The following is a 40,523-nucleotide window of genomic DNA, read 5'->3' as shown; positions in this document are numbered from 1 at the left end:
TCTCGGCGAACCGCTTGGCGACCAGCCGCAGCGTCTCACCCGAGACACCCAGCCGTGCCGCGATCACCTCGACAGGATCAACCTCGCCGGTCGAGGTGTCCAACGCGAGCAGCACCTGCGCCCGCCTGATCATCGAGGCCGGATGCACACCCGTGGTGGTGACCCGAACCAACGCTTCACGATCGGCCGCGGTCAAGGTGACCGGCCGCTTCTTCTGTGACGGCATGACTTGTCCTGACCGGCAGAGGGGACGAGGAAGATCTGCCAACACCAGCCTGCCACACCCCAGAACTAAACAGCGACGGTCTACTAGTCGTCGTCGTCTCGGTCGCCAACCGGTGCGCCCTGGTGGTGGTCTGCCGGCCGTCGACGTCGCGGCGGCGGCCGATCAGCCCGTCGAGTGCCCGTTGCGCGACGCCGGCCACCTGGTCGCCGACACCACCAGCGGTGGCGTTGCAGGCAGGGCACGGCCCGCGGCCGCGGCCATGTCCGACCATCCGGGGTCCGCGGCACCGCGGGCAGACGGCGGTCATCGCCGGCCCCGCCGTCCGCGGTACTCGTAGCCGCGGGCCTTCATGTCCTGCCGGCCGCGGGCTTCGGCGGCGAGGACGGCGGGCAGCTTGGCCGGGTCGACGTCGGCGAGTACGGCTTCCCGGTAGCCGTTGCGGTCGAGGCCCTCCAGGATTGAGGTGATGACCGCGTCGACCTGGTCCCGGGTGAGGTCGCCGGCCATCAGCGGCCACCGCTAGCGGTGTCGGTCCGGCCGTGAACCCGGTCGAGGCGGGCGAAGTACTCGTCGGAGCCGAACTCGACCTCGGCGCAGCGGCACGACGGCCCGCAGATGACGCAGGTGGCCATGTCCGGAGAGATCAGGCCGCCCAACGCCTGCACCGCCTCGACGGCGTCCGTCGGACTGCCGCTGATCTTCTTCTTGCCCATCGGGTGTCTCCTCTCGGGATGCCGCCAGGACGGCCCTGGCGGGGGTGGTGCGCTGTGGGGTCTGGACCCCTCTACCGGCTCTACTTCGCAGGTCAGAGGGCTCTACCGGGCCCGCTACCGGGGTAGTGGGGGCCCTCTACGTCTGGGCCTGCGGGTCGGTGTGGGTAGCGGGGGGTCAGCCGGCCGGCGGGGTAGATGGGGCCCCCTCTACCGGGCGGGCGGCGAGGACTTCGGGGGGGATGGCGCCTTCGATGTCGCGGAGTAGCCAGCCGGCCCGGTTCTCACCGTTGATCTTCACTTGCTTCATCGTGCGGACGACGCCGGCGTCGTCGAGTTCCGCGGCGAGCTTGGTGCTGTCCCACTCGCCGTAGGTGTCCTCGTCGATGTTCACCAGCGCGGGCAGGAGGTCTTCGGTCCACATCCGGGACCGTTGTCCGAACGCCTCCATGACGTCGCCGATGATCTGCGGGATGGTGTAGCCGGTCTGGGTGGCGGCGGCGCCGATGTCCCCGCATGCCTGCCCGGTCAGGGTGCCTTCGGCCAGGCGCAGGGCACGGCCACGCTGGCAGATCACTTCGAACTCAGGGTTGTCCAACAGGTCGGCTTTGACGGTGACGAACGACGCCGGCCCGGTGACCAGCACCCCGACGCCCTTGTGTTCCTCGGACAGGATCGAGGCGTCCGCGCCGGCTTTCGCTTTCCCGTCGCCGAGGACCATGTCCGAGCTGGTTTTGTCTGTGACCTGTGTGGAGTACCGGTAGGTGACGATCTCGCGGAGCTTCGTCGGCACCGACTTGGCGTCGGGCCGCTGGCTCGCGTAGACGGGCATGATCCCGGCGGCCGGGCCGCGGCGGGCGACCCGCGCGAGCTTCCCGATGATCCGCTGCCGGTCCTTCTCTTCCTCGACGGCCTCGAAGTACTCCTGAAGTTCGTCGATCACGAACGGGATCAGTGGCAGGTTGTATCGACGCATGATCTGCGGGGTGAGTTTCCCTTCCGGGCACACCGATGACGGCAGGCTCGCGAGCAGCGCGAACCGGCGGGACATCTCGCTGATCAGCGCGTCGAGCATCGCCTCGAACGCTTCGAGATCATCCGGGTCGGCGCCGGAGACGTACCGGTGGGCGACCTGGGCGACGGCGCGGAAGTCGGCGCCGCCCTTCCCGTCAGCCAGCCAAAGCTGAGTCCACGGGTCGAGGACGGCGGCGGCGACGAGCAGCCGCATGGAGAACGTCTTCCCCCGCCGGGGCAGACCGCCGAAGAACGCCGACTGCCAGAGCAGCAGGATGTCGATGCGGTTGCCGCGGGCGTCCTGCCCGAACGGCACGGCCTTCCAGAAGTCGAACCGTTCGACGTCGATCAGCAGCGACGGGGTGGGCTTGCCGATGTACGGGTCGTCGTCGGCGATCCACAGCGACAGCCGCCGGCCGTGGCCTCCCTCGTGGGCGCGGACCCTGCGCATCACCAGTTGGATTTCGTCGACGCTGAGTTCCGCGGCGATCGTCGGCAACTTCCCGATCGCGTCGGCGGCGGTCTTCCCGCCGCCACGGGGCAGGTCGATGAGGGTTTCCCATCCGCGGTCCAGCCGGTCGCGGACGATCGGCGCGCGGAGCACGAGGCTGCTGTCCGCGCCACGGAGCAGACCGGCGGCGCGGAACGCATCGTTCAGATGGGCGGGTGCCAGGTCGGCTTTGGTCTCCCGTTCGATGCCGGCCACCAGCGGCGCGCCGGCTGCCCGGCGGCGGCGGCCGGCGATCCCGGCGGCGCTGATCGCCACCACCCCGGACAGTGCCGGCACCCACTCGCCGGCCATGACCGCGCCGATGGCTTCGGCGATGCCGGTGCCACCGAGGGCGCTGCCGGTGATGTACCAGCGGACCTTCCGATGGTCACGGACGACGAACACGTCCTTGCCGAGCTTGCCGCTGTCGGCGTCGCGGAGTTCGACGGCGAGGTCTTCGGCGTTGACCCAGGACCACCAGAACCGGCCGGCGCGCCAGCTTCCGCGGGCGACTGCTTCGGGGGCCCGCCACGTCGAGCGGACCGCGACCCGTCCGGCGACCCGGGCGCTGTGCCGGGCGGTGGNCCGTGCGACGGTGCGGCTGGTTACCCAGGCGGGCAGGCGGATCGGGTCGGCGATGCGGGTGCGGGCGGGCAGCGGCGCCGGCCGGGCGGCGGGGAGGACTTCGCCTGCCGCCACCGGGGCCGGTTCCGCAACCTCGACGGTGTCGGCGGGTTCGACGGTCGGTGTCCACGGGCCGGCCACGACCGTGCCCCCGCGTCCCGGCTCGGCGTACTCGGTGCTCATCGGTCGTCGTCTCCTCTCGGGGTCCAGCCGGGGACCGGCATGTCAGCGGGAAGAAGCCAGGTGGAGGCGCCGAGGGGGCGGATACCGGCCGCGGTAGCGGCGGCGACATCAACCCGTTCGGCGGTGGTGACGACGACCGCGACGACCAGGCCCACCACGCGCAGGGCCAGGACGACGGCGGCGAGCAGACCCAGGCCGATCGCGACATACCAGCGGAGCCGTCGAAGGTCGCCGCGGACGTCGCCGCTCATCCCGCCGCCTCGTCCTTCACCAGTGACAGCGGCTGGCGGCGTGCGGCGTGCTCGGACAGCAACCTTTTGGCGCGGACCTGACCGACACCCAGATGGGTTGCGGCGCCGCGAATCGACAGGCCGGCGGCCGCCTCACCGAGCGCGTCGAGGGCGTCGAGCAGTTCGCTGTCCGACCGTGCCGGGGCGGCCGTGCCCCGGGCGGCGGGGGGGATCGCAACACCCCGGTTGGGGCGCGCCCCGGGGTGCCCCGGGGATAGCCGTTTCGCCTGGTCCGGTGCTGTTCTCCCGGGTGCCTGGTCGGGTGCTTCCAGGGCGGCCACAGGGGTCTTCTCGGCGATGCTGGGCGTCGTGTCCGGGGCGACGGCCACCGCCGGGGCGGGCAGCACCTCGGGGGCGGGGATGGCAGCCGGGGCGGCGGGGATGTTCGGGGTGGCGTGCACGTCGACGGTGCCGTGCGGCGGCCGCCGTGACGCTTCCATCGCCAGCAGCTCGGCGGCCGCCCGGTCCTGGGCGCGGGCGACCTGGCGGCGGACCGAGGCGACGGCGAGTTGCGCGCTGGCCGTGGAGATCTGCGCGGCGACCCACTGCGCATCGTCCGGGGACAGTTCCGGCCGGGTCACCCTGCCCAACGTCCACCACAGGGCCTTGGCGGCGACGCTGACCGACGCGCCGATCGCGGCGACAGCCAGCCCACCGGACCGGTAGCCCTCCATACCGATCGCGGTCACGGTCACCGCGAGCAGCGCCCAGCCGACCCGGTCGACGATCGCCCGGCGGTCCGGGCGGAACCGGACCATGAACGCCATCCCCAACGCCGCGCACCACGCCAGGTCGAACACCCCACCGGCGAGATACGCGGTCCACGTCCCCCGGAGCAGATGGGCGATGGACACCGTCGACCAGGTGATCGAGACCGTGGTGAGCACGAGGACCAGGGCGACGACGGCGCGGGCGGCCAGCACGTCAAGGTCCCGCGGGAGAACGGGCACGGNGACCTGGCGGCTGCGGGTGACCGGTGCGCTCACCCCATCGACGGTGTGGCTGTCGGTGTACTCCTCCGTTTCGATCTTGTATTTCATGCCGCCACCACCTGACCGGTGATCCCGGCCGCCGCGAACGCGACCAGGGCCACGCCGAGCAGACGCAGACCGGTGCGGTTACGGGCCCACTTGATGGCGACGACCGCGGCCAGGCCCTCGGTCTGCCGGTCGGCGGCGTCGATGTCGACCGGCGTGCGGTCCAGCACCGCGGTCAGCACCCCGGCGCGGGCGGCGCGGACGGCATGCCAGCAGTGGAACGCCGCCGCCGGCACGCCGGTCTCCCGCGGAATCGACGGGCACAAGCTGCCGCCCAGCGCGGCGATGCCGGCGCCGGTGGCGGCCATCCCGATCCACCACAGCACCGCGACCGTGACCGGCAGGCTGCCCGGCGACCAGGACGTCACCAGGAACCCGGCGGCGGCGGTCGCACCGGCCATGACGATCCCGACCTGCCCATCCGAGCGGGCGGCTTCGGCCNGCATCGAGGTGATCAGGTCGGTGCGGGTCCGCATCCGGGTTTCCACCGTCGTGCGGGTCACGCGGCTCATCGGGTTCCTTCCTTTCGGATGGTGCGGCGAACGACGAACCGGATGGGCCGCGGGCAGTTGGGGTGGCCCCGTTCGGACGTGTAGGAGGCGCCGCAGCGGTCGCAGCGCAGCCAGCGGACCCGGGCGAAACGGGACATCAGCGGCCCCCGCTCTTCCGACCGTCGACGATCACAATCCAGCGGCGGGGGTCACCGTCCGGGTCGGGGAGGGTCGGCCACGGCCGGCCCTGGTCCGCGCTCATCGGACGTCACTCGGCCGGCCGGTAGCGGTGCTGTTCTGGGCGTCCAACTCGGCGAGCCGGGCATCCAACTCGGCGTCCAACTCGTCGAGGCGTTCCTCGACGGCGCGGGCGGCAGCGATCAGGGCTCGGATGCTGCGGGCGGCGAACTCGACGCTGTACGGCATGGTCAGGGCGCCGATCAGGGCGGGCATGTGGACGCACAGAGCCGACGAGGCGATCAGATGGGTGCCCGCCCTGTCCCTGCCGGCGACCCGGGCGCGTGCCTTGGCCAGTTCCTCGGCGGTCGGCTCGAGCTGGGCGGCGGTGAACAGCGGCTCTTCGGTGCTCATCGGGTCACCTGCTCGGCGGCGGCGGTGACATGGGCGGCGAGGATCGACAGGGACAGTGCGATGGACGCGAGAGCGGCGCTCTGCACCTCCCCGGCACCTTTCGGGTTCCAGGCGAAGGGAACGCCGTCGAGGGCCTGGCGGGCGAGCCGGGCCGCTTCGGTGATGCTGTCGACCTGGTCGGCGCTCATCGGCTGATCTCCTTCGCGGCTGTCTGCTCGGCGGCGGGTAGGGCAAGGGCGGCGGGCCGCTCGACAGGCTTCGGCCGGGACCGGCTGTCGCCGTCGGCGGCGTCGAGGATGTTGAGGCGTTCCTGGGCGGCCAGGTCCAGCGCCCGCAGGAACCGCAGCTCATCGGCAACGAAATGGGCATTACCACTGCGGACCGCGGCGATGATCAGCCCGACATGGCCGGCGGATCGGGCGCCGACCGTCGCAAGCACACCCATGGCGCTGGTGCCGGCGACGTGGAGGCGGGCGGCGGCCATGTCCTCGGCGGTGGGGTCCAACTGGCAGGTGGGGAGCAGCGGCCTACGGATCGGCCTGCGGACCCGGGGTGCACGCGGGCCGGCCATGCCGAAGCTGACCCGGCCGGCGGCGGGGTCAACCTGCGCGCTGCCGATGATCGTGCCGGCGGGGATGGCGGCGATGGCGGCGCGGAGGTCGTCGACGTCGGCGCCCTGCTCGACGGTGATCGCCCACTCGTCGCGGTCGCCCCGGCTGTGGGCTTGGGTGAGGTGAACGGCGGCGGCGCTCATCGGACGCCTCGGGAGGNGAGTTCCGCGTCGAGCATGTCGACGATGAGAACGGCGGCCAGGTCGAAACCGCCGGCCATGCCGGGGCTGATCTGGCGGCGGTGCCGGTCCAGGGTCGAGCGGGTGTTGCCGCTGCTGCGGAGTGCGGCGGTGAAGGCGTCGATCGCCGCGGTGGCTCCGGCGTAGGCGAGTTCGGCGTCGAGTCGCGTCGAGAACGGCAGGGTTTCGTCCTGGGCGGTGGCGGTCATCGCGGCCATTTCGGCCATGAGGAGGTCCATCGGCGCGAGCTTCGCGGCCGGCTGCTGCCGGTCGAGTTCGACGAGGTCGGGGTGCTGGGTGAAAATGTTGGGCACGGCTGGTCTCTCCTGTGTGTGCAGGTGATGTCTGGTCGAGGCCCTCGTCTGGTGGTTGCACACCGGCGGGGGCCGTTTTCGTGCTGGGGCTGGTTACGCGGCGTCGGGGGTCGTGCTGCGGCCGGCGAGGATCGCGGCGAGCGTCGACCGCCGGTAGCGGCGGCTGCCGCCGGGCAGCTCGATCGAGTCGACGTCCCCGTTCCGGGCCCAGCGGGCGACGGTGGCGACGTCGACGCGCAGCGCGTCGGCGAACTCGCCGGGCGTCAGCAGCGAGTCGGCCTCGGTGCTCTGCGCCTGTTCGGTGTTCACGGTTTGTCGGCTCCTGTCGTGTGCGTTCGGTTCGACAGGCAGGACAGTAGTTGACCCGTCTAGACAGGTCAACGTGTGGGATCAGGAATGCTCACCTGTGTAACCGGCTAGACCTGTCAAGACAGGTTGAGTGATCACCGGGTAGCTTCGTGTCATGAGCGAGGAGTTCGGGCGGCCGCTGTACCTGCGCATCGCCGACGATCTACGACAGAAGATCGTCGGCGGCGAGCTTGNGGACGGCGCCCGCATCGACTCGGAAAGCCGACTGGTCACGCAGTGGTCGACAACCAGGTCAACCGTCCGCCAGGCGCTCGAAGTGGTGCGCAGCGAAGGGCTGATCGAGAAGCAAATGGGCCGCGGGGCCTTCGTCCGCCGCCGCCCNACCGCGGACTCGNGGCGCATCCTCCGCAACCGCGGCGTCCACCGCGACGAACGCGGGTACTACTTCGACCCGGCCGCCGCCGACTGGGTCGCGCTCGCCCCGCCCGTGCTCTCACGCGGAACCGCGCCGCGGGACATCGCCGACATGCTCGGAGTGCCCGCAGACACCCAAGTGGTGATCCGGGACCGGCGCATGGGCCCGGCCGGCGGCCAGATCTTGCACATCTCCACGTCGTACCTACCGGCCGACCTGGCAGCCGGAACCCCGCTGGAAGCCATCAACACCGGCCCCGGCGGCATCTACGACCGTATGGAACAGGACATGGGCCTACGGCTGTCCTGGGTGGACTACTACGCGGCACGGATGCCGACTGCCGACGAGGCGTCGATCCTCGGCGTGCCGATCAGCGTGCCACTGCTGCGGATCATCCGGGTGACGGATGACGAGTCCGGCCGTGTCGTCGAGGTCAACGACACCCGCATGTCCTCGGAAAAGTTCATGGTCGCCCGGCCGCTGGTCCGGGCCGCGGAGGCGTAGCCGAACCCGTAGGGGTCCGCTCCGACTGCGCGGCGGCCCGCCCTCGACGCGAGGGGCGGGCCGCTGCTCGTGCCAGGGAGTTCAGATCCCGCCGCCGGGCGGATCCGGTTCACCCTGAAACACGATCAGCGTCGCGCCCACATGCGAGAGGGTTTCGACCAGCCGGACATCCGCCGGAAGGTACCGGGCCAGCGCGGTGGTCATCTGCGCCGCGGTGGTGTCCAAGTCGACGATCGCCGTATAGCGGCCGGTGAGCCGCGAGAAATGGACGCTGACGCCCGGCATCGCCGGCACCCGCCCCCGCTGCGGTGACGGCTCGAAAAGCTCACCCTCGGCTGGCGTGGCCTGGCCCTGCTCGTCGCTCGTCGCGGACTGCTCAGACAACGGGGATACTTCGGACATCGGTCGGCTCCCATCCGGCCAGGCCCCGTTCCGGTTGGCAGACCGGGCGGGGCCGTTCCATGTCACGCATCCGGGACGGCACGCGACGGTCCGGACACGCTAGCGCGTCACCGGATCCGGAGGAAGAGCGCGGACCACGGATCCGGATCCGCGCCCAGCATCCGAATCCATGGCCAGCAGCAACGGACCGGAGACACGGCCGGCGACCCCCGCCGACCTGATCGGATTCGGTGAACTACGCGAGCTGCTCGGCGTCGCCCGATCCCGGGCGCACACGATCAGCCGCGACCGGGACTTCCCCTCCCCCTGGTATGCGGGTGAGAAGGAACGCCTGTGGCTGCGCGCCGACGTCGAGGCATNGTTGGACCGGCACCGGCCCGGATGGCGGCAGACCACAGGCTGACCCGGTCCCCGCTCAGACCGCCCCCACGCCCTGCTGCAACATCTGATCCAACGTGGCGACGAGATCAGCGTTGGCGCGGTGAACGATCCGCTCGAACTCGGCCGGATTCGACGCACCCCGCGCGTCGATGTTCTGCACGATCGCCCCGGGTGCGAACGTGTACCCGCCGCTGCGGCTCGCGACGGACACCGCGGACTTCGGTACCACCCATTCGTCGCGGCCCGTCCCGTTCGCCGCCAACGTCAAACCCGGCTTGAGGGGGCCGCCTTGGTCGTACCAGTGCGGGTCGCGGGACAGCCACGTCGAGTAGGCGTTCGCCGGGCTGCCGTACCGCTGGCCGATGTAGTCAAGCATCCAGCGGAGCTGCACGTGGTAGTCGTTGCGGTTGCCGTACGAGTCGTATTTGGAGGCGGGTAGTGCCTGCGCCAGCCCGTAGGCGCCGGACGACCGGTTCAGCGCGGCCGGGTTCCAGCCGGCCTCACCCATCTCCAAAGCGTTGAAGGCGTTCCACTGGTTCGCCCAGNCGTGCTGGGTGAGGAGTTGCATGGCGTACGCCTGGATGTCACCGGTGGGGGCTGCGGCGACCGGTGCTGTGGCGGCAGCGGCCTTGTCTTTGCCGTCTTGGCCGCGGAGCAGGTTGACGATGGCGTCCATGGGTCGTTCGGCGAGCCGGCCGGCGGCACCCTTCCAGTCCTCGCCGGTGCCCAGGGTGGCGTTGACGGCGGCGCGGATCGGGATGAACGCGGCGCTGGCGGCGTCGGCGAGGGCACCACGCACCCAGTGCACCGCGGTTCCGAGGACGTCCAGCGTGCCGGAGCCGAGGGACTCCAACGTGTCGATCGGGTGGAGGATCGCATTGCCGATGGTGCCGAGGATGCTGGTGTCGCCCCCGTCCTTCATGCCGATCCCGCGGGCCTGCGTGCCGCCGCCGAACAGCCGGCGTAGGGCGAACATGGCCTGCTGGCCGCCGGCGGCGGCAACCTCGGCGGCGGTCCACACATGCTCCCCGGGCATCAGCATCGCCAGCACCGAGTCGCGGCCCGGCCGACCGCCGGTGATCGGCCCGCCAGCGGCGAAGCCATGGACCTCGTCGAGGGGCTGTTCGTGGACGATCCCCGCAAAGGCGTTCCACACTTTCCGGATGCCGCTGTTGTAGACCGGGTTGATCAGGAAGTTGATGGGGGCTTTGAAGATCTCCTTCAAACCGTCCCACGCGCCCTTGATCCATCCGGTGGCGGTTTTCACCGAGTTGGTGATATCGTTTTTGATCCGGTCGAACCAGCCGGTCACGTCCTTCCACAGGTTCGATGCCGTCGTCGTCATCTCATGCCACAGGCTGGTGAACGGGCTGGACACCTCATGCCAGATCCGGCCCGCGATCCCCGTCACGTCATGCCACAGGTTCGTGAAGAAACCGGCCACGTCATGCCACAGGTTCGACGCGAACCCGGCGACATCATGCCAAAGATTCGTGAAGAACCCGGCGACGTCGTGCCACAGCCTCGTCGCGATCCCCGTCACGTCATGCCACAGGCTGGTGAAAAACCCGGCCACGTCATGCCACAGCCGGGACGCGAAGCCGCTAACGTCGGACCAGAGACGCGAGAAGAACCCGGCCACATCGTGCCAGATTCTCGATGCGAACCCGGACACATCCGACCAGATCCGGGAGAAGAAATCGGAAACGTCATGCCACACCCTCGACGCGATATCCGTCACGTCATGCCACATGCGGCTGANAAAGTCGGAGACGTCATGCCACAGCCGGGACACGAACCCTGAAACGNCCTCCCACATGTCTTTGAACGCAGCGACGATCCGATCCTTGTTGTTCACGATGATCACAACGATGAGGCCGAACGGACCGGTCAGCAGAACCAGCAGCAGCCGCCAATGCCGGCCCACAAAGTCGAGAACATCGCTCACCACCCGGCTGATCGCGTCGTACACATCGTGGAAGGCGTCGCCGACCGCGCGGGCCATGCCCTTCACGATCCGCACCGAGTCGTCCCACATCCGCTGGAACCAGCGGCCCACAGCCTTCGTCGCATCCTCCACAGCGTCGAAAGCATGCGCGAACGCATGGCCCACCGACCCTGCCAGATGCTCCGCCCCGTGGAACGCATCCGAGAACGCCCCGCCCACCTTCTTCGCCGCGTCGACGACGGCGTGGAAGGCGTCGACCAGCCCATGCCAGATTTTTTCGGACATGTGCGCGACCCACAGGGCGGCGTCTTTCAACGCCCGGCCGACCGCGTTGACCGCATCGTGGAACCAGCCGACATGCCGGTACGCCAGGATCAGACCGGCGACGAGACCGGCGATCGCCAGGACGATCAGCATCACCGGGTTCGCGTCCAACGCCGCGTTGAGAAGCCAGGCGGCGGCAGCCGTGATCTTCTGTGCTGCTGCCGCTGCCAACACCGCCGCCTTGTAGGCGACAAAGGCCCCTGCGATCCCGTAGACCAGATCGCGGGCCAGGCTGCCGTGATCCGAGATCTCCTTGAGGACGTCGGCGATCACATGGATACCAGCGCCGACCACCTCACCCGCGGCCTTGGCGATGTTCTTCAACGCCGGTTCGATCTCCACGAAAATTTTCTTCGCAGCGTCACCGGCGCGGAACACATCGGTGATGACCCCGGTGAGTTTCCGCATGTTCTGCGACTCGCCGGACGTGTCACCTGACGTGCGGGCCTTGTTCGCGATCCCGACGCTGTCGATGCCCTTCGAGATCGCACCGAACGCCCTGGTCCCAAGGTCCGCGGCTGAGCCTTGGATGCCCCGCGTCGACTGCCCCACTTTGATCAGGAAGCTGTCGAACGCCCCCTTCATGTCGGCGATCTTCTGCTTCGTTGTCGTCGCGGTCGTGTCCCACGCCCCACCGAACTCGTGGGCGCCTTTCTCCAGCTCCGGATACTTGGATTGCAGCCGGTCAAACTGGTCGACGAGGATGTTCACGCCGGTTCCGGCTTTCTTACNGAACGCCTGGGTGAGAACGTTCCCGGCTTCGTTCGCGCCGATCCCCGCCGCTTTCAACCGGTTGTGAAGGTCGGTGATGGCGGCGTTCAGGCCGCCGCGTTGCATGTCCTTCGCCAGCGTGTCTTGAGACAGGCCCAACTGTTCCAGCGCGGCCTTACCTGCCTTCGCGGGGACGGCGAGGGACTGCACGGTCATCCGAAGCTGCGTGCCGGCCTGCGCCCCGCGAATGTTGTTGTCACCCAGGACGGCCAAGGCGGCGCCGACATCTTTGATGCTGAGCCCGTAGCCCTTCACGACCGCCACAGCGCCAGTGCCCATAGCATCTGCGAGGTTCTGCATGGACATGTCACCCGCGCCGACGGTGGCGTTCAAATAGCCCATGGCTTCGTCGAGGTTCTGCACGCCGGGGATGTTCGCGGCGACCGCCGACGTGAGCGCGTTGGTCACATCGACAAGGTCTGCGTTGCCGACCCGGGCGCCCTTCGCGGCGGTTTCGACAAGGGACAGGGCCTTCGTCGAGGTGATCCCCAGCGACGAAAAGTTGCTCTCCACATGGAACAGCGACTCTGCGAGGGAATCAGGGTCGGCGCCGACCTTGCCGGCGAGGTCGAGCACACCGGCGCTCAGCGTCCCAAGCTTCTCCTTCGACACCCCGGCCTGGCTGTTCAGCCGGGTGATCGCAGCGTCGAACTCGTTTGCCCGCTTCGAACCCTCGTAGATCGCCCCGGCGACACCGGCGACCCCGAACAGCGTTCCGAGCTTCGCTGCTTCCAACGCGAAGCCTTTGACGCTGCCGAGCATCCCACCGAACGCGCCGCTCGCCGTCGCGCCCACAGTGGACAGGCGGGTTCCGAACGCGGCCGCCGACGACTCGGCGTCTTTCAACCCGTCCCGTGCTGCGGTTGCTGCGAGCCGTGTCCGGCCTAGGCCGCCTTCAAGCTTCCCGGCGTCCGCCCCGGCCGAGGCGAGTTTCCCGCCGGTGCCCGCGGCAGCAAGCCCGGCCGCGCCCAGCTCGCTGGCAGCACCGGCCGCGGTCTTCTCCGCGCCGGCCATCTGCCCGGACATGCCGGCGGCGGCCAGGCCCACCCCGTCGAGCTGTTTTCCGATCTGGGCGCCGATGTTGGCGAAACCTTTGACGACCGGGATGATCAGAATCTCAGCGGTGCCCACCACGGCCATAGGTCACAGCCCCCGAACGGGCCGGCGAACATAGCGGACGACCAACTGCCCATCGGCGTTGACGGCATGCTCTGAAATCCGGCCGGCGGCGGTCTGCTCGGCGGCCACCGTCAACGCCCGAACAACCTGGGCGATCGTGTCCTCAGCCGGCGGCGGCGCAGTCCGGTACACCTCGGCTAGCCCGCTCAGGAAACGGCCCGGGGACCAATGCTCCGGAACCTCGGCGAGGAACCGGTCAACCTCCGGCGGGCTGGTGAGGAAATGCCCCCCGGCGGGGTCGGCGATCGTGTGGGGGGTGAACGCGTCGAGGCGGGGATCATCGTCGCGGATGGCATGTTCGACCCGGCCGGCCAGCCGGCGGAGTTTCCCAGCGTGGGCGGCGGTGAGCGGCCCGGGATGGCGTCCGTGCCAGACGGGTTGGGCGATGGTCGCGGCGATGTTCCGCAGGCTGCCTGCGACCGTGTGGGGGGTGTTGATGGGCATCGGGTGAACCGCTTCCGGGCAGGCCAATGGGAATTGGCGTGCCCGTCGGCGGATTCACCAGCCCGGCGGCCTGCGGGAGCTACGCTCCCGGAGCCATAGCAATCGTATCGTCGGTGTCCTATTCGGACGGTTTGCCGCGCCGTAGATGCGCCCGGTTTCCGGCCGCATTCCACGCTCCCCGATCCGGGAAGCATCACCGCTTCGGCCCGCCCCCTTCACGTCGAGGGCGGGCCGCTCTGGCGGTGCCAGGAAGATCAGGCGCCGCCACCGGGCCGCGCCGCTTCGGCCGCAGCGAGGACCCGATAGACGGTCGCCCGCGACACGTTGAACGTCTCGGCCAGGTCAGCGATCGTGTGCTCGCCCGTCCCGTGCATCTGGCACAACCGCCGCTGGTTCGCGGCCGACAACTTCGGCTGCTTACCGCGTAGCTTCCCGTTCGCCTTAGCGACCTTCATGCCCTCGCGGGTGCGCATGCGCAGCAGGTCGACCTCGAACTCGGCGAACGTGGCCAGCATCGAGAAGAACATCTTGCTCATCGGGTCGGACGGGTCGTGGATCGTGCCGCCGAGCGAGAGGCGGACGCCCTTAGCCTCCAGTTCGCTGGCGATCGCATGGGCGTCGACGATCGACCGGGCGAGCCGGTCCAGCTTCGGGACGACGAGGGTGTCACCGGCGCGGACGGCGGCGAGGGCCTGGTCGAGTCCGGGCCGGTCGCGGTTGGTGCCGGTCAGGCCGTGGTCGGTGTAGATCCGTTCCTCGGCGACTCCGAGTTCGGCGAGCCGGTCGCGTTGGGCGGTGAGGTCCTGGGCGTCGGTGGAGCAGCGGGCGTAGCCGACGAGGATGCCGGCGGGGTCGGTCATGACCCGAGTGTACGTATAGCCCCCCTTCAATGCGACAGTTTGCGGACGGGTCTTATGAGACACCGATCGTGCTGGTGGCGTGATCCACGGGCGGTCACGGCCGGGTGTTCGTAGAACGGTCCCCTTACGAACACCCGACCGTGGCGGACCGGGGGTGACTGCCGGTGACTGTCGCTGCCCCGGGTCGGCCAGCTATGCCGCTGGCCGGCGGCAGGCAGCAAGCCACGACTCCACATCGCCCGCACTGACGAACACCCGCCGGCCGACGGTCCAGCTCGGGATCCGCCGCTCGGAGGTGAGCCGGCGCGCCATCCTCGCCGTGATCACCGGCCAGCGGTCCGGGATCGCAGCCCGCGGCACCAGGTCGCCCGGCACCGCCTCGACGACATCAACATCCGCCATCTCAACCTCTCTCATTCCGGCATCGCCAACGAACCGCCGATACCCACCGGGCTGGACGGGGCGGCAAGCATCCCGAGGCGCCGGGAGATGACCCCCACCACTTGTGGGTCGTTGACGTCGAGCCCAAGGTCACCGACGACGCCTTCGAGCGTGCCGATGAACTTCTCCTGGTAGGCGTTGACGAACCGCTCCTGGCTTTCGATCACACCCGCGTCGATCGTGGTTTTCGCGACCTTCGCCAGGTGGGCCCGTTCCTCACGCCACAACCGGATCAAGACGCCGATCTCGGTGCGAGTCCCACCATCCGCCGTCCCCACGGTGTCGACGAGCTGAACATCATCACCGTCCACGGCACCGCCGTTCCGCCGGATCTCGTCCTCGACGAGCATCACGAACGCCACGGACCGGCCCACCTCGTCGGCCAGGGCGAACATCGGATTAGTGGGGATCACCTCACCGAACCGGACCCGACGGGAACGCACCATCCGGGTCGCGTCGTCCTCGAACCGCTCGCGAGCGGCGGCATACCGGCCGGACGGGGTCTCACCAGCATGGAAGCGGCAGTGTCCCGAACCGAGGTGGGATGTCCCAGCACCGGAACGTTTCCGGCACCAGCCGGGAACACCCTGCCGGGTGACCTTCGCGTTGCAGAACCCTGCACGCGGGCCGTCCTCGTCGACCACGACCACGACCTCCCTTCCGTAACTTTGGGTGATGATTCTCATGGGCTGGGCCGAAAATCCGGCTTCTAGCCGCTTTTCTGTGACCTTCTGTGCCCGGCGGGCGGGTCGCGGCCGGGCAGGCTCACACCCGGCCGCGACCCGCACGCCGTCAGTTGAGTACGCCGGTGGCCCGGTTGGCGGCGTCCGCGAGGGCTGCGGCGACCCGGGCGGCTTCCTCCCCAGTGAGGACGGCGGTCACTACGCTGGCCGTGCCGTCCGTGCTGTCGGTGGTCCGGAGCAGGACCAGCGGCATGCCGCCGGGCTGGACGCCGATGGACACGTCGACCTGGTCGCCGGTCAAGGCGTCGACCGTGGCGATGTCGGTGATGGTCGGCGGGACCGTGCCGGTCTTCTGGCAGTGCTCGGCGAGGTCGGTTCGGAGGCGTTCCGCGCCGCCGCTGAGGGTCGCGACGAGCGCATCAAGGTCGCTCATCGTGCAGTCAGCCAGGGGTTTGCCGAGGTGCTGGCGGGTGGCGGCGTCGATCACGCCATGTCGGTCGTCGTTCATCAGGTTCTCCTTCGGGTTCGGGTGGGGCGGCCCCGGGGATGCCGGGGCCGCGTCGCTTCCTCGGTCAGCGGTTGGTGCGTCGCGGCAGGGTTTTCGCCGGCGGCACCGGCGGCTTCGTCGCCACCTTCCGGGCCGCGGCCGCCTGGCCCTTGCCCGTGCCGGTCGCCTTCGGCGCCGCCGCGGTCTTCGGCTTCGCCGCGGTCTTCGGGCTGGTCGCCGCGGTCCGGGCCGCAGTGGCCTTCGCACGGGCAGCATCGGCAGCGAACTTCCGGCTCTGCGCGGCGCCAGCAGCGATCCGGGCTCGGATCTTGGCGACACGCTGCCGGCGGGCGGCCTGCGCGTAGACGCTGCTCACCGCCGGCTTGCTCGCCGTGGCCGTGGCCGCGGGAACAGCCTTCCGGACCGTCGCGGTGGGGTTGGGCCGTGGGGGTGTTGCGGGCATCGGAGCTCTCCTTATGTGCTGGTGAAAGGGTTTCGGGGGTGCCGGCAGGCCGCCGGGTCAGGTGTACGAGCCCGTCNTCTCGATCTGGTCGGCGATCGCGCGAATCCGCGCGACGACATCGGCGACCGCGGCACCCGTGGAAATCGACACGTGGATTTCCGGGGCCTGCGGCGGCGGCCCTGCAGCAACCACCCCGGTCAGCGGGACACGCACCCCCGCGACGAGGACCACGCCGTCGTCTTCGATCTGGGGGCCGGTGACGTTGCTGCGGCCGATGGTGCCCGCGGCGAGTTCAGCGAGGATGATCAGCCGGCCGCGGAGAACGGCGGACAGCTCGTCGCCCGCGATGGGGGCCAGGGCGTCGGCCTGGTCGCGGTCGAGGTCGAGAAGCTGCTCGGTGAACGTGACCGTCTCCNGCCACCAGCGGTTGGCTGCGGCGAGGGCTTCGGTGGCGGCGGGGCCGTGGCTGCGGGAGCCGTCCCCGTAGGTGGTGACCTCCAAGTCAGGGCCGCCGGGCTTGAGCAGGGTGTCGCGGTAGCGGGCGGTGCGGGCGTGGTGGCCGTCGAGAAGCTTGCCGACCTGGTCGCGGATCGAGTCGGGCAGGCCGTCGAGGCTGGCGGCGAGCGGAACGGTGCTGGTGATGGTCATCGTGGGGTCCTCTCGGTGGTGGGCGGGGGGTTCGCGGTGGCGGCGGCGCATCAGCCGGCCTCGTCGTCCGGGTCGGTCGGTCCGGCGTCCGGTCCGAACCCGGCGGCCATCCGCGCCACCTCGGCGAGATCCCGGATGCGGTCTGCGGCTTCGATGGCGGCGTCCGCGTCGCCGTCGAAGTACGACCAGCCGCCGCGGTCGACGAGGGTGACCTGTGGTTTGCCATCGGCGAGATGAGCGCCGACGTACAGGTCGGACTCGTCGGTGATGGGGCTGGAACCGAGATCGACGATGGTGGGCTGGTGGCTGCCGGGGCCATAGAGCTCGTGGGCCATGGTGTCGATGGCGTGGGCTTCGGTGGCCCTGCGGATGCTGGACACGGCCTGCTGGGCGATGGCGAGGACCTGGTCGCTGCCGGCGGCGGCAACGGCGATCAGGTCCAACGATTCGGNGACCGACGCGAGCCGAGCGGAGCCGGCGGCGAGGCACGGCNGGCAGATCCACTGTCCTGCCGTGAGGTCACCGGTCGGGTAGCGCAATGGGACGACGTGGGCGCGGAAGCTGGCGTGGCAGAGGCCGCAGGCGAACGCGGCACCGGTGGGGAAGATGTCGAGGTGGATGGCGTACGGGGCGGCGTCAGCCGGGCTGGTCTGCTCGGTCATGCGATGATCTCCTTGTTGGGGTTTCGGGAAGGCGGCGCCGTGGCAGTCACCACGGCGCCCACCCGGATGGGTCCGGTTATGCGGGCTGCACCGCCGGCACCGGGTGACCAGGCAGCAGGAGCGCGACAGGGAACCCGGGCTTGCTCGCGCACTCGGCGCACGCCCGCACGGTGACCGCCGTCTTCCCGACCGGCACCAGGCCGTTGCCCCAACCCGCGGGGTCCAGGTCGGCCAACGCCGGGTGCACCTGGTCTTCGGGCACGCCGAGACCGAGCAGTCCGGCAAAGATCCATTCGGCTTCACCCTGGAATGCGAGACCGGTGTCGGTCGGACGAAGGCAGGCGATGCAGGTGCCGCGGTGGTCGCCCTGCAACCCGGCGGCCGGGATCGGGCTACCGATCTGGCCGGCCTGGCGGTCTGCGTCACGTCGCCGTCTGGCCTGTCCCATGTGATCTTTCCTCTCGTTGTGGTTGATGTTTGGGGTCTGCTGCCGGGGCCCTGGTGGTCCGCGGACGCTGCTGCTGCCGGTCATCGGCTGGTTTCGCCGGTCGCGGTGCTGTGGACGTCTTCGACGCCGCTGGGGGTCCGGCAGCCGGGGCGGTGCTCGATGATCAGTGCGCCGGGATGCTCGCGGTCGGCTACGGCGGTGTTGCGGCACCGCGGGCAGGTCCAGTGGGCCGGGCTTCGGGGGCCGCGCCACGATGCGCGGGGCGCGTCAAGATCGGTGCTCATTGGGTTTCCTCGTTTAGGTGGTCCCACTGCCGGCCGCAGAGCGGGCAGCGGCCGGCGGCGTGATGGGGCTGGTCGGGGGCGTTGTCGCAGCCCCACGCCCGCCGGGTACGGCGCCCGGGCACACCGGGCTGCACCGTGAGNGGGTCGACGCCTTCGGATGGGCAGCCGGTCCTGTAGACGCCGTCGGGTTGTTCGCNGCGGTCGTGGGGCTGGACCAGGAAGACGCGGCGGAGGAAGTGCCCGGGGGTCTGTGATCGGGCGGTTTTGTGCAGGGTGCNGTAGCCGACCACCCTGCTGGGGCCGGGCCAGCGGATGGGGCGCTGCCGGGTGTTGGCGAAGGCGTATTCGACTTCCCGGACGTAGGGGAGTCGGGTGATGTCTTCGGTCCAGACGATCGCCTGTTCGGCGGTGGCCATGTGGCTGGTCCTTTCCGTGGCGGACGGCGCCGTTCGGGTGTTCCGGTTCGAGGTGTGATCGCAGACCGTGACGGGCATGCCGATGTTTCTTCGGAGCGGCCCGCGTATACCTCTCTGTTGTTCCGGCGGGTGCGTACCCCCGGTGGGCGGCGGCCGACGATCCGAGTAGTTGCAGGTCAACACCAATGTTGATGTTCCTGTGGTGGGGGTACGCACCGCCTTGGCTGGGCGCGTACCCCCCGGGTGTCTGAAGCCAGGGGGTACGCACTTCGGTGAGAGCCCGCGTACCCCCCGTTTCCGCAGGTCAGGACGGTTGTAGGCGGGGGTACGCACCGGGCGGGAAGAGAGGGAGGCATATACAGCGGCGCCGGAAAAGGGAAGGCGCTGAGAAACGGTGATCGTCACTCGTCGTCGCCTTCCTTGCTGTCGAGGGACGGCGCGGCGAGGACGGACGGCCTGAAGATGTAAAGCCGGACCGCCGAACCGGCGATCTTTTTTTTCGGGAGGTATGGGGGTCGGTAGCTGGCCTCCTCGACCAGATGTCCGGCGTCACGCCAGGCGGGGACGACGGCGTCGAGGACGACGCCGTGGCGGTCAAGTTCCGCGCGGAGCCGGGCGGGCAGCAGACCGACAGCGTCCTGGTCGCCGACGGTTAGGACACGGCCGATCCACCCGCCGTTCGGTTCCGAGTACATGACCCCGGGGCGCCACAGGCCCACCGGGTGGGCTGCGACGATTTCCCGGACAAGGTCCAACGCCATCTCGCCGCGGTTGTCCTCGGCGTCGTCGGTGACAAGAAGGTCGCGCCAGGTGTCCATGGGTAGCGGTTCGAGGGGAACGATGCCCCAGCCGCAGATGCACCGGTCGGCCAGCGCCAGGGCGGCGACCATCGGTGCGCGCCGTCCGGACATGCCTGTGGTGCCGGCGAGCTGCTCGGCGAGTTCCTGATGCCGGGCGCAGATCCGGTCGGCAGCGTCATCGGCGGCGAGTTCGGCGCGTAGCCGCTCGACGAAGGCCGGGCCGGCGGTGCCGTAGTTGCTGGTGACACCGGCAACGATCTCTTGGGCGAGCCTGCCGTTCTCCGGGCTGTTGTCGCCCATGGGGGCGGCCCGCAGGGAGAGGACGCGGGCCGCCGCGCCTTGGGATGAGGTGAAGGAGAGGGCTGGCCGTTCCCCCGTCGAAATGATGATCGTTTCCCAGGGGAGGCCCGACGGCCAGCCGCCGCCACGGTGCTGCCCATGATTCCGGGGCACCGAGTACAAGATGGTGTCGACGATCGAGGGGTCTTCGACGAGCTGCGATTCGTCAAATGGCACTGGCATGCCGCGGACGGCATTCAGACGAAACTCGGCCGCCAATAGCTTCGTCCGCCACGAATGCATCCCATCCGACTTTTCGCCCGGATCTGCCCACGGCGACAGGCCGACACGGGCCGCGGTCGTCTTCCCGCGACTGCTGGTCCCGGCGACGTCGAGGACGAAGCTGTCCAGGCGCAGAACGCGAAGCATGGCGGCGGCGAACCCGGCCGCCAGGACCACCCGCACCGCTGGGAACGGCTCAATCAGTTTGATCGTCCGCCGCCAGTCTTCGAGGCTGCCCGCGGGATGATGCGCTGCGATGTAAGGAACCTGCTCCGGGTACTTCGGTTCCAGCGGAAGCGGGCTGTCCGCGGCCGGTAGGAAGCTGCCGTCGGGCTGCCAGCCCAACCATCGGGCCAGTGGCTCCCGGGGGATGACCTCCTCGTTTGCAGCCTCAACGGCGGCGAGCCAGCGTTCCGCGGCCTTCGCGTCCGCCTCGATGACGGGAAGACCAGCGTCACCGAGGGCTTGCACCATGCGACGGCCGGACTTCATCGTCGACTTCGGGACGGTTCTCCGAATCCACCGCCCACCGGTCCNCCAGGCCAGTTCGACGCCCTGCGCGCCGTCCGGGTCAACGAGGATCCGGAGTGGCACCAGCGGGGCGTAGGCAGCCCGCTGCGGCGTCCCCTCGGCGGGGACGAAGAGGACCCCGTCGTGGCTGACGTCGTAGCTTGCGGGCACGGTGAACCCGTCGGGGAGACCGAGGCCCGTTGCCCAGGCCATCTCTCCACGGCGTAGGGCCCGCTCTTCGTCGCGGTCCTGCTTTTCAAGGTCGGCGCGTTCCTGCTCGAGGCGGACTCGTTCCCGCGCGCCCCGCTGGTGTTCCTTGTCGAATTCACCTTTTGTGATCAGGCGGGTTTTCGTGTCGGGGCCGGTGAGCCGGTCGCGGACCCGGCCGACGGTTGCGAAGTCGACGCCAGTCAGGCCGAGGTTGTAGACCGTGCTGCGGACCCTGTCGGCTCTGTCGATCAGGTCTTCGACTGCGGTGAGGTCGGCGGCCAGGGCGTCGGCGTTGACCGGGCCGGGTGAGGGCAGCGGCGGCGCGGAGTTGTTCAGGGCGTCCAGGATCTGGATGTCGGTGGCGCCGTCGCCGGTCGTCACTGGCCGCTCCTATCGTTGGGGGTGAGGCCGCGTGCGGCGGCGCGTGCGGCGGCGTCGAGGGACAGTCCGCGGTTGTGCGCCGCGCGGATCAGGGGGATGACAAGCCGGGCCCGGCCGGGTTCGCCTGCGACCTGCCGGGCGGCCCAGACGAGACGGCCTCCGACCTTNCTGGCCGGTCCGCCGTTGGCGACGAATTCGGCGAGCCGACCGGGGTCGGGTGCCGCGTCCCTGCGGGCGCCGTAGCCCTGGGTGGCGAGGTCGCGGGNGGCGGCGGTGTGATCTCCGCTGTGGAACAGCACGGCGTACGCACCGAACTTGGTGTACGGGACCTCAGCTTCAAACTCGGTCGATGTCGAGAAGACGAACAGCCGGTCGCGGCTGGGGTCCCGTCCGGTGGTGGCGGACGANCCCCGGTCTTTGCCGGGACGGCGCCAATACCCCGTCCGGCCGTGCTGGGCGACGTGTACCCATCCGGCGCGGCCCAGGATCTGATCCCATCCGACCCGCTCGAAGTCGTCGCCGGGGCGAAGTTCCCCTTCAGGCAGTGGCCGCAGGGCGCGGGGTGCTGTCTTGGGCGTTTCGGGCTTGGGGATCCGGTCGGACATCCGGCAGAGGTTCCGAATGGCCTGCATCTGCTCGGCGGGGATGGTGGGGATGGTGGCCGGGCTGCCGGTCAGGCGGCGGTATGGCCTGCCGGTGGCGTGGACGAGGCCGCCGGACGGTTCGATCACGCCGTAGCCGCCGTGCCCGCGGGTCTCGATGAGTACCCGGACGATTTCGGCGGCCGGGTTGGCGGCGAGCCGGTGCCGCTCGTTGGCGGTCAGCTCGTCGGCGCGAGCGAGCCGCCTGGCGAGCTTGGTGTTCCCGGGGACGGGGGCACCGTCGATGCGGGCGCGGAAGTGCAGGCCGCCTGAAGGTGACTCGGTGACCCACCCGCGGCGAATCGCCTGCCAGACCTCGCCGAGACCGGAGGCGTCGGCGACGGCGTCGACTTCGGCGAGGATGCCTTCGGTGATGGCGCGGCCCTCGAATTCGATCATCTCGACGTTTCCGGAGACCGGGCCGTAGACGACGCCGATCCCGCCGGGCTGCTCCCCGCGGAACCAGCGGCGGTGTTCGTCGGGGGNGGACCGGGCGGNGATGTACCGCGTCCAGGTGGCGACGTCCGGCGCCTTGGTGCCGTTCGCCTTGACGGGCAGGACGCAGAGGCCGGCGGCGTCTGCTTCCTCGGCGGCGCCGAGCAAGTCGGAGGNGGTCACCACGGTCCCCGCTGTCCGACGACGCTGGTCGGGCCGAAAATTTCCTCGACGAACTCGACGACGTCCGCGAGGTGTTCTTCGGGCACTTCCCAATGCGCGACCACGTACGTGGCGCCGGGGAGGGCGCGGAGGTTTTCGATGAGGTCCCGGTCATACGGGGCGTAGACCTCGACGCCGGCTTCGGTGACCTCGACGCGGGTGGGTCGGGTCTGCTGCCGGCCGGTCATGCTGCGGCCTGCAAGGCGATCCGTGCCGCGTCGCCCGGGTCGAGGCCGGCGGAGGTGAGGGCCAGGGTCTCCAGTTCCCACCGCGCCCAGCTGCGGGGGGCGGTGGCGCGGACAGTGCGGCGTGCGGCGGGGAGGCGGCGCAGAACATCGAGGGGCACGACGACGGCGCGCGGGCGGCCGTCGGCCCGGTCAGGCGGCGCGACGGGGGGCGTAGACGGTATCTTCAAAGGAGAGGTCCTTGGTGAGGGCTTGAATGTTGGCGGCGGCCGGGGTGGCGACCCCGGCCGCTTCTGCGTTCTGGGGCCGGTCGCGGCGGCTCATCCGTCGGCCTCGACGAGCAGGCGGCGTAGTGCGGCGACGGGCACGAGGAAGCGGTCACCGTGCTTGATCACCCGGACCGGAAACTGACCGGCGCGGGCAAGCGATCGAGCCTTCGTTGTTCCCATCGACAAGATCGACGCGGCGGTCGGTAGGTCGGTGGTCAGCGGCAACTTGTCCAGGTCGCTGAGCGTCCACTCACCCCGGCCCGGCCGGATGGCGCTCACGCGGACACCCGCCGGTCAAGCTCGGCGGCTTCCTGCTCGGACAGCCACCTCTCAACCTCGGAACGCCGGTAGCGGACCCGGCCGCCCTCGATGCGAAATCCCCGCGGGCCGACGCCGTGGTGTCGCCACCGTTCGAGGGTTCCGACTGGAACACCGAGGTAGGCGCTGACCGCCGGCTTGTCNAGCAGTTCGTCTTTGTCCACGATCACCTCACAGGCGCCAGCACCCTGGCGCAGAGACGGGCCACTGGTGCCTGACCGTGCCAGACGGTGGGCGCGAATGTCAAGCGCCAGCACCCTGACGCACATTCGCGGTAAGGTCTCGCGCCATGGGCGACACGGACTCAGAGACTCCGACGATCGCGGCCATCGTCGGCAAACACGTCGGTGAGATGCGCCGATCAACCGCTGGTGTGCGGCAAGACGACATCGCCGCTGCCGCTCGAAGACACGGACTACCNTGGGTTCGATCTAGCGTCGGAGCCCTCGAGAGCGGGCAGCGTGACCTCACCGCCGCCGAGTTCATCTTGCTGCCGCTCGTGCTCACGGATGCGCTGGGGAGGCCGATCAGAATCAGCGATCTGATCGACCCCGGCGAGATGGCGGCGCTTTCCCCGACCCTCTCCATGCTGGGGCGGAGCGTCCTCGATGTACTCGCCGCTTCACCGGGTCCTTACAACGTTCGGATAAGCGGCGGCCCCATCACGGGCTACCTGGTGAAGGACAACCAGGGCTCTCGCCTGGTATTCGGAATTGTCCCTACCGAAGCCGAAGCGAAGGCGGCGCGCCGGCTTAAGGTTCCGGCTGTGGTCGTGGCTGAGATCGCGCTAGACCTATGGGGCCGGTCGCTGCCCGAAGAACGGGACCGGGTCGTGTCGGAACGCGAAGACGTGGGGGCTGACCTGGAGCGACTGCGTGCCATGCGCGGGCAGGCAACCAGGCGGCTTGTCGACCAGATAGCCAAGGAAATCCGGAAGCGCGGTACGAGGATAGGCGACGGTGAAGATCAAGACTGAGCGTCGGTGTGGCTGCCGGGATGCCACCGGCCGGAAGTTTCCGCGCGGCGCCTGCCCGGGCCTGGAGCAGCGCGGCCACGGCTCATGGAGCTTCAGGTTTCGTGTTCCGAAGGCGCTCGTGCCCCTCGTCGGAAAGACAGAGATCTCCGACTCCGGGTTCACCACGAAGAAGCTCGCCGAAGACGCCGCGGAGAAGGCCGTCGCTCGGGTCCGTGCCGGTCAGCGGTCCGTCGGCGGCCTGACACTCGGCACGTACCTCACGGACTGGCTCGGGCGGAAGAACCGGCTACGGCCCACCACCCGCAACCGCTATGAGCAGATGATCAGGCTGCACCTAGTGCCGACGCTCGGTGAGATGCCCCTCGTCGCCCTGCGATCCGAGCACATCGACACCGCGCTGAAACGGGCCGTGGTGAACGCCGCGGAGCGGGGGCGGCCCATCGGCCCGGCAACTGTCGGCGACGTGCACGAGCTGTTGAAGACGGCGCTCGGTGACGCCCTCGACCAGCGCATGATCGAGTTCAACCCTGCCGTCGGAGTGGAACTCCCCGAAACGAGCCGGCAGGAAGTCGAACCGTGGGAAGCCGACGAGGTCGGCGCGTTCCTCGACGAGGCGGCCGCCGACCGGCTCGCAGCCATGTACGAACTGATCGGGCTGCACGGCCTTCGCCGCGGTGAAGCGTGCGGGGCGACCTGGTCGGGCCTCGACGAAGAACGTTCCGTGCTGACGATCACGAAGCAGATCGTGAAGAACGACACCGAGTACGGCGTCTGGCCGCCGAAAACCCGCAGCGGACGGCGGAAAGTTGACCTCGACGCTACGACGCTCGGCTCGCTGCTCGCGCACAAGCTGGCCCAGGACGATGAGCGGGAAGAGGTCGGCGCCGGATGGGACAACGGCATCTTGCCCGACGAGCACGGCAAGCCGGTCCAGCTCAAGGATTTGATCTTCACGCATCCGTCCGGCCGGCATCTCGACCCGCAGTACGTGACCCGGCGGATGCAGCAGATCGCCCGGCGGGCCGGGTTGTGCGCGGCGATCCGGGAGGACGCGGCGGTCGGTGAGACCCGGGTGGTGGTGGGGGAGCGGTACCGGGATCCGGTGGGGACGTGGACGCTCTACGTGGACCGTGAACGGGTCGGCGAGGTCACCGTCGTCGAGGTCGAAGGGCTGCGCGGGAAACGGGCCCGGTTGACCCTCGCCGAGCCGCTGCCCGTCGACGTAGGGATCGGCGCGGAGTTGGGACGCGGCCTTCTGTCCCGGCGGCGCCTTCACGATCTGCGCCACGCCTCGGCGTCGATTCAGCTCGCCGAGGGCGTCGACATCGCGCTCGTCTCGAAGCGGCTGGGGCACTCCACGCCGTCAATCACCGCGGCTCTGTACGTTCACCTGCTGCGTTCGACGGGTCAGAAGGCGGCGGAGACGGTGGCTGCGGCGGTGCCTCGCACGGTGCGGCGTGGGCACCCTGCGGGCACCAGCACCGTTGCGGGCACCGCCACTGCGGGGGAGACGGGCGTTTCCGCTGGTACCAAGGGTGTTCGACGCGGCAGGCCACGTGAACGAGGGGCGGAGGCTCCGGGATTTGAACCCGGGAGGGGGTTGAAGCCCCCAACCGCATTAGCAGTGCGGCGCCATAGACCGGACTAGGCGAAGCCTCCCAACGTGCTCGCTCATCATAGCGTCTCCCCTGAGGGTGCCAACGGCCCGGGTGCGGCGCGGGCGGGCGGGATGGATCACAGCCGTTGGCCGGCGGAGTCCACGGAGCTGACGGAGCCCACGGAGTCGGCGCGCTCGGCCGGCGTCGGCTGGTCGGGGAGATCCTCCGCCCCCAGCGCGGCGAGCACCGCGCGGGCGATCTCGCGGCGGCGGGCGTCATCCGCCACCGGCCGGCCGTCGGCCTCCTGGACGTAGAAGGCGTCGACCACGTCGAGCCCGAGCGTGGCGACGATNGCGGTGGCGACGTCGAGCCGTAGCCCGGACAGCGCCCGCACGATCCGGAACAGCACGCCCGCCCGGTCGGGGGCGCGTACCTCGAGGACGGTGGTCGAGCCCAGGCCGTCGTCGAAGATGACCTGTGGTGGGCCGGGGGTGGTCCACTGCTTCGCGCCGGAGTAGTCGTGTTCCCGGGCCGCGAGCCGCTCGGCGATGTCGAGGGTGCCGGCGAGGGCGGCCCGCAGGTCCGCGAGCAGCTTCGCCTCCTCCGGCACCCGGCCGTGCGGGGCGGCGACCGCGGCCTGCAGCAGCGCGCGCCCGCCGGCGCTGCGGGCGGACGCCCGCCGGATGTCGAGCCGGTTGAGCGCGAGGACACCGGCGGTGACGGCCAGCAGCCCGACCTGGTCGGCGCTGACCACGACGATCTCGAACATCCCCTCGTCGGGCAGCGGGTTGACCTGGACGGAGTGCTCCGCGGGCAGGGCGAGCAGGCCGCGCTGGCGGTCGTCCAGCCGCGGCGGGCAGGGCACCCGCTCGCCGCCGAGCAGCGCCCGGGAGCGTTCGACCAGGTCGTTGATGAGGCGTGCCTTCCAGGCGTTCCACGCGGTCGGCCCGGTGGCCCGAGAGTCGGCCTCGGTCAGGCGGTGCAGCAGGGTGAGGATCCGGTCGCTGCCGGCGGCGGTGGCGACGGCCTGGATGGTCGCGAGATCGTCGATGTCGCGTCGGGTGGCCGTCTCGCCGAGCAGCAGGTGGTGGCGGATCATCGCCACGAGCACGTCGACGTCCTCGGTGGGCAGGCCGAGCCGGGGGCCGATCAGCCGGATCTGCTCGATGCCGGCGTCGGTGTGGTCGCCGGGGAAGCCCTTGCCGATGTCGTGCAGCAGCGCGCCGAGCAGCAGCAGGTCGGGACGGTCCACGTCGCGGGTGAACGCGGCGGCGCGGGCGGCGGTCTCCATCAGGTGCCGGTCGACGGTGTAGCGGTGGTAGGGGTTGCGCTGCGGGCGGCTGCGCACGGCGGCCCACTCGGGCAGCAGCCGGACNAGCAGACCCACCTGGTCGAGGGATTCGAGCACGCCGACGGCGGCGTCGCCCGTGGCGAGCAGGGCGACCAGCGCGTCGCGTGCGGCGGGCGGCCACGGCTGCGGCATCGCCGGCGCCTCTGCGGCGAGCCGGTCGACGGCGTAGCGGCCCAGCGGCAGCCCGGTGCGGGCGGCGGCCGCGGCGACGCGCAGCACGAGGACCGGGTCCTTCGCCGGTTCGACGTCGAGGGCGAGCTGGATCTCGCCGCCCTGGTCGATCACCCCCTCGTCCAGGGGGCGGCGGACGGGACGCCGGCCGCGCCAGCGGGAGGTGTTGCGCAGCCCGGCGGCGGTGCGGTACCAGGTCGCGTCCCAGGCCCAGGAGATCGTCCGGCCGGCGTCGGCGACGGCGTGGGCGAGGGCCATCGAGTCGGGGTAGCCGAGCGCGGTGGCGACCGCCGTGCCGTCCTGGAGCAGCAGCCGGTCCTGCGGGCGGCCGGCGCTGAGCCGGCGGATCTCGCCGCGGGCGTCGAGCAGCACCTCGGCGGCGGCAAGCACCCGGTCGGAGGGGACCTCCGCGACCCAGGCCGCGGCGAGGGCGTGCAGGGCATGCACGTCGCGCAGCCCGCCGCGGGACTCCTTGAGGTCCGGTTCGAGCAGGAAGGCCACCTCGCCGAGGCGGGCGGCGCGCTCGGCCACGGCGGCGGCGAGATCGGGCAGCCGCTTCGGGGCGCGGGTGCGCCAGCGGGAACGGGCGCGGCGGGCGAGATCGGTGGTCAGCGCCGCGTCGCCCGCGACATGGCGGGCGTCGAGCAGGCCGAGCGCGGCCTTCAGATCGTCGTCCGCCACCGTGATCGCCTCGTCGACGGTGCGCACGCTGTGGTCGAGGCCGACGCCCGCGTCCCACAGTGGATACCAGACGGCGTCGGCGAGGGCGGCGATGTTCTGATGGGCGCCGTCGTGGAGGAGGACCAGGTCGAGGTCGCTGCCGAACGCCGGCTCCGCCCGGCCGTAGCCGCCGACGGCGACGAGGGCGACCCCGGGGCCGGGATCGCCCAACAGGNCGGTCAGGGCCGCGTCGGCCAGGTCGGTGAGAAGGCGGCGCAGCGTCGGCCCGGTGGCCGTGGGCAGCCGCTCGGCGCGTCCCCTGAGGATCTCCAGACGGTCCTTCATGGCTCTGTCCTCCTCCGGCACCGGCCGCTCCAACGGACTCGGCCCGCGCGGGCCGGGCCGCCACATGGCGCGGCACCGCGTCGATGATCGCGCGGTGCCGCCTCATGTGGTCGAGCGAGGAGGGAACGCCCGGGCTGGGGCCCGGAGCGTCCGCGACCTCTGGTGCTACCTGCGTGGTGCGGTTGCCGGGTGGGTGGTGCGTGGGGAGCATGGCGTGGCGCCCTGGAGCCGCCACGTGGTGCTACAGCGCGTCGGTGCCTCGCTCGCCGGTGCGCACCCGGACCACGGAGTCGACCGGGACGACCCAGATCTTGCCATCGCCGATCTTGCCGGTCTGCGCGGCCGTCGCGATTGCCGCGACCAGGTCGTCGGCGGCCTCGTCGGTCACGACGACCTCGATCTTGATCTTCGGAACAAAATCGATCTTGTACTCCGCGCCGCGGTAGACCTCCGTGTGGCCCTTCTGTCGGCCGTAGCCCTGGACCTCGGAGATCGTCAAGCCGTGNACGCCCAGGTTCTCCAGCGCCGCCTTCACATCGTCGACTTTGAAGGGCTTGATGACGGCGGTGACGAGCTTGGTCATGCCTGGGCCTCCTCAGGCACCTTGACGGGGGTGACGCTGGTGGAAAGCGAACCGCCGCCACCGATGGAGGTGAACCGGTATGCCGTCTCACCGTGCAGCGCCTCGTCCATGCCGGTGATCTGGTCCTCGTCGCTCAGCTTCAGCCCGATCGTGTACTTGATCGCAAGGGCGATGATCGCCGTCACGACGGCCGAGTATCCCAGCGTCGCGCCGACGGCCAAAGCCTGCTCGCCGAGCACGCTCCACGGACCGCCGTAGAAAATGCCGTCGTGGCCCGCCGAGTTGGTGTCCACGGTGGCGAAGAAACCGGTGAGCAGAGCGCCGAGCACACCGCCGACGAGGTGGACCGCACCGACGTCGAGCGAGTCGTCGATGCCGACCTTGCCCTTGATCGAGGTGGCCAGCGCGCAGACGACGCCGGCGAGGCCGCCGACCGCGATGGAACCCATCGGGGAGACGAAACCACAGGCCGGGGTGATGGCGACCAGGCCGGCGACCGCGCCGGACGCGGCACCCAGCGTGGTGGCCNTGCCGTCCCGGATCTTCTCGATCGCGAGCCAGCCGAGGATCGCCACGCCGGTCGCGATCTGGGTGTTGAGCAGGGCGAACCCGGCGAGCTTGTTCGAGCCCAGCGCCGAACCGGCGTTGAACCCGAACCAGCCGACCCACAGGATGCCGGTGCCGAGCAGGACGAACGGCACGTTGTGGGGGCGGAAGTCCCCGGTCGGCCAGCCGGCCCGCTTGCCCAGCACCAGGGCCAGCACGATGGCGGCGATACCGGCGTTGGCGTGGACGACCGTGCCACCCGCGAAGTCCATCGCACCGCGCTTGTACAGCCAGCCGCTGGTCGACCACACCCAGTGGGCGATCGGCGAGTAGACCAGNACCGACCACAGCGGCACGAAGACCGCGAAGGCGCTGAACTTCATGCGGTCGGCGACGGAACCGGTGATGAGCGCGGGAGTGATGATCGCGAACATGAGCTGGAAGGCCACGAACACGACATACGGGATATTATTGTCGCCCTCGGACAGGTGCTGCAGCGCGAAGAAGTGGAATCCGCCCCAGAAGCCGTTGCCCNCACCGAAGGCGACGCTGAAGCCCACCACCGACCACACGAGCGTGACGATGCCGATGCAGAAGAAGTTCTGCATGATCATGCCGAGGACGTNCTTTGCCCGGACCATGCCGCCGTAGAAGAACGCCAGTCCGGGCGTCATAAACAGCACGATCGCGGAACTGATGAGCATCCATGCGGTATCGCCCGTATCCATTTTGACCATGTCTCTCCTGTCATCCCCCCGCGCGGTGCGCGGACTGCGCTCACCCGGTCCCCGGCCACGCTGCGTTCGTCCCGGATCCTCGGGTCCGAAGAGTCGATAGGATCTGTTCCCGACCTGTGTCTTAGCTGTTTCTGGTGTGTGAAATCGCTAAATTGGGCGGCCTGTGGCCCGTTTTGGTCGCCTAGCAGTGGGCGTGCGGAGACTCTCCGACCGGATCGGCGTGCTTCCGTGACTGTATAACTGCGTACAGTTACCGTCCGGCGGTGTGAGCAGTGTCCCTACGGAGGGCTGGCATAGCGTCGGCGAACCGGACCCCGAGACCCGCCACCCCAGCGCCGCCGGCCGGCGCGTCCCGATCGACCCGATTGGCGTCACTGATCTCGGCGGATACGCCGAGCCGGTCCTGCCCATCCCCAGACAACGACCGGGCCCGCCAAGCACGCGCCGCGGCAGCCCGAAAGTCGCAGCGGGCAAAGTAGCCCGCGACAACGTGGCAGGCTCGAAAGTCGCAGGCCTCTTTGTCCTTGGCCTGGCCGGCATTCTGTTTGCCGGCTCCGCGACGATCGGCGGCCCCGCGGGCTCTGCCTGGGCGGTGCCTGCATCGTCGGCCGCTCGACCGACGTCGCAGAGCCTCGCCGACATTCAAGCCGAAATCGGACGTACACGCTCAAAGCTTGACGAATCGGCTCAGCAGGCGGCGAGTGCCGCCGAGGCCTTCAACGCCGGACGGATCCGGCTCGCCGAGGCCGAGCGGGCCGCCAAGGACGCCGCCACCAGGGTCGACCGGGCCGACCGGGCGGTGCGCGGGGCTGCGGATCAGCATCGGGGCCTCGCCGTGTCGGCGGACCGGGCGGGGGGCTTCGCCCAGGTGTCCCTGCTGCTGACCGGCGATCCCCGCCGTGCCCTGGACCGGGCGGGCGCCGTCGACGCCCTGGCTCGTCGGCAGCGGGTTGCGGACACCGGCCTGCGGCTGGCTCGCCGGGATCTCACCGAGGCCCGGCGAGGTGCCGATGCGGCCCTCGCCGACAAGAAGAAGATCATCGCGGATCTCGCCGAGCGCAAGCGGACCATCGAGGCTGCGGCCGACGAGCAGCACGGGCTGTTGCAGCGGCTGGAGTCGCGCTACGCCGAGCTGGAACGGCAGGCCAAGGCTCGGCAGGCGGCCGCTGCGCGGGCCTGGCAGGCGGCGGCGGCCGCCGCGGCGGCGCAGGCGGCCCGCCAGGCGGCGGCAGAGCGGGTCCGCTACGGGCAGGAGTCCGGGGTGGCCGCAGCGGCGGGCCGAGCCTTCGCCGCGGCTCCGCTCACCGCTGCGGCGGCCGCGCCGGTGCGTGGCGGCGGTGGGGCGGCGACCGCGGTGCGGGAGGCCTACGCGCAGCTCGGGAAGCCCTACGTGTGGGGGGCGGAGGGGCCGGCAACCTTCGACTGCTCCGGGCTGACCCAGTGGGTCTGGGGGAAGGCGGGCGTCGCTCTCAGCCACTACACCGGATCGCAGTGGGACGAGGGGCGTCGGGTGAGCCGCGCCGCCCTGAAGGCCGGGGACCTCGTGTTCTTCCATCCGGATCTCGGCCACGTCGGGATCTATGTGGGGAACGGAAAGATGATCCACGCTCCCCGTACCGGCGAGGTGGTTCGGGTGGAGAACGTCTGGTGGACGAGCTTCCAGGGAGGCATCCGGCCGGGAGCCTGACGCCGGCCACCCGGGGGATGGGTGGCCGGCAGGTGCGACGTCGGGAGGGCGCGGCGAGGTCAGCGGTCCACGTAGACGAGGGCCGCCGTGCTGCGACTGATCTCCGTGTCGCTCTGGCCGTTCGGGGAGACGACGTGGATCAGGTCGCCGCGGGAGCCCGGCATGATCTGGGCACCGGGCACGATCGCGGCGTCCTGCAGCCGACGCATGGCGCCCTCATCGGTCTGCAGCCGTTCGGAGATCCAGCTCACCGTCACCGGCCGNCTGCCGTCCGCGGCGGCCCGGTCGGCGGAAGCCAACAGGCTGACGGGCGCGGAGGCGGGCCGTGGCGTGTCGCTGCGCTGGGCGGGCGGAATCTCGTTACCGAACGGGCAACGCTTCGGATCGCCGAGCAGGACGGTGAGCCGGGCCTCGACCTCGTCGGAGATCACATGCTCCCAGCGGCACGCCTCGTTGTGCACCAAGGCCCAGTCGAGCCCGATGACCTTGGTGAGCAGCAGCTCGGCCAGCCGGTGCTTGCGCATGACGGCCGTGGCCCGCAGCAGACCCTTCTCGGTGAACTGGACGGTCCGGTCGTCGGCGAGGGAGACCAGTCCCTCGTTGGCCAGACGAGCGGTCGACTCGCTGGCGGCAGGNGCGCTCACGTGCAACCGCTCCACCAGGCGCGCGCGTAGCGGGGGGATGCCCTCTTCCCTTAGTTCATACAGGGTGCGGAGGTACATCTCGGTACTGTCGATCAGTCCAGTCACCGGTCTCCTTCGTCCCTTCCAGGGTACGCCCCGTCCTCAGGGTGCAAGGGCCATGCGTCCCGTATATGCCGTGTCCCCCGGACAGTTTCCCGTGCGGACCCGACCCGCCGACGCGCCGGTCCGGCGGCTGTCGGCCGGCCGCCGCCGGACGGGGGCTCACCCGCCCGGGACGTCGGCGGTGACCGCACTAGAATCGACGTCATGAGCACGACTCAGATCGCACCTGAGACGTCGGACACCCGCGCGGACGAGGGCGACGACCACTCCCACTACGCCCGCCGGGAGGAGATCGTCCGCGCGTCCATCGAAGGCGGTCGGGTCACCGCACTCTGCGGCTACAAGTTCGAACCCGTCCGGGATCCCTCGCGGTTCCCGATCTGCCCGAAGTGCAAGGAGCTCGTCGAGATGGCCCAGCAGCTCGGTTGACGGGCGCGCNGCGCGACGCGGACGAAGCGGAAGAATCGGGACGGACTTCCGATCTCNCGGGGAAGACCGCGGTCGTGATGCGTCACCCTGTCGTCGGCCTCCCGTCGGCGGCCGTACGATCGCCCATGGCGTCGATCCGATGCCCCGTCCGCCCCAGTAGCTCAGTGGATAGAGCGACCGCCTCCTAAGCGGTAGGCCGTAGGTCCGATTCCTACCTGGGGCACGTACAGCATCCACGCGGCGTGGATGCTCAGTGGGTGCTGTATGCGCTCCGGGGGTGTCGGCGGTCACTTCTGCCAGATCGGCAACCTTGTCGAGGTCCATCACCGGAATCTTGATCATCATGTGTACCTCCTGCCTTTCGTGATCGAGGTGGACGGTGAGCTGAGTGATCTCGTAGAGGCGTCGCTGCAACGCTTCCGGCGCCTGGCGGAGCTTGAGATGTAGCTCAGGTAGGGCGTCGAGGAGGGTGAGGCTGTCCGGGCCTGGCCGGTCGGGTTCGGCGTCGTCCGCCGTGTCGAGATCTTTGATCTTCCCGAGGGTGGTCTTGCGTTCCGTGTCGAGCTGGTTGTAGCTGCTGCGTAGTCCCTGGGTGAACGGGTCGTCGGGGTCGCCGTCCTGCGCTTGCCGGAGCAGGTTGTCCTGCCTGCGACTGAGATCGTCGATCTTCTTGTGGAGTCTGTCTCGTTCGGCTGCTCGATCCCTCGCGGCTCGGTCGTCGTAGGTCGCGAGTTCGGCAGTCAGGAGGGCGACTCGGTTCCGCCCGAAGACGCGCTCGGTGTAGAAGTCAACGACTGCGGCTTCGAGGATGTCTTCGCGGATGCGGACGCTCTTGGGGTGTCCGGCGAACTTGTCGTCACGGCCTCGGTTGTTCGCCCGGGGCCAGCACATGTACCAGACGGATGTGCTGGGTTCGCGGACGGTCCCGAACATCCGCCGCCCGCACGTGCAGTGGATCATGCCCCGGAACACGTAGGTCCGTTTGGTCGCGGGGTGGCGGTTGAGATCGTTGCGCTCGCGGGAGCCACGTCGGGTCTGCCGGTTGGCGTTGAACTCGTCGAACATCCACTTCGGGATCAAGGGTTCGTGGACGGGTTCGGATGACCACACCCACTTCTCCGGCCCGTTGACCGCCCCCTGCCGGGACCGACTCGCCCGCCGGTTGAACACCTGATAGCCGGTGTACTTGGGGTTACGCAGCAGATCGGCCACCGTGGACTTCGCCCATGCCCCTCGCGCCCGATAGGCCCCACCGACCGGCTCGGGCGGGGGATAGCGCTCCAGATTGGCGTTGAGCTGCTCGGCGATCGCCCNATAGCCAAGCCCGCGGTAGTAGCGCCAGTGCGCGATCTGCGTGACTGTCTCCCCCCGCGCCCCGTCGGGTTCGAGGCGGGTCTTGGTCGCCCCCCGGTCGGCCTTCACCGAATTCGGGTGCCGGTAGCTCTTGGCCCGGTAGCCGTAGGGCGGTTTGCCGATGTTCCAGCCGTCGCGGACGTGGGTGCACAGCCCACCCCAGCTGCTTTCGAGGGTGTTCCAGACCTCGTACTCGGCGACGGACTGGTTGATCCTCCGTTGCAGGATCGCGGAGGCCCGCGGCCCGTCGACCTTGATTGGTTCGTTCCACGCCAGCAGCGCCACGCCGGCCTGTTCGAGCTGACGTTCGATCGAGAGGTTCTCGAACATCCGCCGGGCGATCCGCGACATCGACTCGCAGATCACCGCATCGAACCGGCAGTTCGGATGCTCCGCCTCGGCCAGCAGGTCGTCGATCCCGCCGTCGCGGGGGATCGGGATGTCGAACCGGGACACGTCCGCGCCGTGGCCGCGCTGATCGAGGTCCTTGCGGCCCGACTCCACGTCGTAGAAGTGGGCGACGATCACCCACGACTCCGGCAGCGCGGACTTCGCCCGGTCCAGCTGGCGGATCAACGACTGGCGGGGGTCCTGCTGCTCCTCGGTCGAGGTCCGCCCAGCGAACGCGACCCGGACCTCCCGCTCCAGCCGTGCCAGCGGCATCGCGAACGGCGACACCGCCAGATCCGACAACCCGCGCAGCGCCGGGTTCGCTGGATCCGTCGCCCGGGTCGCCGGCCCGGGTCCAGGGCGGCCCGGTCCGGCCGTCCGAGACGGTCGGCCAGAATCGTTCATGCTGCCTCCTCATCCGATTCGTTGCCGGTGGCCTCGCCGGCGGCCCAGAGCAGAAGATCCCGGATCACGTCCGCCAACTCGGCCCGGATCCGGTCGGCCTCCGGACCACTGATCGTCTCGACCTCGCCGTGGAACACCCACCGCCGGCCCGGCCTGCCCTCCGACGGGGGTCGCAGCCCGACAACCCGCGCGTCCTGTGCCTCGGGCCGCTCCCCCACCGACCCGTGAGGGTCTTCTCCGTCCGGGGCCCCGCCCGGCGGGGAGGACTGTCCGATCTGGCCAGGGTGGGCAGTGTCGCGCTGGGCGATCGGCGGCCCGCCGCCGCCGTCGTCGTCCGGGTTGTCGAGGGGAGCGGGGGTGCCAGCAGCCGTCACAGAGCCTCCAGACGTCGAGAGAAAGGACGTGGCAGAGGCAGCGGAGGCCAAGATCGGGCAGCCGCTCCCAGCAGGGCACGGGGCAGTATCCGGCTCATCGACAACAAAGGTAACACCCGGACGGGCCGCAATGGAACCCAACAAACACGGGAAATGCTCCGATCCGGGAATGGATCGCGGGCACAGCACCGCCCCGGCCGAGTCAGGATTCCCGTCTACGGTGGAGGCGGAGAACCGACCGGGAAAAGAGCCGGGTCCGGACCCGGACTCGCCCCCCGAGCCCCTGCCGACCGGCGGCGGATCGGCCGGCGTCGGCGGCGAAGGGACGGCGCGCAGGCCGCCTGGCTGCGGTGCCGCAGGGGATGTTGGGCGCGCGGGGCGCGACGGGTGGGGCGAGTCGGCATGGTCGGGGTGAGCGTGGGCCGGGTCGGTCACGAGGCGGGCCTCCTTCCGCGCGGCACGGAACGCCGCTATAGAGGAATCCGGTTTTTGGACCCGTTTTTGCCAGCAGATCTTCAGAGTTGTGCAAGCGTTGTTCGATCGACAGCGCAGCGCCCGGGGGCGGCAGAGTGCGGGCGCCACCATTTCCGCAGTCCGGGTAGTAAAAATGGGGCACGCCCATCGGGGGACCAGGTTTCGAGATCGAAATGTGCTCTGACGTGCATTCACGGCGGAAAATAGTGCGCATGAACTAGTCCAATCGAATGATGATCGCCAGGCGCGGTAACCAGCCCGCTCCGAAGATCGCTCACACGCCAGACCGCCGCCGCGCGGCTCTGGGCCCGCGCGGGGATGACCGACCGGCCGGCGCCGATCACCCCGCACCGCGCGGAGCGACCGTCGGGACCGGCCGCCAAGTCGGCAGGGTCCCGCCCGGCCGGCACGCGATCCGCACGACGAGCGAGGCGCGTGTGCCAGCCCAGAGCCCGGAGCGCCGCGGAGGCGACGATCAGCCTGGAGGCACTGCAAGGGTCACCAGCGCGGCGCCGCACTGTGGCGTCAGCCGTTCGTGGAAAAAGGGGCGCGTCTCATCGGACATTGCCGGGTGTCCTTTCCGATGCCACCGAATTTCGGGCGGATCCAAGGACACCACATCGAGCACAGCGAACAGACAGCACGATCTTCCACGCCATGCCCAACAAAGATCGCTGGGCAGCCAGTGGCACAGCGGCCCCATGCAGCCACGCCCACCCACCAGCGGCAGACTCCGACCGGCCCAGCGACGCTCTGACCTGCGACGCTGTGACACCACCAACAGTGCACAGCCGCCGCTGGCACGGTGCCAGCGGCCCGCGAGGCAGACCCTGACTGACACCTCCCGAAAAATCTTGGAAAAGACTTCGTACTCACCGCACAAGCGCCGGCCGCGACATGCCAGCGATCAATAGTCCAACCGGAATATTGATCGCTGGCAGCGAAAACAAGGCACACCCGAACTGGCAGAGGCGCGCCCAGCAGACGGGACGTCCCTTTCCCAGCAGTGGAAACGCCGCATCCTCAAAAGGCAGCCCGCGATACCCCCAGGACCGCGCCACCGGGCACCGCGCCGGCCACACGGCGGCCCATCCGAGGGGTTGCCCATCCGCCGAAGCGATCGGCGAGTGCCCTTACCCAAAGAACGGCGCCAGCGCCGCCCCGACCGTCCAGCGGGGCACAACCCGGCCCGCACCGATCCGTCGACCCAAGGTCCGGGTCCGGACCCGGACCGGTCAGCAACCCGACCCATCCGCCCTCCGACCGGACACCAACNCGACCACGGCCCACGCCCGACCGGCGCGGCGCGACCCAGCGGCACGCCAGGCGGAACCAGCAGACCCGCGCGGCGCGGCGGAACCAGATGGCCCTGCCAGGAGCCGAGCTCGGCCAGCGGGGGCCGGCCGAGCCGGCGGAACCGGACCGGCGCGGCGCGTCGGCGGGAGCCGGCCAGACCAGCGAAGCCCGGCGGAACCGGACGGCACGCACCCGGCGCCCAGAATCGGCCGGAGAGCAAGGAAGGCAGGCGGGTAGGAAGGTGGGCGGGTAGGAGGGCGGGCGGGTCGAAGCGAACCGGCGCGGCCCGCGGAGCCGACAAGCCGGCGCGGGCGCAACCGGCTCGACCTGACGGAACCCCGGCGGAGCCCAGCGCGACCGGCGGAGCCCAGCGCGACCGGCGGAGCCCAGCGCNCCGGCGGAGCCCAGCGCGACCGGCGGAGCCCAGCGCGACCGGCGGAGCCCAGCGCCACCGGCGCGGCCCAGCACGACCAGTGAAGCGGCGGGATCGCTGGTGAAATGGGCGGAGCCTCCGAGCGTTTGCGCTCGGAGGCTCCGTGAGGGTGAGGGACGGTGTCAGTCTTCGGGCTCGGGAGTGCACTTCGTCGGTCGGTCGCGGTGGGCGAAGTCATCGCGGATGGNGTCGCAGCGTGCCGACAGTTCGCGGGCTTCCGCGCGGGCAGCGTCTCGAATCCTGCGTTGCGGACGGCCGGATCCGTACTTGCCGCCGTACGTCTGCTGAGCCACGGTCGAGAACACACCGGCGCGGCCGAGGTCATCGGCACCGTTCGCCACGTCCATGATCTTGCGAAGCGTGGGGAAGTCGCTGCCATCGCCCCACGCTGACGCGAAGATCACATCTGCCATGCTCGCGAAGTAGGTGGCGGAGGCCAGATACCGGGCGCGCTGCTCGGCCGCTTCCGGTGTCGTGGCCTCAGACGTGGGCTTGGGGGTTCCGTAGCCGTTGCGCCGTGCCGCGTCCTTTACAGCCCACTTGCGGATCAGGGCACGGTCCGCGAGGAACATCTCTCCATCCTGCGGCCGGTACTGCCACCGGTCAGGCTCACGGGTCGCCACGTCGACCGACGCGACCACACAGCTACGGATGATCGCACCGAGCCGCCGGGCGTAGATCAGTACCGCGTCCTGGGCGACGTCGTCCGACACGTCGTCGTGGCCGTAGCTCCCGTACCCGTCGCGCGCGATCGTGGCCGAACCGTCGGCACGCTTGCGCGACCGGGACGCGTCGAGTTTCCAGCAGTACCGGCGTGCGGACTCGACGATCGCGGACCAGTCCGCTTCGGTCACCCGCGCCATGTCCTCCGCCGTGACCGCCTCACCGGCCACGGTCGAAGGAATGTCCCGCGAAAAGACAGGGGNAATGAAGGCATGCGACATGAAAAGGCTCCATGCGAGAGAGGGATTTAGCGCCGCGCGCCGGGCGCAACGCGCCGATATCTAATAGTCCCTCCCGCGCGCCCGGAAATCAATACTTCCGGGCGCCGAATTCTGCCTTTCTGGCGATCCTTTCCAGCTGTGTTTCCGCAGGTCGGAGGCCATTTCTCGGAGAGTGGTGACAGTGACGGGAAAGCCAAAGAAAACCCTGCCGCCGGTGCAGAAGAAAGAAAGACAAAAGCCAAACCCCCACAAGTAACCCTAAGAAAACACCATTAAATTCCCGAAGAATGCAGCACTGATCCGGCGCCGTTCAGTCAAACTTCCAGCGAGGCCCGCCATTCCCCGTCCCGATTATCTCCCCGACTTCGCGGGGGACTCANTCGGGCTGTTTTTGGGTAGTGCCAGCAGGCCGGTGACCTGCACCAGCGCACCCGGGTGGGGTAGCACCTCAAATGGGGTACCGAAATGGCTAGCCGACGGGTCCACCGATGGGCAGGGGGTATGCCTGTAGGGGTCGGTTCATGATGGGCAGCGGCCACTGAGGCTGATCACTGCACGAGCAGCGGGAGACAGGTTCCCTAAGTGGGCGTTCAATCCCGCAGGTTTCGTTTGATTCGGATTCATGCTTCTCGCCAGGTTGGGGTTGATTCGCCGGTGGCGCGTCGGGCCATGAGATCGATCATCGCAAGGTGGATCATGGCTTCGGAACGGGTGGGTCGGGTCTCGTAGTCGCGGGCGAGGCGGCGGTAGGACATGAGCCAGCCGAAGGTCCGCTCCACAATCCAACGGCGGGGAAGAGGAAAGAATCCCTTGGTTGCGGGGTCGCGGCGGACGGTTTCGATATCGATGCCCAGCCGGGCGGCGTGGTCGATGACGGTGGTGCGGTAGGCGCTGTCGGCCCAGCCTTTGCGGATGGTCGGGTGAGCGGTGGCGACAGTGGTCAGCAAAGGCAGGCAGGCGGGCCCGTCGGGCACACTGGCGGCGGTGACCAGCACGGTGAGCAGCAGCCCGAGGGTGTCGACGATAATGGTCCGTTTCCGTCCTACGATCTTCTTGCCGGCGTCGGTGCCCTGCGTGGCAGCCGGAACGGTGGGGGCGGTCTTGACGCTCTGGGAGTCGATCACGCAGGCGGTGGGTTCGGGATCNTGGCCCGCNGCGGTGCGGGCATGCTGGCGGGTCAGGGTGGCGAGCTGGTCGAGGACGCCGTCGTCGTGCCAGTGAGCGAAGTAGCCGTAGACGGTCTCCCAGGGCGGGTAGTCGTGTGGGAGGTAGCGCCAGGGGATACCAGTCCGGTCGACGTACAGGATGGCATTGAGGATGCTGCGTAGATCGTGCGCCGGGGGGCGGCCGATGGTCAGGCCTTTCTTATGGCGTTCGGCGCGCCAGGCGGTCAGCGTGGGTTCGACCAGCCGCCACCGGGCGTCGGACAGGTCGCTGGGGTAGTGCCGCTGCTTGGTCATGTCTGNGGCGTACCGCATCCTGCCGATGGCTATCCTCGGAATCCACGCCCGAAGTNTCACCNGCGAAGGCCACGGAACAGGAGACTGCGGGATAACACAGGATCTTCTATCGCGAACGCGACGCCCTCATAGCTGTCTTATCGGGTAGAGTGGAGTACACTCGACGCAGATTTCCTGAAATCATGACGGAGTGTGGCTGCCAGC

Annotated in this window: 33 protein-coding genes, 2 tRNA genes and 26 pseudogenes; 8 read left to right on the top strand and 53 right to left on the bottom strand. The window is 69.8% G+C overall.

Annotated features, from left to right (window positions below):
* The 9 genes and pseudogenes from FF86_RS26255 to FF86_RS26200 form a co-directional block, all read right to left on the bottom strand.
* Positions 1-226 (bottom strand): annotated as a pseudogene (locus tag FF86_RS26255) (helix-turn-helix domain-containing protein); the annotation flags it as partial.
* A 303-nt stretch (positions 227-529) separates the two neighbouring features.
* Positions 530-733 carry a hypothetical protein gene (locus tag FF86_RS26250; RefSeq protein ID WP_044887800.1) on the bottom strand — a complete coding sequence of 68 codons (204 nt, stop codon included), beginning with the start codon at positions 731-733 and terminating at the stop codon, positions 530-532.
* Positions 733-939 carry a hypothetical protein gene (locus FF86_RS26245; RefSeq protein WP_044887801.1) on the bottom strand — a complete coding sequence of 69 codons (207 nt, stop codon included), beginning with the start codon at positions 937-939 and terminating at the stop codon, positions 733-735. The genes FF86_RS26250 and FF86_RS26245 overlap by 1 nt, the downstream gene beginning before the upstream one ends.
* A gap of 2,086 nt (positions 940-3,025) precedes the next feature.
* Positions 3,026-3,247: pseudogene (locus tag FF86_RS58080) on the bottom strand (hypothetical protein); the annotation flags it as partial.
* Positions 3,244-3,498: a hypothetical protein gene (locus FF86_RS26235; protein WP_044887803.1), complete on the bottom strand. Its 255-nt coding sequence runs from the start codon at positions 3,496-3,498 to the stop codon at positions 3,244-3,246. The gene FF86_RS26235 and the pseudogene FF86_RS58080, both read right to left, overlap by 4 nt.
* Positions 3,499-5,323: 1,825 nt before the next feature.
* Positions 5,324-5,656: a hypothetical protein gene (locus FF86_RS26220; protein ID WP_044887806.1), complete on the bottom strand. Its 333-nt coding sequence runs from the start codon at positions 5,654-5,656 to the stop codon at positions 5,324-5,326.
* On the bottom strand, positions 5,653-5,844 hold the full coding sequence (locus tag FF86_RS26215; RefSeq protein WP_044887807.1) for a hypothetical protein: 192 nt from the start codon (positions 5,842-5,844) through the stop codon (positions 5,653-5,655). The genes FF86_RS26220 and FF86_RS26215 overlap by 4 nt, the downstream gene beginning before the upstream one ends.
* A gap of 583 nt (positions 5,845-6,427) precedes the next feature.
* Positions 6,428-6,760 (bottom strand): hypothetical protein (locus tag FF86_RS26205; protein ID WP_206779037.1); only part of this gene is annotated, 333 nt, incomplete at its 3' end.
* 93 nt (positions 6,761-6,853) lie between these two features.
* Positions 6,854-7,069 carry a helix-turn-helix domain-containing protein gene (locus FF86_RS26200; protein ID WP_044887810.1) on the bottom strand — a complete coding sequence of 72 codons (216 nt, stop codon included), beginning with the start codon at positions 7,067-7,069 and terminating at the stop codon, positions 6,854-6,856.
* A 154-nt stretch (positions 7,070-7,223) separates the two neighbouring features.
* Here FF86_RS26200 and FF86_RS68450 point away from each other — a divergent pair.
* The 3 genes and pseudogenes from FF86_RS68450 to FF86_RS68440 all read left to right on the top strand — a co-directional run.
* Positions 7,224-7,302: pseudogene (locus tag FF86_RS68450) on the top strand (hypothetical protein); the annotation flags it as partial.
* Position 7,303: 1 nt separating this feature from the next.
* A pseudogene (locus tag FF86_RS68445) lies at positions 7,304-7,450 on the top strand (GntR family transcriptional regulator); the annotation flags it as partial.
* 106 nt (positions 7,451-7,556) lie between these two features.
* Positions 7,557-7,988 (top strand): GntR family transcriptional regulator, encoded by a 432-nt coding sequence (locus FF86_RS68440; RefSeq protein WP_396230101.1) that lies wholly within the window; start codon positions 7,557-7,559, stop codon positions 7,986-7,988.
* Between the two features lie 81 nt (positions 7,989-8,069).
* Here FF86_RS68440 and FF86_RS26190 read toward each other — a convergent pair whose 3' ends face one another.
* From FF86_RS26190 to FF86_RS58070, 22 genes and pseudogenes are all read right to left on the bottom strand, one after another.
* Positions 8,070-8,390 (bottom strand): hypothetical protein, encoded by a 321-nt coding sequence (locus tag FF86_RS26190; protein WP_044887812.1) that lies wholly within the window; start codon positions 8,388-8,390, stop codon positions 8,070-8,072.
* Positions 8,391-10,580: 2,190 nt separating this feature from the next.
* Positions 10,581-11,774 (bottom strand): annotated as a pseudogene (locus FF86_RS68435) (hypothetical protein); the annotation flags it as partial.
* Between the two features lies 1 nt (position 11,775).
* The coding region (locus FF86_RS58075) for a phage tail tape measure protein (RefSeq protein ID WP_242419647.1) at positions 11,776-12,954 on the bottom strand (1,179 nt) is incomplete at its 3' end.
* Positions 12,955-12,957: 3 nt separating this feature from the next.
* Positions 12,958-13,437: a hypothetical protein gene (locus tag FF86_RS26175; protein WP_044887814.1), complete on the bottom strand. Its 480-nt coding sequence runs from the start codon at positions 13,435-13,437 to the stop codon at positions 12,958-12,960.
* Between the two features lie 254 nt (positions 13,438-13,691).
* Positions 13,692-14,297, bottom strand: coding sequence for a recombinase family protein (locus tag FF86_RS26170; protein WP_044887815.1), 606 nt, complete (start codon positions 14,295-14,297; stop codon positions 13,692-13,694).
* 192 nt (positions 14,298-14,489) lie between these two features.
* A complete protein-coding gene (locus FF86_RS26165) occupies positions 14,490-14,699 on the bottom strand; it encodes a hypothetical protein (RefSeq protein ID WP_044887816.1) in 210 nt (69 codons plus the stop codon).
* An 11-nt stretch (positions 14,700-14,710) separates the two neighbouring features.
* On the bottom strand, positions 14,711-15,382 hold the full coding sequence (locus tag FF86_RS26160; protein WP_206778481.1) for a hypothetical protein: 672 nt from the start codon (positions 15,380-15,382) through the stop codon (positions 14,711-14,713).
* Positions 15,383-15,530: 148 nt separating this feature from the next.
* Positions 15,531-15,929: a hypothetical protein gene (locus FF86_RS26155; RefSeq protein WP_044887818.1), complete on the bottom strand. Its 399-nt coding sequence runs from the start codon at positions 15,927-15,929 to the stop codon at positions 15,531-15,533.
* 64 nt (positions 15,930-15,993) lie between these two features.
* A complete protein-coding gene (locus FF86_RS26150; RefSeq protein ID WP_044887819.1) occupies positions 15,994-16,371 on the bottom strand; it encodes a hypothetical protein in 378 nt (125 codons plus the stop codon).
* A 1,386-nt stretch (positions 16,372-17,757) separates the two neighbouring features.
* A complete protein-coding gene (locus FF86_RS26135; RefSeq protein ID WP_044887822.1) occupies positions 17,758-18,129 on the bottom strand; it encodes a hypothetical protein in 372 nt (123 codons plus the stop codon).
* 280 nt (positions 18,130-18,409) lie between these two features.
* A pseudogene (locus FF86_RS68430) lies at positions 18,410-18,553 on the bottom strand (hypothetical protein); the annotation flags it as partial.
* Between the two features lies 1 nt (position 18,554).
* A pseudogene (locus tag FF86_RS68425) lies at positions 18,555-18,609 on the bottom strand (hypothetical protein); the annotation flags it as partial.
* A 1-nt stretch (position 18,610) separates the two neighbouring features.
* Positions 18,611-18,690 (bottom strand): annotated as a pseudogene (locus FF86_RS68420) (hypothetical protein); the annotation flags it as partial.
* 1 nt (position 18,691) lies between these two features.
* On the bottom strand, positions 18,692-18,829 hold a 138-nt coding region (locus tag FF86_RS68415; protein ID WP_396230099.1), incomplete at its 3' end, for a hypothetical protein.
* Positions 18,830-19,230: 401 nt separating this feature from the next.
* Positions 19,231-20,726, bottom strand: a pseudogene (locus FF86_RS68410) (DUF927 domain-containing protein); the annotation flags it as partial.
* A 1-nt stretch (position 20,727) separates the two neighbouring features.
* Positions 20,728-21,291: hypothetical protein (locus tag FF86_RS36480; protein WP_206779036.1), on the bottom strand; the 564-nt coding region annotated here is incomplete at its 3' end.
* A gap of 408 nt (positions 21,292-21,699) precedes the next feature.
* Positions 21,700-22,417, bottom strand: a pseudogene (locus FF86_RS68405) (bifunctional DNA primase/polymerase); the annotation flags it as partial.
* A 13-nt stretch (positions 22,418-22,430) separates the two neighbouring features.
* Positions 22,431-22,535: hypothetical protein (locus FF86_RS68400; protein WP_396230098.1), on the bottom strand; the 105-nt coding region annotated here is incomplete at its 3' end.
* An 11-nt stretch (positions 22,536-22,546) separates the two neighbouring features.
* On the bottom strand, positions 22,547-22,777 hold the full coding sequence (locus FF86_RS33725) for a hypothetical protein (protein ID WP_044887825.1): 231 nt from the start codon (positions 22,775-22,777) through the stop codon (positions 22,547-22,549).
* On the bottom strand, positions 22,774-23,004 hold the full coding sequence (locus FF86_RS33720; RefSeq protein WP_128423394.1) for a hypothetical protein: 231 nt from the start codon (positions 23,002-23,004) through the stop codon (positions 22,774-22,776). Before FF86_RS33720 ends, FF86_RS33725 begins: the two co-directional genes overlap by 4 nt.
* Before the next feature lie 90 nt (positions 23,005-23,094).
* Positions 23,095-23,322 carry a hypothetical protein gene (locus FF86_RS26105; RefSeq protein WP_052681449.1) on the bottom strand — a complete coding sequence of 76 codons (228 nt, stop codon included), beginning with the start codon at positions 23,320-23,322 and terminating at the stop codon, positions 23,095-23,097.
* A pseudogene (locus FF86_RS58070) lies at positions 23,319-23,504 on the bottom strand (helix-turn-helix transcriptional regulator); the annotation flags it as partial. The pseudogene FF86_RS58070 and the gene FF86_RS26105, both read right to left, overlap by 4 nt.
* Positions 23,505-23,782: 278 nt before the next feature.
* Here FF86_RS58070 and FF86_RS26095 point away from each other — a divergent pair.
* Both FF86_RS26095 and FF86_RS64395 read left to right on the top strand, forming a co-directional pair.
* On the top strand, positions 23,783-24,337 hold a 555-nt coding region (locus FF86_RS26095; protein WP_206779035.1), incomplete at its 5' end, for a hypothetical protein.
* A pseudogene (locus FF86_RS64395) lies at positions 24,321-24,671 on the top strand (site-specific integrase); the annotation flags it as partial. The gene FF86_RS26095 and the pseudogene FF86_RS64395, both read left to right, overlap by 17 nt.
* Here FF86_RS64395 and FF86_RS58060 read toward each other — a convergent pair.
* The 13 genes and pseudogenes from FF86_RS58060 to FF86_RS58010 all read right to left on the bottom strand — a co-directional run.
* Entirely contained in the window at positions 24,672-25,310 is a 639-nt protein-coding gene (locus FF86_RS58060; protein WP_242419646.1) for a hypothetical protein, read from the bottom strand.
* Positions 25,311-25,905: 595 nt separating this feature from the next.
* Positions 25,906-25,996, bottom strand: a tRNA-Ser gene (locus FF86_RS26085).
* A 75-nt stretch (positions 25,997-26,071) separates the two neighbouring features.
* A pseudogene (locus FF86_RS58055) lies at positions 26,072-26,287 on the bottom strand (hypothetical protein); the annotation flags it as partial.
* Position 26,288: 1 nt separating this feature from the next.
* Positions 26,289-27,310 (bottom strand): annotated as a pseudogene (locus FF86_RS58050) (HD domain-containing protein); the annotation flags it as partial.
* A gap of 1 nt (position 27,311) precedes the next feature.
* A pseudogene (locus FF86_RS58045) lies at positions 27,312-28,352 on the bottom strand ([protein-PII] uridylyltransferase); the annotation flags it as partial.
* Between the two features lies 1 nt (position 28,353).
* On the bottom strand, positions 28,354-28,462 hold a 109-nt coding region (locus tag FF86_RS58040; protein WP_242419650.1), incomplete at its 3' end, for a hypothetical protein.
* 241 nt (positions 28,463-28,703) lie between these two features.
* Positions 28,704-28,967 (bottom strand): annotated as a pseudogene (locus FF86_RS26075) (P-II family nitrogen regulator); the annotation flags it as partial.
* A gap of 1 nt (position 28,968) precedes the next feature.
* A pseudogene (locus FF86_RS58035) lies at positions 28,969-29,045 on the bottom strand (P-II family nitrogen regulator); the annotation flags it as partial.
* Positions 29,042-29,573 (bottom strand): annotated as a pseudogene (locus FF86_RS58030) (ammonium transporter); the annotation flags it as partial. The pseudogenes FF86_RS58035 and FF86_RS58030, both read right to left, overlap by 4 nt.
* 1 nt (position 29,574) lies before the next feature.
* A pseudogene (locus FF86_RS58025) lies at positions 29,575-29,929 on the bottom strand (ammonium transporter); the annotation flags it as partial.
* Position 29,930: 1 nt separating this feature from the next.
* A pseudogene (locus FF86_RS58020) lies at positions 29,931-30,125 on the bottom strand (ammonium transporter); the annotation flags it as partial.
* A gap of 1 nt (position 30,126) precedes the next feature.
* Positions 30,127-30,216: pseudogene (locus tag FF86_RS58015) on the bottom strand (hypothetical protein); the annotation flags it as partial.
* 1 nt (position 30,217) lies between these two features.
* On the bottom strand, positions 30,218-30,328 hold a 111-nt coding region (locus tag FF86_RS58010), incomplete at its 3' end, for a hypothetical protein (RefSeq protein WP_242419649.1).
* A gap of 592 nt (positions 30,329-30,920) precedes the next feature.
* Between FF86_RS58010 and FF86_RS26065 the strand changes: the two genes are divergently transcribed.
* Complete coding sequence (locus FF86_RS26065; RefSeq protein WP_242419645.1) at positions 30,921-32,015, top strand: NlpC/P60 family protein; 1,095 nt, start codon at positions 30,921-30,923, stop codon at positions 32,013-32,015.
* A gap of 59 nt (positions 32,016-32,074) precedes the next feature.
* Here FF86_RS26065 and FF86_RS58005 read toward each other — a convergent pair.
* The 3 pseudogenes from FF86_RS58005 to FF86_RS57995 all read right to left on the bottom strand — a co-directional run.
* Positions 32,075-32,278, bottom strand: a pseudogene (locus tag FF86_RS58005) (dihydrofolate reductase); the annotation flags it as partial.
* Position 32,279: 1 nt separating this feature from the next.
* Positions 32,280-32,650, bottom strand: a pseudogene (locus FF86_RS58000) (metal-dependent transcriptional regulator); the annotation flags it as partial.
* A 1-nt stretch (position 32,651) separates the two neighbouring features.
* A pseudogene (locus FF86_RS57995) lies at positions 32,652-32,764 on the bottom strand (dihydrofolate reductase); the annotation flags it as partial.
* 201 nt (positions 32,765-32,965) lie between these two features.
* Here FF86_RS57995 and FF86_RS26055 point away from each other — a divergent pair.
* A complete protein-coding gene (locus FF86_RS26055) occupies positions 32,966-33,190 on the top strand; it encodes a DUF3039 domain-containing protein (protein ID WP_044887834.1) in 225 nt (74 codons plus the stop codon).
* Positions 33,191-33,340: 150 nt separating this feature from the next.
* Positions 33,341-33,413: transfer RNA gene (locus FF86_RS26050), tRNA-Arg, on the top strand.
* A gap of 572 nt (positions 33,414-33,985) precedes the next feature.
* Here the strand turns inward: FF86_RS26050 and FF86_RS68395 are convergent.
* The 6 genes and pseudogenes from FF86_RS68395 to FF86_RS57970 form a co-directional block, all read right to left on the bottom strand.
* Positions 33,986-34,498, bottom strand: a pseudogene (locus FF86_RS68395) (recombinase family protein); the annotation flags it as partial.
* A gap of 6 nt (positions 34,499-34,504) precedes the next feature.
* Positions 34,505-35,221 (bottom strand): recombinase family protein (locus FF86_RS57980; protein ID WP_242419643.1); only part of this gene is annotated, 717 nt, incomplete at its 3' end.
* A 113-nt stretch (positions 35,222-35,334) separates the two neighbouring features.
* Positions 35,335-35,712 (bottom strand): hypothetical protein, encoded by a 378-nt coding sequence (locus FF86_RS26045; RefSeq protein ID WP_044887837.1) that lies wholly within the window; start codon positions 35,710-35,712, stop codon positions 35,335-35,337.
* 2,391 nt (positions 35,713-38,103) lie between these two features.
* Positions 38,104-38,840, bottom strand: a pseudogene (locus FF86_RS26040) (hypothetical protein); the annotation flags it as partial.
* 639 nt (positions 38,841-39,479) lie between these two features.
* Positions 39,480-40,004, bottom strand: a 525-nt coding sequence (locus tag FF86_RS57975) for a transposase (protein ID WP_242419642.1), incomplete at its 5' end; no start/stop codon positions are given.
* 10 nt (positions 40,005-40,014) lie between these two features.
* On the bottom strand, positions 40,015-40,319 hold a 305-nt coding region (locus tag FF86_RS57970), incomplete at its 3' end, for a transposase (protein ID WP_242419641.1).
* Positions 40,320-40,523: the final 204 nt, after the last annotated feature.

Origin of the sequence: Frankia sp. CpI1-P (genome assembly GCF_001421075.1) — a bacterium.
In the GTDB taxonomy this organism is placed as follows: domain Bacteria; phylum Actinomycetota; class Actinomycetes; order Frankiales; family Frankiaceae; genus Frankia; species Frankia torreyi.
Note: the sequence above shows the minus strand (reverse complement) of the source record. Positions and strands in the feature narration are given on the sequence as shown.

What these genes read in the sequence shown, in the direction of transcription:
- FF86_RS26250 (WP_044887800.1), bottom strand. Translation starts at nt 733, where the DNA reads ATGGCCGGCGACCTCACCCGGGACCAGGTCGACGCGGTCATCACCTCA.
- FF86_RS26245 (WP_044887801.1), bottom strand. Translation starts at nt 939, where the DNA reads ATGGGCAAGAAGAAGATCAGCGGCAGTCCGACGGACGCCGTCGAGGCG.
- FF86_RS26235 (WP_044887803.1), bottom strand. Translation starts at nt 3,498, where the DNA reads ATGAGCGGCGACGTCCGCGGCGACCTTCGACGGCTCCGCTGGTATGTC.
- FF86_RS26220 (WP_044887806.1), bottom strand. Translation starts at nt 5,656, where the DNA reads ATGAGCACCGAAGAGCCGCTGTTCACCGCCGCCCAGCTCGAGCCGACC.
- FF86_RS26215 (WP_044887807.1), bottom strand. Translation starts at nt 5,844, where the DNA reads ATGAGCGCCGACCAGGTCGACAGCATCACCGAAGCGGCCCGGCTCGCC.
- FF86_RS26190 (WP_044887812.1), bottom strand. Translation starts at nt 8,390, where the DNA reads ATGTCCGAAGTATCCCCGTTGTCTGAGCAGTCCGCGACGAGCGACGAG.
- FF86_RS26175 (WP_044887814.1), bottom strand. Translation starts at nt 13,437, where the DNA reads ATGCCCATCAACACCCCCCACACGGTCGCAGGCAGCCTGCGGAACATC.
- FF86_RS26170 (WP_044887815.1), bottom strand. Translation starts at nt 14,297, where the DNA reads ATGACCGACCCCGCCGGCATCCTCGTCGGCTACGCCCGCTGCTCCACC.
- FF86_RS26165 (WP_044887816.1), bottom strand. Translation starts at nt 14,699, where the DNA reads ATGGCGGATGTTGATGTCGTCGAGGCGGTGCCGGGCGACCTGGTGCCG.
- FF86_RS26155 (WP_044887818.1), bottom strand. Translation starts at nt 15,929, where the DNA reads ATGAACGACGACCGACATGGCGTGATCGACGCCGCCACCCGCCAGCAC.
- FF86_RS26150 (WP_044887819.1), bottom strand. Translation starts at nt 16,371, where the DNA reads ATGCCCGCAACACCCCCACGGCCCAACCCCACCGCGACGGTCCGGAAG.
- FF86_RS26135 (WP_044887822.1), bottom strand. Translation starts at nt 18,129, where the DNA reads ATGGGACAGGCCAGACGGCGACGTGACGCAGACCGCCAGGCCGGCCAG.
- FF86_RS33725 (WP_044887825.1), bottom strand. Translation starts at nt 22,777, where the DNA reads ATGACCGGCCGGCAGCAGACCCGACCCACCCGCGTCGAGGTCACCGAA.
- FF86_RS58060 (WP_242419646.1), bottom strand. Translation starts at nt 25,310, where the DNA reads ATGCCGGCCGGACGGATGCGTGAAGATCAAATCCTTGAGCTGGACCGG.
- FF86_RS26055 (WP_044887834.1), top strand. Translation starts at nt 32,966, where the DNA reads ATGAGCACGACTCAGATCGCACCTGAGACGTCGGACACCCGCGCGGAC.